General features: G+C 48.0%; 52 protein-coding genes and 1 other RNA gene (1 of these 53 running past the window's edge). 2 read left to right on the plus strand and 51 right to left on the minus strand.

Features of this window, described 5'->3' with window-relative positions; all coding sequences use genetic code 11:
• Positions 1 to 337 precede the first annotated feature (337 nt).
• The 13 genes from FYJ59_RS10670 to FYJ59_RS10725 all read right to left on the minus strand — a co-directional run bounded on the left by FYJ59_RS10670 (position 338) and on the right by FYJ59_RS10725 (position 16,824).
• Positions 338 to 1,084 carry a hypothetical protein gene (locus FYJ59_RS10670; RefSeq protein WP_154496971.1) on the minus strand — a complete coding sequence of 249 codons (747 nt, stop codon included), beginning with the start codon at positions 1,082 to 1,084 and terminating at the stop codon, positions 338 to 340.
• 35 nt (positions 1,085 to 1,119) lie between these two features.
• Positions 1,120 to 3,297: a PT domain-containing protein gene (locus FYJ59_RS10675; protein WP_205839522.1), complete on the minus strand. Its 2,178-nt coding sequence runs from the start codon at positions 3,295 to 3,297 to the stop codon at positions 1,120 to 1,122.
• Positions 3,298 to 3,323: 26 nt separating this feature from the next.
• Positions 3,324 to 4,607 carry a GTPase HflX gene (hflX, locus tag FYJ59_RS10680; RefSeq protein WP_205839523.1) on the minus strand — a complete coding sequence of 428 codons (1,284 nt, stop codon included), beginning with the start codon at positions 4,605 to 4,607 and terminating at the stop codon, positions 3,324 to 3,326.
• 25 nt (positions 4,608 to 4,632) lie between these two features.
• Positions 4,633 to 6,129 carry a sensor histidine kinase gene (locus FYJ59_RS10685; RefSeq protein ID WP_154496976.1) on the minus strand — a complete coding sequence of 499 codons (1,497 nt, stop codon included), beginning with the start codon at positions 6,127 to 6,129 and terminating at the stop codon, positions 4,633 to 4,635.
• Positions 6,113 to 6,796 (minus strand): response regulator transcription factor, encoded by a 684-nt coding sequence (locus FYJ59_RS10690; RefSeq protein ID WP_118546754.1) that lies wholly within the window; start codon positions 6,794 to 6,796, stop codon positions 6,113 to 6,115. The genes FYJ59_RS10685 and FYJ59_RS10690 overlap by 17 nt, the downstream gene beginning before the upstream one ends.
• Before the next feature lie 48 nt (positions 6,797 to 6,844).
• A complete protein-coding gene (locus FYJ59_RS10695) occupies positions 6,845 to 7,450 on the minus strand; it encodes a hypothetical protein (RefSeq protein ID WP_154496978.1) in 606 nt (201 codons plus the stop codon).
• Complete coding sequence (gene bsh, locus FYJ59_RS10700; RefSeq protein ID WP_154497197.1) at positions 7,451 to 8,452, minus strand: choloylglycine hydrolase; 1,002 nt, start codon at positions 8,450 to 8,452, stop codon at positions 7,451 to 7,453.
• Positions 8,453 to 8,790: 338 nt separating this feature from the next.
• Positions 8,791 to 10,092 (minus strand): flagellin N-terminal helical domain-containing protein, encoded by a 1,302-nt coding sequence (locus FYJ59_RS10705; RefSeq protein ID WP_154496980.1) that lies wholly within the window; start codon positions 10,090 to 10,092, stop codon positions 8,791 to 8,793.
• 126 nt (positions 10,093 to 10,218) lie between these two features.
• Positions 10,219 to 10,476 carry a carbon storage regulator gene (locus FYJ59_RS10710; RefSeq protein ID WP_022154999.1) on the minus strand — a complete coding sequence of 86 codons (258 nt, stop codon included), beginning with the start codon at positions 10,474 to 10,476 and terminating at the stop codon, positions 10,219 to 10,221.
• A gap of 102 nt (positions 10,477 to 10,578) precedes the next feature.
• A complete protein-coding gene (locus FYJ59_RS10715) occupies positions 10,579 to 11,169 on the minus strand; it encodes a tyrosine-type recombinase/integrase (protein ID WP_154496982.1) in 591 nt (196 codons plus the stop codon).
• 277 nt (positions 11,170 to 11,446) lie between these two features.
• Positions 11,447 to 14,296 (minus strand): glycosyl hydrolase 53 family protein, encoded by a 2,850-nt coding sequence (locus FYJ59_RS10720; protein ID WP_235898011.1) that lies wholly within the window; start codon positions 14,294 to 14,296, stop codon positions 11,447 to 11,449.
• A 395-nt stretch (positions 14,297 to 14,691) separates the two neighbouring features.
• On the minus strand, positions 14,692 to 15,333 hold the full coding sequence (locus FYJ59_RS14155) for a hypothetical protein (RefSeq protein ID WP_235898006.1): 642 nt from the start codon (positions 15,331 to 15,333) through the stop codon (positions 14,692 to 14,694).
• A 339-nt stretch (positions 15,334 to 15,672) separates the two neighbouring features.
• On the minus strand, positions 15,673 to 16,824 hold the full coding sequence (locus FYJ59_RS10725) for a DNA/RNA non-specific endonuclease (protein ID WP_235898007.1): 1,152 nt from the start codon (positions 16,822 to 16,824) through the stop codon (positions 15,673 to 15,675).
• Positions 16,825 to 17,249: 425 nt separating this feature from the next.
• Between FYJ59_RS10725 and FYJ59_RS10730 the strand changes: the two genes are divergently transcribed.
• Positions 17,250 to 17,648, plus strand: coding sequence for a type II toxin-antitoxin system HicB family antitoxin (locus tag FYJ59_RS10730; RefSeq protein WP_118546761.1), 399 nt, complete (start codon positions 17,250 to 17,252; stop codon positions 17,646 to 17,648).
• A gap of 44 nt (positions 17,649 to 17,692) precedes the next feature.
• Here the strand turns inward: FYJ59_RS10730 and ssrA are convergent.
• The 12 genes from ssrA to gpmI all read right to left on the minus strand — a co-directional run bounded on the left by ssrA (position 17,693) and on the right by gpmI (position 31,787).
• Positions 17,693 to 18,033: a transfer-messenger RNA gene (gene ssrA / locus FYJ59_RS10735) on the minus strand.
• An 87-nt stretch (positions 18,034 to 18,120) separates the two neighbouring features.
• Entirely contained in the window at positions 18,121 to 18,591 is a 471-nt protein-coding gene (gene smpB / locus FYJ59_RS10740; protein ID WP_022152980.1) for an SsrA-binding protein SmpB, read from the minus strand.
• 143 nt (positions 18,592 to 18,734) lie between these two features.
• A complete protein-coding gene (gene rnr, locus FYJ59_RS10745; RefSeq protein ID WP_154496995.1) occupies positions 18,735 to 20,948 on the minus strand; it encodes a ribonuclease R in 2,214 nt (737 codons plus the stop codon).
• Between the two features lie 195 nt (positions 20,949 to 21,143).
• A complete protein-coding gene (gene secG / locus FYJ59_RS10750) occupies positions 21,144 to 21,383 on the minus strand; it encodes a preprotein translocase subunit SecG (RefSeq protein WP_022152982.1) in 240 nt (79 codons plus the stop codon).
• 168 nt (positions 21,384 to 21,551) lie between these two features.
• Positions 21,552 to 23,234, minus strand: coding sequence for a peptide ABC transporter substrate-binding protein (locus FYJ59_RS10755; RefSeq protein WP_154497001.1), 1,683 nt, complete (start codon positions 23,232 to 23,234; stop codon positions 21,552 to 21,554).
• Positions 23,235 to 23,328: 94 nt separating this feature from the next.
• Entirely contained in the window at positions 23,329 to 24,321 is a 993-nt protein-coding gene (locus tag FYJ59_RS10760; RefSeq protein ID WP_154497007.1) for an ABC transporter ATP-binding protein, read from the minus strand.
• The gene (locus tag FYJ59_RS10765; protein WP_154497011.1) at positions 24,311 to 25,318 is read right to left on the minus strand and encodes an ABC transporter ATP-binding protein; all 1,008 of its coding nucleotides are present in this window, start codon (positions 25,316 to 25,318) and stop codon (positions 24,311 to 24,313) included. The genes FYJ59_RS10760 and FYJ59_RS10765 overlap by 11 nt, the downstream gene beginning before the upstream one ends.
• A 17-nt stretch (positions 25,319 to 25,335) precedes the next feature.
• Complete coding sequence (locus tag FYJ59_RS10770) at positions 25,336 to 26,385, minus strand: ABC transporter permease (RefSeq protein WP_154497014.1); 1,050 nt, start codon at positions 26,383 to 26,385, stop codon at positions 25,336 to 25,338.
• 23 nt (positions 26,386 to 26,408) lie between these two features.
• Positions 26,409 to 27,326 (minus strand): ABC transporter permease, encoded by a 918-nt coding sequence (locus tag FYJ59_RS10775; RefSeq protein WP_154497017.1) that lies wholly within the window; start codon positions 27,324 to 27,326, stop codon positions 26,409 to 26,411.
• 473 nt (positions 27,327 to 27,799) lie between these two features.
• Entirely contained in the window at positions 27,800 to 29,119 is a 1,320-nt protein-coding gene (gene eno / locus FYJ59_RS10780; RefSeq protein ID WP_154497020.1) for a phosphopyruvate hydratase, read from the minus strand.
• A gap of 87 nt (positions 29,120 to 29,206) precedes the next feature.
• Entirely contained in the window at positions 29,207 to 30,244 is a 1,038-nt protein-coding gene (locus FYJ59_RS10785; protein WP_154497022.1) for an aldo/keto reductase, read from the minus strand.
• A 1-nt stretch (position 30,245) separates the two neighbouring features.
• Positions 30,246 to 31,787 carry a 2,3-bisphosphoglycerate-independent phosphoglycerate mutase gene (gene gpmI, locus FYJ59_RS10790; protein ID WP_154497026.1) on the minus strand — a complete coding sequence of 514 codons (1,542 nt, stop codon included), beginning with the start codon at positions 31,785 to 31,787 and terminating at the stop codon, positions 30,246 to 30,248.
• A 270-nt stretch (positions 31,788 to 32,057) separates the two neighbouring features.
• On the opposite strand from gpmI, the gene FYJ59_RS10795 reads away from it, so the two are divergent.
• Positions 32,058 to 33,227: a cation diffusion facilitator family transporter gene (locus tag FYJ59_RS10795; protein ID WP_154497030.1), complete on the plus strand. Its 1,170-nt coding sequence runs from the start codon at positions 32,058 to 32,060 to the stop codon at positions 33,225 to 33,227.
• A 19-nt stretch (positions 33,228 to 33,246) separates the two neighbouring features.
• On the opposite strand, the gene spoIVB is transcribed toward FYJ59_RS10795, so the two are convergent.
• From spoIVB to FYJ59_RS10925, 26 genes are all read right to left on the minus strand, one after another.
• On the minus strand, positions 33,247 to 34,596 hold the full coding sequence (gene spoIVB / locus FYJ59_RS10800) for a SpoIVB peptidase (protein ID WP_205839524.1): 1,350 nt from the start codon (positions 34,594 to 34,596) through the stop codon (positions 33,247 to 33,249).
• Positions 34,597 to 34,705: 109 nt separating this feature from the next.
• Positions 34,706 to 35,449 carry a DeoR/GlpR family DNA-binding transcription regulator gene (locus FYJ59_RS10805; RefSeq protein ID WP_154497046.1) on the minus strand — a complete coding sequence of 248 codons (744 nt, stop codon included), beginning with the start codon at positions 35,447 to 35,449 and terminating at the stop codon, positions 34,706 to 34,708.
• Complete coding sequence (ptsP, locus tag FYJ59_RS10810; protein WP_154497059.1) at positions 35,443 to 37,095, minus strand: phosphoenolpyruvate--protein phosphotransferase; 1,653 nt, start codon at positions 37,093 to 37,095, stop codon at positions 35,443 to 35,445. The genes FYJ59_RS10805 and ptsP overlap by 7 nt, the downstream gene beginning before the upstream one ends.
• A 38-nt stretch (positions 37,096 to 37,133) precedes the next feature.
• Positions 37,134 to 37,391 (minus strand): HPr family phosphocarrier protein, encoded by a 258-nt coding sequence (locus tag FYJ59_RS10815; protein ID WP_022152995.1) that lies wholly within the window; start codon positions 37,389 to 37,391, stop codon positions 37,134 to 37,136.
• 36 nt (positions 37,392 to 37,427) lie between these two features.
• Entirely contained in the window at positions 37,428 to 39,341 is a 1,914-nt protein-coding gene (locus FYJ59_RS10820) for a PTS fructose transporter subunit IIABC (RefSeq protein ID WP_154497063.1), read from the minus strand.
• A gap of 46 nt (positions 39,342 to 39,387) precedes the next feature.
• Positions 39,388 to 40,296: a 1-phosphofructokinase gene (pfkB, locus tag FYJ59_RS10825; RefSeq protein WP_154497201.1), complete on the minus strand. Its 909-nt coding sequence runs from the start codon at positions 40,294 to 40,296 to the stop codon at positions 39,388 to 39,390.
• A 178-nt stretch (positions 40,297 to 40,474) separates the two neighbouring features.
• Positions 40,475 to 42,163, minus strand: coding sequence for a DNA repair protein RecN (recN, locus tag FYJ59_RS10830; RefSeq protein WP_154497066.1), 1,689 nt, complete (start codon positions 42,161 to 42,163; stop codon positions 40,475 to 40,477).
• Positions 42,164 to 42,177: 14 nt separating this feature from the next.
• On the minus strand, positions 42,178 to 42,630 hold the full coding sequence (gene argR, locus FYJ59_RS10835; protein ID WP_022152999.1) for an arginine repressor: 453 nt from the start codon (positions 42,628 to 42,630) through the stop codon (positions 42,178 to 42,180).
• Positions 42,631 to 42,661: 31 nt separating this feature from the next.
• A complete protein-coding gene (locus tag FYJ59_RS10840; protein ID WP_154497072.1) occupies positions 42,662 to 43,528 on the minus strand; it encodes an NAD(+)/NADH kinase in 867 nt (288 codons plus the stop codon).
• Between the two features lie 22 nt (positions 43,529 to 43,550).
• Entirely contained in the window at positions 43,551 to 44,432 is an 882-nt protein-coding gene (locus tag FYJ59_RS10845) for a TlyA family RNA methyltransferase (protein WP_154497084.1), read from the minus strand.
• Between the two features lie 24 nt (positions 44,433 to 44,456).
• Positions 44,457 to 46,310 carry a 1-deoxy-D-xylulose-5-phosphate synthase gene (gene dxs / locus FYJ59_RS10850; protein WP_154497097.1) on the minus strand — a complete coding sequence of 618 codons (1,854 nt, stop codon included), beginning with the start codon at positions 46,308 to 46,310 and terminating at the stop codon, positions 44,457 to 44,459.
• 14 nt (positions 46,311 to 46,324) lie between these two features.
• The gene (locus tag FYJ59_RS10855) at positions 46,325 to 47,248 is read right to left on the minus strand and encodes a polyprenyl synthetase family protein (protein WP_118547026.1); all 924 of its coding nucleotides are present in this window, start codon (positions 47,246 to 47,248) and stop codon (positions 46,325 to 46,327) included.
• Between the two features lie 34 nt (positions 47,249 to 47,282).
• On the minus strand, positions 47,283 to 47,522 hold the full coding sequence (gene xseB, locus FYJ59_RS10860; protein WP_022153004.1) for an exodeoxyribonuclease VII small subunit: 240 nt from the start codon (positions 47,520 to 47,522) through the stop codon (positions 47,283 to 47,285).
• A gap of 35 nt (positions 47,523 to 47,557) precedes the next feature.
• A complete protein-coding gene (xseA, locus tag FYJ59_RS10865) occupies positions 47,558 to 48,772 on the minus strand; it encodes an exodeoxyribonuclease VII large subunit (RefSeq protein ID WP_328597234.1) in 1,215 nt (404 codons plus the stop codon).
• A gap of 1 nt (position 48,773) precedes the next feature.
• Positions 48,774 to 49,184, minus strand: coding sequence for a transcription antitermination factor NusB (gene nusB / locus FYJ59_RS10870; RefSeq protein WP_022153006.1), 411 nt, complete (start codon positions 49,182 to 49,184; stop codon positions 48,774 to 48,776).
• Between the two features lie 21 nt (positions 49,185 to 49,205).
• Positions 49,206 to 49,592 (minus strand): Asp23/Gls24 family envelope stress response protein, encoded by a 387-nt coding sequence (locus tag FYJ59_RS10875; protein ID WP_022153007.1) that lies wholly within the window; start codon positions 49,590 to 49,592, stop codon positions 49,206 to 49,208.
• A gap of 66 nt (positions 49,593 to 49,658) precedes the next feature.
• Positions 49,659 to 50,885, minus strand: a complete 1,227-nt coding sequence (locus FYJ59_RS10880) for a membrane lipoprotein lipid attachment site-containing protein (RefSeq protein WP_154497101.1) — start codon at positions 50,883 to 50,885, stop codon at positions 49,659 to 49,661.
• Positions 50,886 to 50,918: 33 nt separating this feature from the next.
• A complete protein-coding gene (locus FYJ59_RS10885; RefSeq protein ID WP_118547011.1) occupies positions 50,919 to 52,514 on the minus strand; it encodes a peptide chain release factor 3 in 1,596 nt (531 codons plus the stop codon).
• Positions 52,515 to 52,535: 21 nt separating this feature from the next.
• On the minus strand, positions 52,536 to 53,705 hold the full coding sequence (locus FYJ59_RS10890; RefSeq protein WP_154497207.1) for a phosphopentomutase: 1,170 nt from the start codon (positions 53,703 to 53,705) through the stop codon (positions 52,536 to 52,538).
• 234 nt (positions 53,706 to 53,939) lie between these two features.
• On the minus strand, positions 53,940 to 54,587 hold the full coding sequence (locus FYJ59_RS10895; RefSeq protein WP_118547025.1) for a SpoIIIAH-like family protein: 648 nt from the start codon (positions 54,585 to 54,587) through the stop codon (positions 53,940 to 53,942).
• Between the two features lie 90 nt (positions 54,588 to 54,677).
• Positions 54,678 to 55,265, minus strand: a complete 588-nt coding sequence (locus FYJ59_RS10900; protein ID WP_154497106.1) for a stage III sporulation protein AG — start codon at positions 55,263 to 55,265, stop codon at positions 54,678 to 54,680.
• A 14-nt stretch (positions 55,266 to 55,279) separates the two neighbouring features.
• Positions 55,280 to 55,675, minus strand: coding sequence for a stage III sporulation protein AF (locus tag FYJ59_RS10905; RefSeq protein WP_154497112.1), 396 nt, complete (start codon positions 55,673 to 55,675; stop codon positions 55,280 to 55,282).
• A 3-nt stretch (positions 55,676 to 55,678) separates the two neighbouring features.
• Positions 55,679 to 56,728: a stage III sporulation protein AE gene (locus FYJ59_RS10910; protein WP_154497119.1), complete on the minus strand. Its 1,050-nt coding sequence runs from the start codon at positions 56,726 to 56,728 to the stop codon at positions 55,679 to 55,681.
• Positions 56,729 to 56,742: 14 nt separating this feature from the next.
• Complete coding sequence (locus tag FYJ59_RS10915; protein ID WP_154497125.1) at positions 56,743 to 57,129, minus strand: SpoIIIAC/SpoIIIAD family protein; 387 nt, start codon at positions 57,127 to 57,129, stop codon at positions 56,743 to 56,745.
• Positions 57,130 to 57,137: 8 nt separating this feature from the next.
• Positions 57,138 to 57,332 carry a stage III sporulation protein AC gene (spoIIIAC, locus tag FYJ59_RS10920; protein WP_154497137.1) on the minus strand — a complete coding sequence of 65 codons (195 nt, stop codon included), beginning with the start codon at positions 57,330 to 57,332 and terminating at the stop codon, positions 57,138 to 57,140.
• A gap of 35 nt (positions 57,333 to 57,367) precedes the next feature.
• Positions 57,368 to 57,671, minus strand: partial view of a stage III sporulation protein AB gene (locus FYJ59_RS10925; protein WP_154497140.1) — the 3' portion only. The gene runs 212 nt beyond the window's last position; 304 of the gene's 516 nt are visible here — the last part of the coding sequence; the start codon falls outside the window, past its right edge; the stop codon is at positions 57,368 to 57,370.

The raw sequence follows: 57,671 nt of genomic DNA on the forward strand, positions 1-57,671 counted from the left end.
AAATCTTGGAATTTTCAGGGTTGCATTACTGTTTATTTGTCAAAGATCAGTGATTCTTCGTTGCTGTTGTTCTCAGCGGCAACTCTGATATCTTATCATGACCGCTTTCGTTTGTCAACAACTTTTTAAAAACTTTTTTGTCTTGAAAAGCTTTTGTTTTTCGCGACATTTTTTATCTTATTATACCTTATCGGTATCTGTCAACAACTTTTTCAAAAACTTTTTAAGTCTTATCGGAAGCTGTTTCGTTGTCTTGGCACTGCCGCAACAACGAAACTAAGTATATCACCCTATCTTCCACTTGTCAACACTGTTTTTTATTTTTTTCAAAAAATATCTACAATAGTTGAATTGTATATTCATTTGATGCATTTTTAAGATGAAGTGCTATCGTCTGTACAGCACCTGCCACATCTTCGTTTACTTCCAGTAATAATACCAGTTCCTGTGTCTGTCCGGGTTCCAGTGTCTCCGCATAGGTAGACATGTCATTCGGCAGCATGGTAGTCAGCGCATTTGCTCTGATGCTGTCATTCACTGTAATAATATATCTGGAGTTCGTATTCAGCAGATCGATCGTCTCTTCCTGCTCTGTTCCATTCGTCAGATGAAATCTGAGTACCAGCAATTTCTTCCCCATGGATGCGTCCAGCGCAAAATAGTCATCCGCAGCCCCGTCCTCAGGGTAAGAATCTGCTACCATATAATCCTCATAGGTAATGCTGACACCTTCCGGCAGACCAAAAAAATCTTCCATACTGGCAGTAATCTCTTCCTGCGCCGTGGGCATCGTCACTTCCGTGGTACCGGTGCTACCCGTCTCTTCCGCTTTTCCCTCTTCCTGTGATGCTTTTGTTGTTTCCTTTGCCGCTTCCTTTTCCAATTTGGCGATCACCACTTCGGGATCTACCAGGCGGCTGCGATTATTGGCATCGTATTTTAACAGTGTCACTGCCGCATATTCTCCAATCCGCTGGGATTCCTCTTCCGTCATATCCGGAATCTCGTTGCCGCAGGCTGTCATGGATAACATCATTGCACATAATAAGGCTCCGCACACCATGTTTTTATTACGCCCTGTCATAATTTTATTCCTTTTCTTCCTTCCTGTCCGTTGCATCACTCATTGCATTTCTTTTCCAGTATAATATAGATTCCGGCAATTACAAGAGCAATTACGCCTACCACGAAGAAAAGTATGGTCTTCTGCAGGATCGGTGCGCCCCAGTAATCATATAAAGCTATTTTACCACAAGTACATAGAGAAAGCACTAAGCCATAGATTCTGACGGGCTTATCCTTTTTCACGAAACCGGCAGTCACGCTTACCAGTGCGATCAGCATGATCAGAATGCTGTTGATCACAGGGATATTCGTCTTGACAATCAGTGCCATATAGGTCAGGAATATCACGATGATCAATTCTCTGTGTTTAAAATTCTTATAATATTTTTCCTGCAGGGTCAGCACTAGATAAGCCAGTACAAAAACAAACATACATAAATAAGTAATGTAGGAATTCCGATAGATCGGATTTGCCAGAGCGATCAGTGCTCCGATCTGTCCGATCAGGACGGATACATTAAATACGAGGATTCCCTTGTCCCGCATACAATTCACATTATTGAACAGCAGAATGCTCACGAAGAGAATTCCGGAAAATGCCGGCAGTTTTATCATAGGCATCAAATGCGACAGAGCAAAAAATGCCAGTGAAAAAGTCAGCACGATCTCCTGGTAGGTACTCCATTCATGCACAAGGAACATACTGAGGATCGTTCCTGCCAAAAGCACATAAGCATAGGGAATCTCCTTCCCGTTCATCAGAAGCAGGATACAATATACCGTAGTAAGGATGGCATCCAGTGCCGCAAGGCCCCCTTTTGCCAGGCGTGACAGTACTTTTACTGCTATCAGCAATACCGTAGCACAGATCACGATCCCCCAATCATTCTCTATTACTGAAAATCCACAGGAAATCACGAAACTGAAGAAATAGCAGGAAAGCCATTTCTGCCATCCCTTTTCCGCCTTCCGCATAGCAATCACAGTCAGTATTGTGATAACAAATGCTATTCCGGTCAGGGCAAAAATGCCAATATATCCATCCGTCTCTGCTGCTCTCCAATAATCATCCATACCGGCACCCGTCATAATTCCGGATACCAGAATAAATGCAATGTAAATAGCAAGCAATCCTCCACTTTTCACCACACGTCCGGTCTGCTTTTCTATTTGCGCATAACGGCTCTGTACGACAAGTACCAGATGTGCTATCAGGAAAAACACACTATAAGCTACAACCGCAACACCAACCGACATGCCCTGTGTCCACACAATACAGCCTACAGCCGTCGGAAACAGCACTGTGGTACTGGCAAGCAGGATCAGCTGTGATGCTGTATGGAATCTGTGCACCGGTACACAGGCGCACAATATACTCAGAGTCAGGATCAATCCCATTACCATCAGGACCTCCGCCATCGATAACCCGGAGGACATGGATAGTGGGTAAGCACAGAGCCAGCAGGAAGCAATTCCCAGCAGTCTGTGGATCAGCGAATCCCGTTTCCGGCTCAACAATACCGTGCCTACGGTGATCACACCAATGATCAATGCTGCGGGAAGCATCCCGAAATTATGTAAGGACAGCGTATTGATCATGGTGGACAGGTACAATGCCGCCATGCCGATTGCCGAAAATATCTGTGCTAGCTTCGGTAATCTTCTCCGGATCAACAGCTCTGCCAGCAGCACTACGCCCAGGGATACCACATAGAGAGAGATTCCCTTGATCCATCCGTTCATGAAATACATTCCCATCAGCACCAGGGCTGTCAGGATAAATACGCCTCCCACCACCGACAGAGCTATGGTTCCAATGAGATATTCCGCATTCTGCTTTTTCTTCGTCCCCTGTACTACAGTCTCTGTCGCCGGTTGTGCGGAAAACTGCCCTGACGATTGTGCAGTAACCTGTTCTGCCGGTTGCCCAGTGAACTGTCCTGCCGGCTGTTTCTGCATGGGCTCCTGCGTGGGAGGCTGTGCAGTCTCCTGTACCTGCCCTGCGGTAGCGTTTTCTGCTCTTGCCGCATTCAGTTGCTGTCTCTGATGCCAGTATTCCACGCTTTTATCCAGCTCTGCCTGTAACTGCTCCACATACTGGGGCTGCTTCTGTATTCTGGGAATCAACTGCTGTACATACTGTGTAAAAATCGGATCATTGGAACGCATCAGGTATTCCCTTGCCTGCTGTTCCAAAAGCTTTGCTCTGTCCTGCTGTGTATTCTGTTCCATATAATATCCTCCCCGCATTGCATAATCTAATGCACCACGTAATCTTTGTATCTCTCCATGTCCTGCCTGTGGCAGTCCGCATGGATCAAAATACCGTCTTCCCTATACTCCGTAGAAAAAACCTGCGCCTCTTCCATAAGATAGGAAGCTACATTCCCCGCGCTGTACGGGATCAGGAAAGTACAATCCACATTATCCGCATAGACCTGCTGCTCAATGGCTTCTGCCAGTTCACGGATACCGGTATTCTGCCCCGCGGCGAGATACCAGTGCTCCTGTCTCTTCTGCGGCAGCGGTTCCATGCCGCATTTGTCTGCTTTATTATACACCACGATCTGCGGAATGTCACCTGCTCCCAGTTCCTTCAGAGTATCGGCAGTGACCTGCATCTGCTGTCTGTAATTTTCATCGGAAAAATCCACCACCTGGACCAGCAGATCTGCGTATTTTACCTCTTCCAGGGTCGAGCGGAATGCCTTTACCAGACCGTGAGGCAGCTTATGAATGAACCCAACCGTATCCGTCAGGAAAAATGGCTTATTATGCCCCGTATCTATACTGCGGACGCTGGTCTCCAATGTGGCGAACAGCATATCTTTTTCCATGACTGTTTTCTCCGGGAGTTCTCCGAACTGCTCTACCATACGGTTCAGGATTGTGGACTTTCCCGCATTGGTATAGCCCACCAGCGCTACCTGCGGAGTCCGGGACTGCTGTCTTTTCCTGCGCTGCACATCCCGTGTCCTGCTGACATCCTCCAGCTCTTTTTTCAGTTCCGTGATCCGGTGTTCGATCTTACGTCTGTCCAGCTCCAGCTTCTTCTCACCGGTACCCTTGTTACTCATACTGCCGCTTGCGCCGCCCTGACGGCTCAGTGCATCGTACATGCCCACCAGTCTCGGAAGCATATATTGCAGTCTCGCTGTCTCCACCTGCAGTTTGGCTTCTCTGGTCTGTGCACGTATGGCAAATATGTCAAGGATCAGATTCGTACGATCAATAACGGTAAGCTCCAGCTCCTTGCCCAGGTTACGTACCTGCGAGGGTGTCAGGGAATTGTCAAATACGACCTCCTGTGCGCCTCTCTCCTCCGCCAGTCTGCGTACATCATCCACCTTGCCCGTTCCGATATACAATGCTTTGTTCACATGGTCCAGCCGTTGTACGATCTGACCCACGACTTCTTTCTCCGCGGCTTCTGCCAGACTTGCCAGTTCTTCCATGGAATGCTCAAAATCCGTTTCTTCCCCGATGTCCACACCGACTAACAGCACCTTTACCGGTGCCTCCTGCATCTGTTCTTCCCTCATATAAAAATATATCCTTTTAAAATCATTATTTTGTCTCTAATTCAAACCAGAATTCCACACCGTTGGTGTAATTAATCACACCGTAAGGCTGGTTCATGGAATCCATGATTGCCTTCACGATGGACAGTCCCACACCGCTGCCGCCGTATTCTCTGGTTCTGGCTTTATCTACTTTATAAAATTTCTCCCAGATATGGCCGATAGAATCCTCCGGGATCGGCTTGCCGGTATTGAATACCGATACGCGCACCCTGCCATCCTTCTGTTCCATTTTGACATCGATGATCTTCTCACCCTCGCAGTGATTCACCGCGTTGGAGAAAAAGTTCATAAATACTTCTTCTATTTTAAATTCATCCGCCCAGGCATAGATGGGAGGATACTCTTCCATCCGCACCGTGATATCGTTCTGTTTGGTCAGAATTGCCGCCGACTGGATATAATTCTTCACCAGTGCCGTAATGTCGAAACGCTCCATAGTCACCACATCGTTGCCGAATTCCAACTGGTTCAGCGTCAGAAGCTTTTTCACCATGTTGTTCATCTTCGCCGCTTCATCCACGATGACATCACAGTAGAACTGTCTGCTCTCGGGATCATCATTGACGCCCTCCTGCAGTCCTTCCGCATAGCCCTGGATCAGAGCGATGGGAGTTTTCAGTTCATGGGAGACATTCGCCAGGAACTCCTTACGCATTTCATCGATAGCTTCCTTTTTCTCCACATCCCGCTGCAGCTCATTATTCGCAGTCTTCAGTTCTGAAATCGTCTGTTCCAGTGAATCGGACAGTTTATTAATGTTCTCACCCAGCAGATCAATCTCATTATGAGCCCTGCCCTGATATTTTGCTTCAAAATCCAGCTGTACCATCCGCTGTGAGATATCGTTCAGCTCCAGGATCGGCTTCGTCACACGTCTGGAGACAAACCAGATAATAATACCACCCGCCAGTGCTCCCAGACAGCCGATCATCATATAAAACCGATTGGCGATCCTGGCACTCTCCTGAATACTGGAGAGCGGTGTCTGCATGATAAAAGAAATTCCGGTGTTCAGCCTTCCGTAGATCTCTAAATATTCCTTATTCTCCTGCCCGGTTCTCTGGATCACATAGTCATCACCGTTCTCGATGATCCGCTCATTATCCAGAAGTGTTCTGAAGCCGAACACATAGCCGATCAGACGGTTCTCCAGTCTCTCACCGCCGTTGATGGATACATATTTCATGTTGGAATTCACATCCATGACACATACTGTCATGTTATAGCTTCTGCACACATCATCCAGTTCACGTGCGAATTCCTCGGAACCATAGCTGTCGCTCTCCGCCGCCTGCTTGATCGTCTCATAAGCATCGTGAATGACATCCAGCTTACTCTGCATATAGACTCTGCCTAAAAACATGTAATTCAGTAGCAGGCACAAAAGGATCGTCCCGATCATCAGCCCGATAAATATCCAGGCGAACTGTCCTCTGATGGAATGCACTTTTTTCTTCTGCTGTTTATTCTGCTGTTTCATCCATTTTGTACCCCATTCCCCATATGGTCTTGATGAGATTGCCTTCCTCGCCCAGCTTGCTGCGCAGCTTCTTCACATGGGTATCAATGGTACGGGCATCCCCGAAGTAATCATAGTTCCATACGTTGTTCAGTATCTTCTCTCTGGACAGGGCGATTCCCTTATTTTCCATAAAATAGGTCAGAAGTTCGAATTCTTTATAGCTTAAGTCCACATCTTTGCCGTCTATGATCACGCGGTGTGCTGTCTTATCCACAGTGATCCCGCCGCAGGTCAGTGCTTCATCCTGCCCCAGCTGGTTCGTCCGGCGCAGGATCGCTTCCACCCGCGCCACCAGGATCTTGGGGCTGAAGGGCTTAGAAATATACTCGTCCACTCCCAGCTGAAACCCCTGCAGCTCGTCTCTCTCATCTCCGCGGGCTGTCAGCATAATAATAGGAACTTTGGAGTTCACACGGATCTCCCGGCATACCTGCCAACCATCCATTTTCGGCATCATGACATCCAGAATGATCAGTGCAATATCCTTATCCTTATAAAAAATATCCAGTGCCTCCTCGCCGTCTCCGGCCTCCAGCACCTCAAAATTACTCTTCACCAGGAAATCCCGGACCAGCTTACGCATCCTGCTCTCATCATCTACTACCAGTATTTTCAGTCTGTCCATACATACCCTCACCTTTCTGTTGTAGACATAGTATAGCGCGGAAATATGTCAATTCTGTGAAACTTCGGTCTCCGTATTTCCTGTATTGCCTGTATTTTCTATATGTAATTCTCTCTCTTTTTCCCGCACTGTCTGCTCTCTCCTAGTCAGTTCCTGTTCCCAGGATGCGTATTTATTCTGAAGATTCCGTTCGTAATTCAGGATATTGGGTTGGTCGGAATTCAATGTGATCACAAACATGGCAATGATTGCCACGAGCATCACGATATTCATGATCACCGACAGGCAAAGACCCACCTTTTTGCCCCCGTCTTCCGGCATCGGCTGGATCCGTCTTCTGGCAGGGGACGTCTTCGTCCTGACATCAGCAAAGCTCGTCCACAGAGGGATCGGAGGTACTTCCTCCCCCAGTTCTTCTTCCCGGGCGCGCAGCTCTCCCTGCAGCTCCCTGAGGTACTCCAGTCCTACCGGGGTGCGGAACACCCGGTCTTCCAGCGCTTTTTTATAAATGGCAAGAACCGACTGAATATCCGCATGATCAATGTGCTTATCCAGATAGGCGATCTTCTGCCGTTCCTGCTCCGCAAGTCCGGCATCCTTCTCGGAATAGAAGGCGAAGCCGGACACTACATGTTCTCTCTGTTCTACATCCATTTACAGTTTTTCCTCCGTTGTATCTGCCGCATTCTGCAGTAAGATATGCTCTCCCTGCACCAGGGGATAATGCACGGGAATCTCCCCATCCAGGTTCTCCCGGTACATATCTACAGCTGTGATCTGGTGGTTCTCATAGGTAGTGTAATAATAAATCCCCCTGTCTGCATTGCAGCAGGAAGTATAAATGGTGATCTCATACTTACCGTTTTCCAGACGGCAGCACCCTCTCGTCTGAGCCACACTTCCTAAGATATGGAAAAACTGACTGACGCTTTCAGACTCCGAGGTCCCCGATACAGAATTCATTTTCGTAAAAGCCACCCGGACAAAACGGGAGGCAGAGGACAGATCGCCGGGCAGCCCCATAGCTCCCATGCCACGGCTGTACGGCTGCAGCTGAAGCTGCTCTGAAAAATGGTTCACCGGCTGGTCCGGAGACAGATAGCTGTAATCATTCAACCGGAACAGCTGCTTGTCAAAGGGAGGATTGTTCGTCAATACTCCTACGGGATTGTCATAGATGTTCAGTCCCTCCCGGGTTGCCTCTATCGTGATCGCCTCGTCTCTGTCTGCCAGGATCCAGTGCAGCTGTGATGTCGGAAACTGCTCACTGAACTGCGTATCCACCAGATTGATGTGGGCTAACAGCGTCCGGGCTTCCTGCACCGTAGCACACTGTCCCAGAATCCAGGGAATGAACTCGAACTGTGCGATATTGTCTCTGCCCTCCTTGGGCTTACAATATACGGCGTTGCCCGCGAAATTAAGGCCTGCCATGCCCAGACCCTTCTCATTGACCGCATCATAATACAGCGGATAATCCCCTACCATATGAGCGATACCGATCATGGCATAATGCTCAGTCAGTGCATTCTGATGCCGTAACTGAAAAGAGTAATTACGCGGTGTCACCACCACTTCTTCTCCATAATTAAATTCATAATCAAAAGTTCTGCCAAAATAAAAATCCTGCGATCTATAAGTTGCTGCTGTGCACATAGTGATCTCCTTTACTGTTTTCAAATCAATGTAGATTACTCTTAGTCTATAGCATTTGCAGAATGATTGCAAGTATGCGAAAAACGTTGACGCATCGTAAAAAAAGTGTTAGTATTAAGGGACAAAAAGAGTGCTACCGTACAGCAACGGTTCGCCTCAGTTTATGGTTCTAAAAAAGCAACCTACAACCTTGGTCGGGGCGGTTGCTTTTTTAATGTTTTCGTTTCTGACTGGTCTGCACTCAAAAAGGTTCCACCGGAATCCTCCGGCGGAACCTTTTTATGTTAGTTTTTACACAACTAATTGTAATAATGTTTTGGATCAAACTGTGGTTAAAATTACTGTAACAGAGACAGTACACCCTGGTTGGACTGGTTAGCCTGAGCCAACATAGCCTGACCTGCCTGAGCCAGGATGTTGTTGTTGGAGTACTTAACCATCTCAGTAGCCATATCGGTATCACGGATCTGGCTCTCTGCGCTGGTGGTATTCTCAACTACGTTGTCCAGGTTGTTGATGGTGTGCTCAAGACGGTTCTGGGCTGCACCGAGTGCAGATCTCTGAGTAGATACCTTCTGAATAGCAGCCTTGATGGTGTCGATTGCATCACGGGCATTGGTATCATCGGAACCGTCAACCTTTAAGCCTGCAACACCAAGACCGTCAGCGCTCATAGCATCGATGTTGATAGAAATCTGATTGTTGTCAGTTGCATCCGCACCAACGTGAAGTTTTAACTCCAATGCTCCAGTAACTGTACCTGTCGTAATTTTACCAGCGGTAACTGCCTGCTCTGCATCTGTTTTTGAGATAGCTGCGCCGTTCTTATCGTACAGCTTTGCTCCATCTTTCAGCGTTACGGCAGTAGCTCCATCTTTAATCTCAAAATAATCAGTTAATGCATTTGCTGCAATCTTATTACCATCTGCATCATAGTACTGAATATCCTGGGTCTTGCTGTCCGCGGTTGCTTTTACTTCTGCAGTATAGTCAATATCATCTTTTGTCGCAGCCGTAGTCGCAGTCGCATCTGTAAACAAACCTGTTACAACGCCTGTTTGAGGATTATAAGCATTCAGTATTTCATCATCTGTTGCAGCGGTATTTGCTGATTTATATAAAGTTTTTCCGCCAGCTCCAGTTGCACTTGCCGGAGTCAAAGTTTGACCTGCCTGTACTGTTGTTACGTGATAAGCAAAAGTATTAGCAGGTTTTGCAGTCTTGTCGCCCTTCAACAGATAGGTCTCGTTGAACTTTGTGGTCTCAGATACACGATCAATCTCAGTAGTCAGCTGATCGATCTCGTTCTGGATGTAACTTCTATCGGTCTCGGAATTGGTTCCGTTTGCAGACTTTACAGCCAGCTCGTTCATTCTTTGTAACATATCCTGAACTTCGTTCAGCGCACCTTCAGCGGTCTGTACTGCACTGATACCGTCCTGCGCATTGGTAGAAGCCTGTGTCAGACCTCTGATCTGCTTTCTCATCTTCTCACTGATGGACAGGCCTGCTGCATCATCAGCTGCACGGTTGATCTTGTAACCGGAAGACAGTTTCTCGGTGGACTTTGCCTGAGAAGCGGTGGTTAATCCTAACATTCTGTTAGAGTTCATTGCTGTTAAGTTGTGTTGTACTACCATAATAATTTACCTCCATGTGTAAAAAGTGTTGCAGATACATCCGTTTATCTGCGGTGTGTGGTTAATAGTTACTGCGGCCCTAGGATTCCGCATTGTTAGCAAGCTTTTGTCCCACAGTATCTAAAGTTATTTGTTCTGTACGATCACGACGTTGGATTTTTTCTTCTTGGCGGTGCCTTCCGGATTCTTGTAATACTTCGGGATCGTCGCCAGAAGTTCCGGATCCTGAATCCGTTTTTCAATGGCCTTGCTTCGTACGATGTTCACATCCTTGGGAGCGTCGATCATGATACGTGTCTGTCCGCCGCTGCTTCCCAGAAATACAATCTTCACATCGTCTCCGATCATCAGAAACTCTTCATCTCTCACCGATAATCTCAGCATAGCCATTCCTCCTTGAATCGTTTATTTCCTTATAATTTACTGTTTTTCGGAAATACTGATCATAAATGTAACAAACTTGATATTGTGTTACCTTTCTACTGATCAGAGCTGAATTTCCTGGAAAATCCTGTCCCGGTCTTCCTGCTCAATGCCAAGATAGCGTTTGGTCACTTCATAAGACGAATGATTATAGATGCTGACCAACATTGCCGGCTGTACGCCCTGTCGCCAGGCATGATATACGAAGGTTTTACGAAGGGAATGACAACAGATCACGCCGGGGATATTGTAATAAGCTGCCACCTTTTTGATGATGCGAAAAGCCTGTACCCGGCTGATAGGTTCGTTTTTATTACTGTGGGGAAAAAGATACTTCTCTGGCTGAATAGGTTTTTGCTCCTTTTGAAGCTGTGCCTGATAATTTTGAAGACATGCGTGAATATTATGATTGATATAGATGCAGGAGGTCTTTCCCGTCTTCTGCTCAATGATCTCAATATGCTCCTGCCATCTGTTTTGAGAAAAGTTATAAACATCTTCCCACCGCAGAGTAAGCAGATCCGAAATCCTCAGTGCAGTATTCAAGCCCAGGATCACTAACAATTGGTTCCTGGCATTGGGGTGGATTTCCTTATAGTAGTTTTTAAAATTTTTCAGATCCTCCAGGTTACGAATTGGTTGTGCTGTATTCATCTGATTCCTCCTAGAAATTAGTGTAGGCCGCATAAAACCAGCGTTTTTTATATATCTGTGAACTATAACATATACTTTCTGGGGCTGCATTTACTTTGGCAAATGAGGGGTTCAATTTTTTTCAAAAAAGGGGTTAAGTTTTCTGCGAGCGTACCGATATACTATGTGGAAGCAAAAAGGTAACACAATATCAATTGTGTTACCTTTTTTATTTACACATGCATCTATTAATTCAAAAATGGAACCCCAAATCAGCTTTGGAGTCCCATTCTATTTTTTAATTCAGATTCAATTTCTGTCCCACGCGGATCTTATGTAAATCCTTGATCTGCGGGTTTTTGGCTTTCAGTTCCGCCAATGACATATGGTTGCGTTTGGCAATGGCAGACAGGGTATCTCCTGCTTTCACTGCATAATCGCCACTGTTAAAATATACGGTCTCCTTCGGTTGTGCCGCGGTTACCGTTACCATGTAATCACCGCCCTGCTTTAGAGCGAACACGGACTGACCATTCCTGGTCACGGGGAAGGAGCCACAATATTCCAGTTGTTTCTTCTCGGCATTATAGCGATAAAGATTTGCGTATTTTCCGCTGTTTTCTGCTCCGACATTCACATGAATGTTCACAGTTACCGGAAATGCTCCGGTATCTTTTACAGACAGCTGTTTTGTAGCTTCTGCCTTCTTGGATGCCGCCACAGCTGCCGGGATATTCCGGGCTTTGCTGTCCACGGTGAGATCAATGTTCTGTAATGCATTCAGGGCTGTACCTTTCAGATCCTGTCCGCTGATGCTGACCGTCACACCGTTGCCGCTATGAAGTGCCAGTGTCATGTCCAAGCCTTTGATGCTTCCCAGCACTGCGGCAGGGAGTCTGGTCTCTCCGGAGCATACGATATTCATGTTCACGCTGTTAATATTCGGATTCTGTGTCACTTCCGCGATCTTTGCCTGTACGTTGGAAGTCACGGTATTCCAGTCTACTGTCTGTACCGGTGCAGATGTATCCTTGTCCGCAGAGCTGCTCTCTGTTTCCGGTGCTGTTGCAGGTGTCAGGGTTGCGGTCGGCTGCGGGGTAACTACGGGTGCCGGGGTAACTTCTCCGGTTTTGTTCAGGTACATATCGTCCCAGGATCCCCAGGCTCCGGCAGATGCAGTTGCCCGGATTCCTACCGTAACTTTTGTTCCATCCTTAGTGATCTTGATATTCTGTACCTCCGGATTGCTCCAGTTCTTCCAGCCGTTTAATTCGCCTTGTGCTGTCTGTGGCTTACCATCTACGGAGACATAGACCTCGTAGCTGTCTGCTGCTAAGTTTCCACCACCCTGAAGATATCCTCCGAACCGATAAATTCCTGCATCCAGCGTAATTGTCTGTGTTACATCATAGGTAAAATCACTGTCATTGTAGAAATGCAGATATCCGTTTCCATCTTTGGAGTCCTTGCCATCCATCAGGACTTTAATACCGGTTCCGCTTAATATCCATGCGTTCTCTCCATCCTCAAACCGGGGATTGGTCAGAAGGTTCTGCGGATTCACGGTGATCACGCATTTTGTCTGATAGGTCTCTCCTTCCAGAGATACTGTTCCGTTCACAGTATATTTTCCTGCTGCGTTGGTGTTGACTGCGGCAACATCCTGTGCGTTCCAGGTTACGTTTTCTGCTCCGGAAGTGTAATCTGAACAGGTAACTTTTACAGTCTCCGGTAAAGTAAAGGTACTTCCTAATTCTATCTCGATTGCATCTGCATTTTTAACAGTGCTGATTTTTTTAGCCGTCTCTGCACCTGTTTTTACATAACTGAATATCTTTAAGGTTTCCAGGGGATGGCCAGAGGCATCAAACAATGCCTGATTGTCTATTGCGGATCCGCCGTACCATTTTCCGGCATCCTCGGCATCATATTCTTTCGCATAGGAAGCTGCCCAGCCGGAACCATATTTTTCCCAGGCTGCCTTATTTTCTGTCAACACATTCGCAGCATTCTCTGCGTTTTCATCGTATACCTTTACAGGAATCCATGCAGGCTCCCAATAGAATACGCCGATACCTTTGTCCATTTCTGAGACGGCATTGATCACCTCACGCAGTTCCTTCGCCTGTCCGTAGATGCTGAAATCATAATCCATGCCTGCATCGTTATTGCCTTCGCGGACGGTGTTTGCATGACCGTCACTGTCCTCTAAGCCGGTCGCCCAGGAGGTCTCCGCTACCATGACTTCTTTTCCATATTTTTCCGTAATCTCATTTAACTGGTTCTTAAGGTTATCCAGGGTTCCATGCCAGTAAGGATAATAGGAAGAGGCGAATACATCATACTCCACACCGGCATCGGCCAATGCTTTAGCGTAAGTCATATAATTTTGTTTCTCAGGATTTGCGAAATGCACTACTGCCTTGATTTCTTTGTTCCGATCCTGCTCCACCTGTTGGATTGCTTCACATCCGGCGCGGAAAATTACTGTGGTGTTGGCATTCTCCAGACCGCTCTCTCCGGCAATTCCGTTGTTTGTCTCATTACCGACCTGTACCATTCCGACATCGACGCCTGCATCCAGTAAAGTGTTCAGGCTATTCATCGTATAATCTTTTACTGCTGCTGTCTTTTCCGCAATCGTCATGTCTGCCCAGGCTTTCAGTGCCTTCTGCTTGGCAGGATCAGCCCAGAAATCGGAATAGTGGAAATCGATCAGGACACGCATTCCTGCATCTGTAGCCAGTTTACCCATGTCCACCGCTTTCTGCAGGTCATTATTGCCACCGCCGTAGCCGTTACCGGATGCATCGTAAGGGTTATTCCATACACGGATACGTACGTAGTTAATACCACTGTCTTTTAACAGCTTGAAAAATCTGGCATCATCCAGTTCATTTCCTGCAAAATCATAATATTTTACACCGCTGTCTTTCAGAGCTCTGTAGGATGAGATGTCCACACCGCCGATGAAATCACTCGTCAGTCCGTTTACCTTTTCCACATTGATTCCGGCTTTTACTACAGTTGCGCTTTTTAATTCATCTTTCGCTTTTTTCAGATTCGTGATCTTCTCTTCGATCTCTGTGACGGTTGTGGAAGTATAATCGCCATTCAGTGCCTGCAGGAAGTTCTCGCTTGCTGTCATGGATTCCTGCAGAGTTTTCCAACTGTCAGCAGTATAATCTGACTCGTTTAATGCTTTATATTCCGTGATCAGATTCTGCAATTCTTCTGCTTTTACTTTCTTTGCAGCCTGAATTTCAGTGTCACTTGCTTTCGTCACCAGGATGTCATCTATCTTCAGATAGCCGCCTGCTGCAATATCCAGAGAAATGGTAATGGTGAGCTTCGTACCTGCCTCCACGGTTAATGCATCGGTCTCTGCAAGAGTATAAACATCCCAGCCTCCTGCGGTCAGATCCGCCGATACTTTTCTATCTCCGGCTGTAAGGCTGATGGTTCCGGTCACGTCCTCTCCGGCTGTCAGGAAAGATGCTTTATAGTTACCGGCATCGGATGCTGTCACCGTAGTAGCAGCTGTCAGATTCTGTGCCGTTGCCGAGTAGTAGTTCCAGACAGTTGTAGTATTATTACCGGCGCCGGAGTCTCTTGTGCTGAATCCGAAGCCTTCTTCGTAAGTGTCAGAGTATCGATATAGATCCATGCACCATTTTTACTGGCAATCTGGAATCCGACTTTATAGTTGCTGACAGCTTCTGCCACCGTAAATTCATCTTTGAACATGGCATATTCTTTCGTCAGTTGTGTCGATTTCTCTGACACATTCCAACTGCCGTCTTTTGTTGCATGGTACAGAGCAATCGTGCCGCCACTTCCACTGCCATCTTTAATGTATCCCGTTACAGTATAGCTTCCGGCTTCCAGCGAACCGATTTCCTGATACATGTAGACAGTTCCATCTGCTTTATCAAAATCGATCTCCAGTCCGCAGCCGCCTGCCTGCTTGGCCCAAATAGAATATTTTACCTGACTTGTGCAATTCCAGGTATCTCCTTCAAAATACCAATTTTGATTCGCCCAAAAGTCTGCGGCATCTGTGCTGTCTCCCATTTCGTCATCGCCCATATCACCGTCCGTAAACAGATTCGTCTCCTCTGCTTTTACCCGGGTCAACGGTCCGAATTCACTTAAGCTTCCTGCGATAAGAGCCGTTGCACACAAATGCCAGACTTCTCTTCCAGTCTTTTTTCTTCATAATGCACCTTCCCTTTCTCCTTTCCGACCGGTGTCCCGCACCGGCCGGAACTGCTATATCCCACTCAGCATCCTCCCTGTGGTGCGCAACTTGTTTGCGCAACCGTTTGCTCAGCTATGTTTGGATTATAACATGTGCATTTTGTATTTTAAATTGACAATAATTCTAATATTCATTAACTATTTTTGTGTATTTTGTCCAATTGTGCATCCATATTCCATCCATTTCATCTTCTCTTCCATCTTCTGACGTAAAAAGAGATATGCGCAATACGTTGCGCATATCTCTTTTTGTGTACTTTCGATTTAGGGATTGCACCGTTTGCAGGGAACGTATCCCATATTGATGACCTCTTCTCTGCTGCCGGTGTAGATCTGTTTATTTTTCTCTTTCATATCATCCACACTGGAGCATGTGGGATAGTGGAATTTCTTGGTGTTGGTATTCAGCACATAGGTGGTTTCCCGGGATTCCTGCGGTGCCGATGATTCCGGTGAGGTCTGCACCGTGGTGTCGGTCTCAGGCTGTGGTGCCGGTGTCTCTACCGTGACAGACGCTGCTGTGCTTTGGTAGGTTCCGCTGTCCTCCGCCCAGTTATCTCCGGTGGCATAGTCAATACCAATCCCCGGCTGCACATTGTAGGCAAATACACAGAAACAGATTCCCTCTCCGGCATCTTCCACGGAATAAGCTTCCATAAGGACGCCGTCTGATAACAGGTTATCCCCGTCAAATATGGGAGTGACGCGGTACAGAACATGGTTCCCTGTATTTTTGACATAATCGCAGACTTTCGACTCAAAAGGGAGCATTCCCTGCACGTTGAGATATCTGGTTCCTGTGATCAGGTTCTGCGGGTTGGCATTTTCCGCCGCCAGCATATAGGCGATCAGGTGGCAGCGATTGTATAGGTATTTTCCGTCCACGTTATTGTATTTCACCAGATGCCAGCCGGTAGGCTTCACGGCTCCGATCTCACCTCTCGGTTCTGTCGGCATCAGATCCTGTCCCACGTTGGCATATGCCACGCCACAGCGCCCCAGGCTGTCCAGCTCGCTGTAGGTTTCGAAGGACTGTGTGGTCAGCTCCGCTTCTGTGAAATAAGGTTTGTTGCCATTGACTTCTGTATAAGGCGTGCCGGAGTATGCCGGAATCTCCCGGAGGGAAAATGCTGATGTGCCCTCTCCTGCCGGAACGTCTGTTGCAGATGTGACCTGCTGCGATTCTTGTGTATCCGAAGAGCTTTCCAGTGGCTGTCCGGATTCGAGTTCCGATACTGCAGTCTTCGATGCTTCCAGCAATTCGGAGGGAATCGTCGCCGGCTGCTCAATCGCATAGGTATTGTCCTGCGGCGTGACGGTGCTTTCCGCACAGCCGGTGAATGCCAATAGCAGTGCCAGCCATAATGACAATTGTGTTATCAAACGTTTCTGAGGTCTGTTGTGTTTCATTTTCATAGCTTGTCAATTACTCCTTGTAAAACTCTTTGGAAATTATACCACATTTTTCATCTGACCTCTTCTTTTCATTGACATTTTTTTCAAAAAACAGTATGCTAAAAATATCTAAAAACACTTCAAATAATATGCCAATCATCTAAACATTTAGGCTTATTATTTGAGGTGTTTTTTTCTGCTCATTGACACACGTATTTACACGTATTATAATTTAAGAAAGGATATCAATGAAAACAAACGAACTGCTAAAACTATTAAAGAAAAATGGTTGTTCTCTTATCCGCCACGGAAGCAATCATGATATTTGATATAGCTCTGTGACGGGAAAACAGTTTGCTGTTCCTCGACACAAAAAGGAAATAAAAACGGAACTGCCATTGCTATTTTGCGCGATGCCGGAATGGATTCTTAGAAAGGAGATTCTTATGTCTAAATATGTTTATCCCGCTATTTTTACTTCTGAACCAGATGGAGGTTATTCTGTATATTTTCCCGATCTGGAAGGTTGTTATACCTGCGGCGACACACTGGCTGATGCTCTGTTTATGGCTGAAGATGCCCTCGCGCTTATTCTCTATGGATATGAAAAGGACCAACGCCCCATTCCACAGCCCTCCAAAATGTCAGACATCAAAGTTACTGCGGATTCTTTTTTAAGTATGGTTGCATGCGATACCCTGGAATATCGCAAACGTTTTAATAACAAAGCTGTTAAAAAAACATTGACCATTCCCGAATGGCTGAATGAAGCTGCTGTTGCAATGAATATTAACTTTTCACAAGTATTGCAGGATGCTCTTTTGCAGCGAATCAGTCCTCAATAATGCACACACGAAAAATAAAAAGTGCCGCAAAAACGGCACTTTTTCTATGGAGTAGACGGGAGTCGAACCCGTGTCCAAAAGCCTATTCCCTGTCCTTCTACGAGTGTAGTTTATTCTTTGACATTCCCTCCGCGCCCCGGGAATAAACACCCTGAGCATTTCAGTAGCTTCATGTTACGCCCATATGCGCAAAGCTTTGCATATGTCGTTTCTCACATGTTTGAAGCCGGGATCCTAAGGTGTGAGTGCCCTAGGGCCGACTGCTGCCATTAGGCAGCGTATGCTAAATTATCGTTAGCGTTTAATTTTAATTTGGCCATTTAACGCATTACCATGCGACTCGCTTCTCCAGCTGCAAAACCCCTGTCGAAACCTTTACTACCCCTTATTCAATTGTCAGACCAAGTATACTTGATGGCACACACACTGTCAAGCACTTGCGGTAAAGCATTGCAGGATCAGAGCCTGCGGATCACAGATTACGGACCTTGAATTCCTTCTCTGCCTCTCTGCGCTGATCCTTTTTGGCAATGGCTTCTCGCTTGTCATAGAGCTTTTTACCACGTGCCAGTCCGATCTCTACCTTTACCTTACCGTCTTTAAAGTATACCTGTAAAGGGACTAATGTATACCCTTTTTCCTTGATCTTGCCCAACAGCTTGTTGATCTCGTACTTGTGCAGCAACAGCTTTTTCACACGAAGGGGGTCTTTGTTAAAAATATTCCCCTTCTCATAAGGACTTACATGCATTCCGTAGACGAATACTTCTCCGTCTTCAATGCGGACGAAGGCCTCCTTGATGCTACATTTTCCCATCCGCATGGACTTTACTTCCGTACCGTGCAGGGCAATGCCGCACTCATAGGTCTCATCGATGAAAAAATCATGATATGCCTTTTTATTGTTTGCGATCAGCTTCTGGGACTCTTTTCCTTTTGCCATGGCTACCTCTTAAAACCTTGTAACTATTCAGAAACCCATTCACAAGGCGCCCCTGCGGAGCTTCTTTTTCGGCTCTGAATAGTTACAGTTTACTATATTTTCCGTAATTGTCAATGAACTAACAGTTCATTTAATCCGCAGATTTATTGATCCACCAGCCGGAAATTGATGGTGCGCATAAAACGGTCGCAGTCTTCCACTTCGATCCGTACCGGCATTCCCAGTTTGAAGCAACGTCCGGTTGCTTCTCCCACCATCTCACAGGCTGCCTCATTGTAGTGATAATAGTCGCCCGGGATCGTGGAAATATGGATCAGCCCTTCCACGGTATTGGGCAGTTCCACATACAGTCCCCAGCCGGTGACACCGGAGATCACACCCTCATATTCCTCTCCGATGTGCTGTTCCATATATTCCACCTTCTTCAGCTTGTCCGTCTCCCGCTCTGCTTCATCGGCACGGCGCTCCATCTCGGAAGAATGCTTAGCCACCTCCGGCAGAATATCCCGATAGTGCTCCACTCTCTCTTCCTTCAGGCGTCCCCGCAGCTGTTCCTTGATAATACGATGGATCTGCAGATCCGGATAGCGGCGGATCGGCGAAGTAAAATGACAGTAATACTGACATGCCAGTCCAAAATGTCCGGTACACTCCGTGCTGTATTTCGCCTGTTTCATGCTGCGCAGGGTCAGTCTGGCGATCATAGGCTCTTCGGAAGTTCCCTCAATCTTCTGTAACAGCTTCTGAATCTCCTTGGGATGGATCTCCTCCGCGGAGACCTTGCTGTTCTTCCGCCCCAGCGCCTTCATGTAATACCCGTAATTGCTGATGAACGTGGACAGCTTCTGGATTCGCTCCGGATCCGGTACATCATGGACACGGTAAACGAAGGGCAGCTCCTGCCAGTAAAAATGCTGTGCCACTGTCTCATTCGCTGCGAGCATGAAATCCTCGATCAGCATAGTCGCCACATTCCGCTCGTAAGGCATAATATCCAGTGGATGCCCTTCCCTGTCCAGTAAAATCTTGCACTCCGGGAAATCGAAATCAATGGATCCCCTCTTCTGTCTCTTCTTCCGCAGTTTGTCCGCGAGCTCAGCCATTTGTCGGAACATAGGAAGCAGTTCCCTGTACTGGGAATAGTCTGTTACGGTTCCTGCGCTTTCTCCGGCGGTTCCATCCGGCGCACCGGCGTTATGCTCTACACACTCCGGCTCCTCCAGCAGCTTCTTCACCACGGTATAAGACATTCGCTTATTTACCCGGATCACAGATTCGCAGATCTCATAGTCCACGATCTCGCCCTCTTCATCCACCTTCATCAGGCAGCTTAATGCCAGACGATCCACGCCTTCGTTCAGGGAACAGATACCGTTGCTCAAGGCATGGGGCAGCATGGGGATCACGCGGTCTACCAGATAGACGCTGGTGCCGCGTTTTAATGCTTCTCTGTCCAGTGCGGAATTCTCCTGCACGTAGTTCGTCACGTCTGCAATGTGTACTCCTAAGTGGTAATATGTCCCGTCAAAGGATACACTGACAGCGTCATCCAGATCCTTGGCATCCTCTCCATCGATGGTGACCATGGTCACATCCCGCAGATCCCTGCGGCCGGCACAGTCCGCCTCGGATACCTCCTGGGATACCCTCTCTACCTGGTTCATGATCTTCTCGCCGAATTCCACCGGCAGATCAAAGCCACGTACGATAGACATGATATCTACACCGGGATCGTTGATATGTCCCAGGATCTCCACCACTTTGCCCTCAGGACTCTTCGTATTCGTGCCGTATCCGGTGATCTCCACCACGACCTTATGTCCGGTCATGGCTCCCTTCGACCACTCCTTCGGCACAAAAATATCCTGTGCTATCTTCGTGTTATCCGGAATGACAAAGCCGAAATTACTCTTGGACTGCTCATAGGTTCCCACTACCTGAGTCATTCCCCTGGCAATGATACGAAGGACCTGCGCTTCCTGCCGTTTGCCGGTCTTCGCAGGCAGAAGTGCCACTTCCACGGTATCCTTATGGAATGCTCCACCCTGCTTGTCCTCCGGAATGAACAGATCCTCGTCCCTTCCTTCCACTTCCACAAATCCAAAGCCTTTGGCATTGCTGATAAAAGTTCCTGTCAGCACCTTACCGTTGGACTTCATATATTTACCCTTAACGGTCAGGGTAAGCTTTCCTTCCGCTAAAAGTTCCCGCAAGATCTCACGAAACTCTTCCCGGTCTTCTTTTGCGACCTGAAGAAACATTGCCAGTTCCTTTTCCTTCATCGGAACGTAAAAATCATCCTTCACCAGATCACAGATTACTTTTTTTCTCTTCTCTCTGATTTCGTTATTACTCATGTAACCTCTCTCAATATAAAAAAGAATCTCGCTTGCGAGATTCTCCGCCTGCGGCGGGTCGCTTTTGCGACATATTTCATAACCGCCGCAGTGCGATCCCTGCGGAGCGTTTTTTATTCATAGGAAGAAATTTCCTATGAATAAATAAAACACCCTTGTATGCCATGCACACAAGAGTGTCATCCTTCGTAATGATTAAAATACGTTCAGATTCAGTACGGCTGCAAGTAACATGAAGAATACTGCAAGGATCTTCGTGATCTTCACCAGCATACCTTCCATGGAACGTCCTTTATTTCTGCCCCAGTAGGTCTCAGCAGCGCCGCTGATGGAACCCAGTCCTGCGGATTTACCTTCCTGCATCAATACTAACACTGTCAGTGCTACACATACCAATATAAAAATTATGTTGATTACTACTCTTAATGCTTCCATTTCACACCTCCTAATGTCAAGCAGATTTTATATTACCATATATTGTACACAATTGCAACAACATTTTACAAGACAGTATCGAAAAGACGGCACAAAAAAGAACCCCCGGAAATCTTTACGATCTCACGGGGATCCTTTATTTTTATTCTGAATGATCAGATCCGCAGATTACTCTGCGATGTCACCATACATGAAGTACCAGTAACCATAAGCGGAATGCCAGATACCGGTGATCTTCTCGCTCTGCAGCCAGAAGTCATTGTAGTAAGCAACAGGGATGCAGCCTACCTGCTCCATCAGAACATCCTCAGCCTCATGAAGAGCTGCGGAACGCTCAGCGGTATCCATGGTGGAAGCTGCCTTCTCCATAGCTGCATCATAGTCAGCGTTGGAGAACTTACCATCGTTGTTACCGTTGCCGGTGCAGAACAGGTCTAACATATTGGAAGGATCGCTGTAGTCTCCTACCCATCCGTTACGTGCTACCATGTACTCACCGTTACGTCTCATCGGAGTGAAGCTGGACCACTCAACGATATTTACTTCTACGTTAAGACCAAGCTCGCCCCATGCCTGCTGTAAGTACTCAGCAACAACCTTGTGGTAACCTGCATCATTGGTAGTATAGGTGATGGTAGGAAGTCCTTCACCATTGGGGTAACCTGCATCAGCTAAGAGCTGCTTAGCTTCCTCAAGGTTAGCATCGAAATCCTCGGAGATATAGCTCTGACCACCGTTAGCATTTGCATTGAAGGAGCTGCCGTCGGTATCTACCCAACCCTCACCTACGAGGTTGTATGCGGGAGAGTAGGTTCCCTGCATCAGGGTATTTGCTACATAATCACGATCAATTGCCAGGCTCAGAGCCTTACGAACATTTACATCTGCGAATGCAGGATCTTCCAGGTTCATGGACAGATAGTAGGTTCCCAGGATAGGCTCTACATGGAACTCAGGGTTGCCCTGTAAGCTGGGGATCTCCTGGGTAGGAACATCCTTGATGAGCAGTACATCACCGGACTGGTATGCAGTATAAGCTGCGTTGGAATCCTCCATCAGTACGAATTTGATGCTGCCAAGCTTGATCGCATCAGCATTCCAGTAGTTAGGGTTCTTGGACATGGTAATGTGAGAACCGGGTACCCACTCGGTAATGTAGAAAGGTCCGTTGGAGATATAGGTCTCAGCTGCGGTAGCCCATGCATCGCCGTTAGCCTCTACGGTTGCCTGCTGAACAGGGCTCAGGGTAGCGAATGCTGCCAGAGACTCGAAGTAAGGGCAGGGATTGGAAAGCTCTACAACTAAGGTCTTAGCATCGGGAGCGGATACTGCCAGAGCATCCAGATCACCTGCCTGTGCCTCGTCAAAGCCCTTAACCATACCCAGAACAGTCTCAGCATAAGGAGCTGCTACTACGGGATCGCATACACGCTTCCAGCTGTATACGAAATCGTCTGCGGTCAGATCACTGCCGTCAGACCACTTTAATCCATCACGAAGATGGAAGGTCCAGGTAAGACCATCTTCAGATACTTCCCAGGTCTCAGCCTGTCCGGGAGCGATCTTACCATCCTGGTCAATCGTCAGAAGACACTCAAAAGAGTGAAGCAGCATATTACCGCCATCTACTGCACTGTTCAGTGCGGGATCAATGGTCTCGGGATCGGGACCGATCTGAACGGTAAGCTGTTTGCCTTCGGTACTAACTTCAGTTGCTGCTGCATCGGTCTTGGTGCTGTCAGTTGCACTGGCACTGCCGGTTGCAGAAGAACCATTGTCGCTGCTGCCGCATGCTGCCAGAGAACCTACCAGCATTGCTGCGGTGAGCAGCATAGCTAACTTCTTTTTCATAAAGTTATCCTCCTCTTTCTTTTCATACAAAAGCACTATGCTTTGTATAGCTTTATATTAAACAGCTAAATTGCTCAGCTGTCAATACCTAATTTCAGACATTGATCTTTTCCACATGGTGGCAAGCCACGTAGTGGCCCTTTTCCACTTCTCTCCATTCGGGTTCCTTCTGTGCACAACACTCATCCGCATAAGGACATCTGGTGCGGAAACGGCATCCGGTAGGAGGATTTAAGGGGCTGGGTACATCTCCCTGCAGAACAATACGTTTGCTTGCTCTTGCCTTGATGGGATCTGCGATGGGGATTGCAGAGATCAGGCTCTTGGTATAAGGATGCAGGCTTCGTGCTACCAACTCGTAGCTGTCTGCCAGCTCTACCATTTTGCCCAGGTACATAACGCCGATACGGTCGGAGATATGTTTTACGACAGAGAGGTCATGTGCGATGAACAGATAGGTCAGTCCCATCTGCTCCTGCAGCTCCTCGAACATATTCACCACCTGTGCCTGGATCGATACATCCAGTGCGGAGATCGGCTCATCGCAGACGATAAACTGCGGGTTCACTGCCAGTGCTCTCGCAATGCCGACACGCTGACGCTGTCCACCGGAGAATTCATGAGGATATCTGTTCGCATGCTCAGAGTTCAGTCCGACCTTCTCCAGCATGGATATGATCATATCATGACGTTCCTTCTTATTAGCAGCCAGCTTATGGATGTCGATGGCTTCTCCTACGATATCTCCTACGGTCATTCTGGGATCCAGACTTGCATAAGGATCCTGGAATACCATCTGCATCTTCTGACGGTAAGGCAGCATATCCGCCTTTACTTTATTTTCAACGTCCAGGATCACATTGCCGTCAAATGTGATCTTGCCGCCGGTGGGCTCATATAATCGTAAGATAGAACGTCCGGTGGTGGTCTTGCCACAGCCGCTCTCTCCTACCAGTCCGAGAGTCTCACCTTTATTCACAAAAAAGCTGACATCATCCACGGCCTTCACGAACTTACGGTTTTTACCCATGCCGCCTGCGGGGAAGTATTGCTTCAAATGTTCAACCTGAAGTAACTTATCGCTCATTGGTATTTCCTCCCTCCATCTCAGCTTTCTGGTTCATAAAGCAGTGTGCATAATGCGTCTCGCTGAAATCCGTCTTAGGAGGATTCTCTCTCAGGCAGATCTTCATGCAGTTCTTACAGCGGGGGGCGAATTCACATCCTTCGGGAGGATTCAGAAGATCCACCGGGTTACCCTCGATGGGGATCAGCTTCTCATGCTTTGTGCTGTCCAGACGGGGGATACTCTCCAACAAGCCCTTGGTATATTCATGCTTCGGATGGTAGAAGATCTCGTCACAGGTACCGGTCTCCACGATACGGCCGGCATACATGACTGCAATACGGTCACACATGCTCGCCACGATACCCAGGTCATGGGTGATCATGATGATTGCCATGCCCAGCTTGTCCTTCAGCTCCATCATCAGCTCCAGGATCTGCGCCTGAATGGTAACGTCCAGTGCGGTAGTAGGCTCATCGGCGATCAGAAGCTTCGGTTCACATGCCAGCGCGATTGCGATCATGACACGCTGTCTCATACCACCGGACAGCTCGTGGGGATACTGCTTCATACGCTTCTCCGGTTCATTGATACCTACCAGAGACAAAAGCTCCACTGCTCTAGCATATGCCTTTTTCTTGTCCGCATCGGTATGCAGACGGATCACTTCCATGATCTGATTGCCAATGGTATATACGGGATTTAAGCTGGTCAGAGGATCCTGGAAAATAATGGAGACCTCTTTACCACGCATTTTGGAAAAATCTTTTTCGGTCATTTTCTCCACTTCGTGTCCATTGAAGTGAAGTTCTCCGCCGATCAGCTTACCGGGATAAGCGGTCAGTCCCATCAGACTGTATGCGGTTACGGATTTACCGGAACCACTCTCTCCTACGATGCCCAGTACTTCTCCTTCCTTCAGGTGAATGGAGACATCGTTCAGTGCCTTTACTTCTCCGGCAGGAGTAAAGAAAGAGAGACGTTCATGCTGTATATCTACCAGATAATTGTTATCCATCTTCACTACTCCTTCCATTAATTCTTAAGCTTCGGGTCAAATGCGTCACGAAGTCCGTCACCAAACAGGTTAAAGCTTAAGATGATCAGGCTGATCAGCAGACAGGGTGCAAACAGCAGGTACGGGAATGTGATCATTCCGTTAATGGCATCACTTGCAAGGCTTCCCAGGGAAGGCAGAGGAACTGCCACACCCATACCTAAGAAGCTCAAATAACTCTCGGTAAAAATAGAGGAAGGGATCTGCAATGTGGTGGTAACGATCAGCGTACCGATACAGTTAGTCAGCAGATGCTTTTTAATGATACGGCCATCCTTGGCTCCCAGAGCCTTGGCTGCCATGACATAATCATTTTCCTTCAGGGTCAGGATCTGGCTTCGTACCATACGTGCCATTCCTACCCAGTACAGCAATGCGAATACGATGAAGATACTGATCAGGTTAGATCCTACGATCTGCATCCATCCGAATCCGGGAAGCTGTGCCAGCTTTGCCAGCGGGTCCTTTAACGCGAAGGACAGCAGTACGATCAGCAGGAAATCCGGTATCGTATAGATAATATCTACAATACGCATGATGATCAGATCCACCCATCCACCGAAGAATGCGGAGATGGAACCGATCAGGGAACCGATCACAAAAATGATGGCAGTAGCGATCAGACCAACCAGCAGGGAGATACGGCTTCCCATCATAACACGGATGGCATAATCACGGCCCATCTTATCGGTACCGAGCACATGGGGGAATACCTTCTCTCCCGCATCCATACGCTCTATCTCTTTCTCGGAATACTGCATGGGGTGCAGATTCTCGCTTCCTTTGATCTGTGTCTTGTAATCATAGGGATAAAATGCAGGCACGATAAAGGAAAAGATCATAATTACAATAATAACGAAGAGGCTGACCATGGCAACCTTATTCTTACGAAGTCTGCGGAAGCCATCCTGCCAGAAGCCCACGCTCTCGCGCATGATGACCTGGCTCTGCTTCTCTTCTTCATTCGCCGGCATAAAATCTTCCGGTTTATATTTTACATGAAAGCTCATAGCATTCGGTTCTTTCATCGGTATCTTCCTTCCTGTTAATCTTACTTCAACTTGATCCTGGGGTCGACGATCTTATATACGATATCCACCAGCACATTCATGACAACCATCAGTGTTGCGAGGAAAATGGTGGTACCCATGATCATGGTGTAGTCACGGTTAATGATCGAGCTGACAAATTCATTGCCCAGACCGGGGATCGTGAAAATCTTCTCTACTACGAAGCTTCCTGTCATAGTATAAGCCATCATAGGACCTACATAGGTGATAACGGGGAGCAGTGCATTTCTCAGTGCATGCTTGAACAGACGGAAGAAAGGCTTTACTCCCTTCGCCGTAGCGGTTCTCATATAATCCTGTCCCAGAACATCCAGCATGGAAGAACGCATCAGTCTCATAATATAAGCAGTTGGGTACAATGCCAGTGCGATCACGGGCATCACATAATGCTTCCAGGTGCCGATTCCGTAGGTGGGCAGTATCTTTACCTTACTTCCCAGGAAATACAGAAGCAGAGTACATATAACGAAGCTTGGTACCGCAATACCACAGGTGGAGATCACGGAGATCACGCTGTCCAGCGTCTTGCCACGATGGGTAGCTGCCAGACATCCCAGAGGAATACCTACCAACAGCGCTACGATAACGGAAAGTCCACCTACTCTTGCAGATACAGGGAACTTGGATACTATAATAGAAGTAACGGTTCTTCCTCTCTGCTTCAGACTCTCTCCGAAATCACCGTGCAGAGCATCATTCATATACGTCAGATACTGCTGGGACAAAGGCTTGTCCAGTCCATATTTTGCCTCCAGGGCTGCCTGTGCAGCGGGGCTTACTGCCTTCTCCGAGAGGAACGGTCCACCGGGAACCATGTTCATCAGGAAAAAGGTGAGTGTTGCTACTGTAAAAATCGTGATCAGCGCCAGGCCGATACGTTTTGCAATATATTTAAGCATCTCTTCAACTCCTTGCTTTTCTTTTGCCTACGGACATTAATAAAATGCATTCTTCGCATTTGTATGCAAGTATACACGCGCAAAAAATGTACTTTAAATTTCCGAAAACGACTTTTGTTATATTACAACACTTTTGAGGCTATGTCAACTGAATTACGCATGAAGCATCTGCCAGTTTCCGTGACTCTGCCTCTTTAGCTGTCTCTTCTAGGTGTACGCACAGCACGCACATATGTCTGTATATTTATGAAAAACTTTTTCATTAAAAATAGTTTCTGTTTTTCAAATTTGCATATAGTGTATATTTTACGCTTCTATTATGTATATTTAAACATTTTATTTTTGTGCATTTTTCTTTCACTCATGTATTTTTCTATCGTTTTGCTATAAAAGCAGGAGGATTTCCGGTGATGAAAATCCTCCTGTTTATACATTTTTTATTTTTTGTAGTTTACATTTTGTTGCGCAACCACTCAGATCTTGTGGAACGGCTCCATATATGCCGCGGCATCCTTTAACTCCTCTTCAATGGCAAGCAGCCGGTTGTACTTCGCCACACGATCGCTGCGGCAGGGCGCTCCGGTCTTAATCTGTCCGGCATTCAGTGACACCGCTATGTCTGCTATGGTGGTATCCTCCGTCTCGCCGGATCTGTGGGAGATCACCGCCTTGTAACCATTCTTGTGTGCCATCTCCACCGCTTCGAAGGCTTCGGACAGCGTTCCGATCTGATTGACTTTAACCAGAATGGCATTACCACAATGAAGTTTGATCCCGGCATCCAGCCGTTTTGTATTTGTGACAAACAGATCATCTCCCACTAACTGGATCTTCTCTCCCAGCCGTTTTGTAAGCTCCTGCCATCCGTCCCAGTCATTTTCATCCAGTCCGTCCTCAATAGAGATAATGGGATAGTTCTCTACGAGCCGTTCATAATACGAGATCATTTCTCCGGTATCCCGCAGGACTTCCTCTCCCTTCAGCTTACTCTCTCCAGGGAAATGGTACATTCCCGTTTTTTCATTATAAAGTTCGCTGCTGGCGGCATCCATGGCGATCCGAATATCCTGTCCCGGCACATATCCAGAAGCCTCGATTGCCTCCACAAGGAGATCCAGCACGCTCTCCGCATCCGGCAGGTCCGGTGCAAAGCCGCCCTCATCCCCGACTCCGGTGGACAAGCCTTTCTCCTCCAACAGCTTCTTCAGATTATGATAAATTTCCGCACAGATCCGTAACCCTTCCGCAAAGGTTTCTGCCTGTACGGGCATGATCATAAACTCCTGGAAATCCACGGTGTTCGCCGCATGCTTTCCGCCGTTTAAAATATTCATCATGGGTACCGGCAGAAGTCTCGGAGAGATTCCTCCAAAGTAACGGTATAACGGAAGTCCCAGTGCCTCCGCCGCTGCTCTTGCCACCGCCATGGACACTGCCAGCATGGCATTGGCACCTAAGCTGCTCTTGTTGTCCGTGCCGTCCGTTTCCTTAAGGATTCTGTCGATACGGATCTGTTCCAGGGCATTTTCTCCCAGTAAAACACCGGCAATTTTCTCGTCAATATTTTTTACGGCATGCTGCACGCCCAGACCGAAATATCTGGTCTCACCGTCCCTGAGTTCCACAGCCTCGAACTGTCCGGTGCTGGCTCCGGAAGGCACTGCCGCCATACCCTTTGTGCATCTGCCGGTCTCTTTGTCCTTCACGGTAACAACCGCTGCCACCGTGGGATTCCCTCTCGAATCCAGGATCTCCCTTCCGTGTACTTCGATGATCTCCAGATATTTTTCCATAAAAAACCTCCTTACAGGTATCCTTAACTTACTTTTTCCCAGTTAAGTATATCCTATAAGGAGGTTATTATTCAGATCTGCTATGCATTAATACGCTTTTCCGGCAAGGATCTCACAGTAATCCTTATAATTTTTCTCAAGCAGTGCCGGAGTATCCAGTCCATAGGGACACTTGGATTTACATCTGCCACAATGCAGGCACTCTTCAATCTTACGCATTTTTGCCTGCATCTCGTCTGTCAGCTGTGCTGCGGAAGGTGCTCTGCGGATCATCAGGCTCATGCGGGCACAGTTGTTGATCTCGATCCCCGCGGGGCAGGGCATGCAGTAGCCGCAGCCTCTGCAGAATTCTCCCTGTAGCTCTTCCCTGTCATGGTCGATCACCGCCTGCAATGCGGGTGTTAATACAGGAGGATTATCTATATAGGACAGAAATTCATCCAGCTCGCTCTCCCGCTGCACTCCCCAGATCGGAAGTACATTATCAAACTGTGCCAGATATGCATATGCCGCTGCTGAATTATTGATCAGTCCGCCGGACAGTGCTTTCATGGCGATAAATCCCATGCCTGCTTTTTTACAATCCTGTACTAGCTCCAGATCCTTGTCCGTCGCCAGATAACAGAAAGGGAACTGCAGAGTCTCATACAGTCCGCTGTCAATGGCTTCATGCGCTACATTCAGACGATGGTTCGTGATGCCGATATGGCGGATCATGCCTTTGTCCTTCGCTTCCAGCATAGCTTCATACAATCCTGTGCCGTCTCCCGGCTTCGGGCAGAATGCCGGGTTATGGAACTGATAAATGTCGATATAGTCTGTTTTTAATTTTTCCAGGGAAGTATGCAGCTCCTTCCAGAAGCCTTCTGCTGTGGTGGCTCCGGTCTTGGTAGCGATATATATTTTGTCCCGCATACCCTCAAAGGCAGCGCCCACTTTCTCTTCACTGTCGGTATAGTATCTGGCAGTGTCATAAAAGGTCACGCCTGCCGCATAGGCTTTGCGAAGCAGTCCAATGGCTGCTTCCTTGGAGATCCGCTGGATGGGCAGCGCTCCGAAGGAGTTCTTCTCCACAGTAATTCCCGTACTTCCTAAAGTTACCAGATTTCTCTTCTTTTGTTCCATGCTATTTCTTAATTAACAGAGACTTTCCTGTCATCTCTGCGGGTTGCTCCATACCCATCACATTGATAAGTGTCGGTACAATATCTGCCAGGCATCCACCCTCTTTCAGAGTATAGGCAGTATCATAGTTTACCAGGATGAAAGGAACCGGATTGGTGGTATGTGCGGTATGAGGCTGACCGGTGGTGTAATCGATCATCTGCTCTGCGTTACCGTGGTCTGCACAGATGAACAGAACGCCGTCTACATCCTTCACTGCCTGTACTGCCTTGCCTACGCACTCATCTACAGTCTCAATAGCCTTGATGGCTGCGGAGATCACACCGGTATGACCTACCATATCGGGGTTTGCGAAGTTGATCACGATCACATCGTATTTTTCAGAGCGGATCGCATCAAGCAGTTTCTCGCAAACCTGAGGAGCACTCATTTCCGGCTTCAGATCATAGGTTGCCACATCCTTGGGAGAATTTACCAGGATACGATCCTCTCCCTCGTTGGGCTGCTCCACGCCGCCGTTGAAGAAGAAGGTTACATGTGCATACTTCTCAGTCTCGGCGATACGTGCCTGCTTCATGTCATGGGCTGCCAGCCACTCACCGAAGGTATTGGTAATGGCGATCTTGTGGAATGCCACTTCTTTATTAGGAATGGTAGGATCGTAATCAGAGAAGCATACAAAAGTAATATCCTTTCTCACGCGGTCAAATCCCTTGAAGTCATCATCACAGAAGGCTCTGGTGATCTCTCTTGCACGGTCGGGACGGAAGTTGAAGAAAATTACGGAATCCTTGTCCTGCACCAGTCCGACTGCCTTGCCATCTTCTACAACAACAGTAGGTTTTACAAACTCATCGGTCTCTTCTCTGTCGTAAGACTCCTGGATACCGCAGATACCGCAGGCAGCGGTCAGACCTTTGCCCTCGGTCATGGCATCGTAAGCCAGCTGTACACGGTCATAGTTGTTATCACGATCCATAGCATAGTAACGTCCCATTACGGAAGCGATCTTACCTACACCGATTTTCTTCATTTCTTCATTTAACTGCTCTGCATAGCTCTTACCGCTGGCAGGAGGGGTATCACGTCCATCTAAGAAGCAGTGAACATATACCTTCTCCAGGCCCTGCTGTTTTGCCAGCTCCAGCAGGCCATACAGATGGGTAATGTGGCTGTGTACGCCACCGTCGGATAACAGACCCATCAGATGCAGGGCGCTGTTGTTCTTCTTACAATTATCAATGGCTTTTAACAGAGCTTCATTCTTAAAAAAGTCTCCGTCCTGGATCTCTTTGGTGATACGGGTCAGCTCCTGATATACGATACGGCCGGCACCCATATTCATATGACCTACCTCAGAGTTACCCATCTGCCCCTCGGGAAGGCCTACTGCCATACCACTGGCATTACCATGTACAAAAGGATACTCCTTCATCAGGGAATCCATCACAGGGGTATTGGCCTGTGCTACAGCGTTGCCCTCTACCTTATCATTCAATCCATAACCATCCAGGATCATTAATACAACCGGTTTCTTTCTCATCGATCGTTCCTCCATTTTATTTTATCATTATTACCTGTACGGTTCCGGGGTTTGCACATCGGAACCGTTATAAAAGCTTACATTACGTCCACGGAGATTATACACTGAAAATGCCGGATGCGCAATAGCAACCGCTGATTTCTTGCTCTGCATCTTTGGGCGTTTTTTCTGCGAATCCTTTTTCTACAAATCATCCGGATTCACTTGTATTTTTCCTACATATGCGCTACAATATCTCTTAAACTCTTATTTGAGAAAAGGGGTTATCTTATGGTTACATTATTGGCAAAATTATTTATCAGGGATCATGAAAATGTTACGGATCCCGGCGTTCGTCAGGCATATGGGATACTCTGCGGTATCGTCGGGATCTGTTTCAACCTGATCCTGTTCACTACCAAGGCTCTGGCAGGCTTATTCAGTCATTCCATCGCCATTACGGCAGATGCATTCAACAACCTGTCGGATGCGGCATCCTCCATCATTACGCTGGTAGGCTTCAGGATGGCGGGACAGAAGCCGGACTCTGACCATCCCTTCGGACACGGGCGGATCGAATATATCTCCGGATTGTTAGTCTCTATCCTGATCGTGCTCATGGGCTTCGAACTGGTGAAAAGCTCTGTAAGCAAGATCTTCCATCCGGAAGCTCCTGATTACTCCCCTGTCATTATTGGCATACTGGTATTTTCAATTGTGGTAAAATGCTATATGGCACTATATAACCGCCGCATCGGTACCCGGATCAGCTCCGTAGCCATGAAGGCTACTGCCATTGACAGTTTAAGCGATATGGTGGCAACTATGGTGGTTCTCATCGGCACTATCGTCTCCGCCGCCTCCGGTATCATTATCGACGGTTACTGTGGTGTGCTGGTAGGTATGTTCATCCTCTACTCCGGCTTTGTCGCAGCAAAAGACACGATCAGTCCCCTGCTTGGGCAGCCCCCCGAGCCGGAACTGGTACAGCAGATCAATGACATCGTATTATCCTATGATAATGTCATCGGAATCCACGATCTGATCGTACATAATTACGGCCCCGGAAGGACTCTGATCTCTCTGCATGCAGAAGTGCCTGCGGACGGTAATATTATAACCCTGCACGATACCATCGATACCATTGAACATGAACTGCGCAGAAAGCTGAACTGCAATGCTGTGATCCACATGGATCCTGTAAGCACCAGCGATCCCGAGACCCTTTCCCTGAAGGCAGAAGTCTCCGGATACCTGGATCAGATCGATCCGAAGCTTAGCATGCATGATTTTCGCATTGTCAAAGGTCCCACCCATACCAATGTCATCTTCGATATCGTGATCCCATATGATTATCCGGTCTCCGATCAGAAAGTCATGGATTCCATTACCAAACGTATCCAGACCAGCCATCCGGATTTCTTCACTGTCATCGAAGTGGACAAAGCGGTCGTACAGTAACGGAAAGTTTTATGCAAGACTATTCCAGCATATTTTCAATAAAAATCCCATATCCCCTGGTGCTGTCCTGCACCAGGACATGGGTGACGGCTCCCACGAATTTCCCCTTTTGAATAATCGGTGCCCCACTCATCCCCTGGACAATACCGCCGGTCACCGATAGCAGCTCCGGATCCGTTACCCGAAGTTCAATTCCCCGATTCACATTGTCATGATCCAGATGGATCTCCGTAATCTCAATGTCATAATATCTTGTGGTTCCGTCCACAGTACACAAAATCTGTGCAGGTCCTTTCTCTATCTCCTGTTTTAATCCAATGGGCAAAGCTTCCTCCGTTCCGAGTGCCAGTGCCTTCTGATTGCATTTTCCAAAAATTCCCCGGGTACTGTTACTGGTAATATCTCCCAGGATCCTCTCATCCGAATATACGATCATTCCCGTCATCTCTCCCGGCTGGCCCGCCGCCCCTTTTCGTATAGAAATAATCTCGGTCTGGTAGAGTGTGCCATCATTCATCTCCATCAATGTGCTGGTATCCACATCATTGATTCCATGCCCCAGTGCACCGAAATTCCCGTTTTTGTCAATATATGTCATGGTACCAACTCCCTGCGCATTATCCCTGACCCAGACACCAATCTTATACTTTCCCGTCCGATCCCTCTCCGGTTTTATTCTCACATCATAAGTCTCAGCATCCCTCCGGATGGTCAGGATCTGTTGTTCTCCGCCGCAGTTCTCGATTCTCGTAATGAAGTCATCTTTTCCGGTGACTTCCGTACCGTTTAACTTTATTACATAATCACCGCTTTTCAAAATATTTTTTGCCGGAGATACTTTTCCCGCCCCTTGTGATGCGAACTCTCCGGTACCTACTACCAGTACACCTTCCGTTTTGACATAAATTCCTATCGGGACTCCCACCGGAATTAATTCCCGGTCTTCGATCACTCGTATGCCCACCTGTTTGAACGGCAGGATGCCGAACAATTTCACCTGCATCTGCAGATTGTCCGCATTTCCGGTCTTCAGCGTCAACGGACGGCTCAGATCTATCGTCACCGCACCATCGGGAATATTACTGTTTCCCTGCCTGCTGACATTAACTATTTCTCCTCTGGCAGGAATACTCAGTTCCAATGACTCCTCCGATTCCGCACGTACATGGATCACAGAAGGGATACTGCTGTCCACCAGATAATAACTGTAACCCATGAGACCCAGACAGGCCAAAATGAGCACAGCACAAAGGCAGGCCCGGTAGAGGCGAAGTCTTCTTACTTTCTGTCTCCAGTGTTGTAAGATGACTACGGCCTCTTCCTCTGCCTGCCTTTTCACTTTTTCCGTCTCTGTGATCCATAGCTTCATACACATTCCCCCACTGCATTTCTGTCATCTCTGTATAGGGTATAGTGTACGTCGCATTCTGTTTTTTAACCGAAGATCTCAGGATTACTGTCTTACATTTTTTTCCGGTCTATCCACATATCACCACGTTGCCGCTGTTTTTATATTCCTCCGGACAGGTGTCCGTAAGGATGGTACCATTTTGGAACGAACCGAACGTCACGGAACTGATATTGCCGAATTTGGAATGATCTGCCAGAACAAACACCTCTCTGCATTGTCCCATGGCTGTCTTTTTCACCATAGCTTCATTCATATCCGGTGTGGTCAGTCCACTCTGCTTGCTGATCCCGTTCGTACCGAAGAAGCCTTTGGTAAAATGATAGTTCTGCAGAGTCATCAGCGCCTGGTTCCCCACCACAGCCTCCGTGGAGCCTTTTAATTCTCCGCCGATGAGATATACGCGGAATCCTGCTGCTGCCAGTGTCTTGGCATGCGCTACCGCATTGGTCACAAAGGTGGCACTTTTCTCTGTCAGATAAGAAAGCATACTTGCTGTGGTCGTACCTGCATCCAGATAGATAAAATCCTCCGGCTGGATCAGTGCTGCTGCTTTGGCAGCCACCAGCTGTTTGGCTTCCACATTGACTTCTGACTTCTGTTCCACCGTGGGTTCATGGGTTATCACCGTACGATCACATGCCACAGCACCTCCGAAGACCTTTACCAGCTTCCCGGCATTATACAATGCTGTGATGTCCCGGCGCACCGTGGATTCCGATGTATTTAACAGATCTTTTACCTCGGCCACCGTAATGCTGTTTTTTTCTTCCAATAATTTCAGAATGATCTCATAACGTTGTTCTGTCAGCATAAATTGTTATTTTCTCTTTCCTTTGTCACATCTGTCTCCAGTATGATCTTCCGCACGGGAAGAATACTTCCGGGAGACATGGATAATTCATCAACACCCATAGCCAGAAAGCGTCTGGTCAATGTCGTATCTGCACCCAGTTCTCCGCAGATACCTGCCCAGATTCCGGCCTTATGCGCATTTTCCACGACCATCTGTATCATACGCAGCACTGCGGGATGATGCGGATCATAGAAAGCATCCAGCTTGGGATTCTGCCTGTCGATCGCTAATGTATACTGCGTCAGGTCATTGGTTCCGATGCTGAAAAAGTCCACTTCCTTTGCCAGTTCTTCGCTCATCATGACAGCCGCCGGAGTCTCGATCATGATCCCCTGCTTCGGTTCACCGAAAGTAACTCCCTGTTCTGTCAGTTCCTGTCGGATCTCAGCCACGATTGTCTTGATCTTCCTTAGTTCGTCTACACTGATGATCATGGGATACATAATGGAAATATTGCCAAAGGCGCTGGCGCGGAACAGTGCCCGCAGCTGTGTCTTGAAGATTTCCGGTCTGGTCAGACAGATACGGATAGCCCGACAACCCATAGCCGGATTTTCCTCCGGTTCCATTTCAAAGTAATCGCATTTTTTATCCGCACCGATATCCAGTGTACGAATGATCACAGGTTTGCCTGCCATAGTCTCCGCTACCGTACGATAGATCTGAAACTGCTCTTCTTCGGTAGGGAACGTATCTCTCTCCAGGTAAATAAACTCGCTGCGGAACAGACCGATACCTCCGGCATCATTCTGCAATACTGCCGCCAGATCCTTGCTGTTACCTATATTAGCATAGAGCATGATCTTCTTACCGTCAATAGTGATATTTTCTCTTCCCTTCAGGGTCTGGAGCAATTCCTTCTTCTCCTGTTCCTCCAGCTTTAACTGTTGCATTCTGCCCAGGGTGTCTTCATCGGGATCCACATAAATGCATCCGTTTTTTCCGTCTACAATGCCGACTTTTCCGTCGATATCATCTGTCAGAGGAATTGCGGTACCGATCAGTGCCGGGATACTCATGGTCCTGGCCAGAATTGCCGTGTGGGAATTGACGGAACCGTGTACCGTCACGAAGGACAACACCAGATCTTTGTTCAGCTGTACTGTCTCAGAAGGAGCCAGGTCGTCTGCAACGATGATCACCGGTTCCCCGGATGCGGCAATCCCGGTGGCCCGGCCTCCGAGCACGCTTAACACGCGCTCGGAAATATCCTTGACATCCGCAGATCTCGCTCTCATATAGTCGTCATCCATGGCAGAGAACATCTGTGCAAAATTGTCACCGGTGGAAGCTACCGCATACTCTGCATTCACCTGCTGCATGCGGATGATATTTTCTACCGACTCGTTATAGTCATCATCTTCCAGCATCATCTGATGGATTTCAAAAATAGCGGCATTGGCTTCCCCGACCTCCTTCAGAGCCTTCTGATACAAACCCTGCAGCTGCTCCATGGCTGTCTGTTTCGCCTGTCTGTAGCGTAAGATCTCCTGCTCGGGATCCTCGATCCTGACACGTTTTACCTGCTGCTCGTCTTTTTTATGAACACTGATTCTGCCGATAGCGATTCCGCCAAATACGCTTTTACCCTGGTAGACTTCCATGACTCTTTTCCTCTCCTGACGATTATGCTTCCTCTATTTTAGAGATTTGCTTTTACAAATTCCGTTACTGCTGCGTATGCTGCTTCCTCATCCTCACCGTCGAAGGTCAGAGTGATCTCATTGCCGGCTTTGACAGCCAGACCCATGATACCGAAGATACGCTTGCAATCTCCGCTCTTGCCATCCTTGGTCAGAGTGATATTAGCGGCAAATTCCTTGGCTGCCTTTACCAGTTCCCCTGCGGGGCGGGCATGAATGCCTTCAGGATCTGTGATAACATATTTGAATTCTTTCATTGTCTTTTTCTCCTTTTATTTTCCTATGACTAAGCATTAAGCAACTTTTTTCTTCAATACACCAAGCAGTAATGCGGATACGACCGTGCCTGCCGCCAGTGCTACCAGATACATCAGTGCATTTCCCACTACAGGGAATACAAAGATTCCGCCGTGAGGAGCCATCAGTGTGCAGTGGAATGCCATGGACAGTGCACCTGCCAGTGCAGAACCGATGATGCAGGAAGGAAGGACATGCAGAGGATCGGACGCTGCGAAAGGAATGGCACCTTCCGTGATGAATGCCAGACCCATGATGAAGTTGGTAGGACCTGCATCTCGCTCTTCCTTGGTGAATTTATTCTTAAATAACAGGGTTGCCAGTGCAATGGCACAGGGAGGAGTCATTCCTCCGATCATAACCGCTGCCATGATATCATAATTGCCTGCCGCAATTGCTGCGGTTCCGAATACATATGCTGCCTTGTTGAAAGGGCCACCCATGTCAATCGCCATCATGCCGCCCAGGATCAGACCCAGTACAACCCGGCTGGAATCACCCATTCCGCTTAAGAAATTATTCAATCCGGTATTGATACCGCCCATGATCGGCTCCACCACAAAGTTCATGGCAAGTCCCATGATCAAAATACCCACTACCGGATAGATCAATACAGGCGCCAGTTTTTCAACAGCATCCGGAAGTTTGTCACAGATCTTACGGAGTCCTACGATCAGGTAGCCTGCCAGGAAGCCTGCCACCAGTGCTCCTAAAAATCCGGACTTACCGTTTGCCGCCAGCATACCGCCTACGAATCCGAGAGCCAGCGCCGGTCTGTCGCCGATAGCCATACCGATGAAGCCCGCCAGTACCGGAAGCATCAGACCGAATGCCACGCCGCCGATGTTTTTAAACATAGCTGCTATGGGAGTGATCGTACCGAAATTACTTCTCTGATCTGCGGGAAGTGCATTGATGTCAACATTCAGTCCATCGATCAGGAATGCGATCGCGATCAGGATACCTCCGCCTACTACAAAAGGAAGCATATGGGATACACCGTTCATCAGCTGTGTGTAAATCTTATGAGCCACACTTTCTTTGCCGGTGACTGCAGTCTTTACCGCTCCGCTCTCACCGTGAAAGATTTCCACCTCACCGCTGATGGCCTGTTGTACCAGCCGATCCGCCTTGCTGATGCCGTCAGACACCTGACAAATAATCACTTTCTTACCGTCAAAGCGATCCATGGGAACTTTTGCGTCTGCCGCTACGATGATGCAGTCAGCTGCGGCGATTTCTTCCGCAGTCAGTACATTTTTCGCACCTGCGGAACCTCTGGTCTCGATCTTGATCTGGCAGTCTGCTGCTTTTGCTGCCTTCTCCAGCGCTTCCGCTGCCATATAAGTGTGCGCGATTCCGGTCGGGCAGGAAGTCACTGCCAGGAGCTTAAAGCTCTTTTTCTCTTCGGTGGTAATGCCAGTATCACTTAATCTGTCGTCAATGCTCTTGGTACTCTCATCTGCTGCATCGATGATCTGTAAAAATTCCTCTACGCTTTTGGCATTTCTTAAAGATGTGGTAAAATTCTCATCCATCAGCATAACGGACAATTTGCTCAGTACATCCAGATGTACATTATCCTTGGTATTGGGTGCAGCGATCAGGAAAAGTAATGTCACCGGTTCGCCGTCCAAGGAATCATAATCCACACCGTTTTTAATTACCATGGCTGCCAGTCCGGGAGTCTTCACTGCATCACATTTGCCGTGAGGGATTGCAATGCCTTCGCCGATTCCCGTGGTGCTCTCTTCCTCTCTTGCATAGACCTGTGCACGGTATTGCTCCACATCCATAAGCTTTCCGCTCTTCGCCATCAGTTCCACAGCCATATCCAGTGTTGCCTTTTTGTCAGCAGGCGCTGCATCCAGGGAAATACTTCTTTTGTCCAATAAATCCGTAATTCTCATATTGTAACCCTTCCTCTCTTTTTTATTGTTTCTTTTTATTATTTTGTTATGATTTTACCTGTTTCAATACCTGCATAACTTCATCTTTGGTAGCCAGATTCTCGGAAAAAGCGCTGGCGCTTCCCGCGGCGATTCCCATGCAGAAGGCATGTGCGTATTCCTTCTCTTCCAGCCATCCGGTGAGAAATCCCGCTACCATGGAATCTCCGGCACCGACACCGTTGACCAGCTTTCCTTTCGGAGCCGGAGCCTCCAGGCATTGACCGTCCGCTGCGATCAGTACCGCTCCTTCTCCCGCCATGGAGATCAAAACATTCTGTGCTCCCATGTCCCGGAGCTTTTTCCCATAAGGGACCACTTCCTCTCTGGTAGAAAGCTTCACGCCGAAGATATCCCCCAGTTCATGGTTGTTGGGTTTTACCAGAAAAGGATGATACGGCAATACCTTTACCAGCAGGTCTCTGGTGGCATCCACTACGGTGAGAACACCTCTTCCCTGAATTCTCTCCAGAATTCTCTGATAAATATCATCCGGCATCGAATAGGGAATACTTCCCGCCAGTACCAGGACATCTCCTTCCTGTAATCTGTCAATTTTTTCCATCAGCTGTTCCAGCGCTTCCGCATCGATATCCGGTCCGCAGCCATTGATCTCTGTACCGTCAATACTTTTCAGCTTCAGATTGATTCTGGTCATTCCGTGATTGATTTTGATGAAATCGGCATTCACTCCAAATTCAGTCAATCTTCGGATCAATTCTTCTCCGGTGAATCCCGCCGCATATCCCAGCGCTGTGGAATCCAGGCCCAGATTCTTCAGCACAATGGATACGTTGATTCCCTTTCCTCCCGGAAGAATCAGCTCTGATGAAGTTCTGTTGGTCATTCCCAGCTGAAAGTCATCCACGGATACGATGTAATCCAGTGACGGATTGAATGTCACAGTACAAATCATTTCCATTCCTCCTGTCTGTTACCTTTCGTGTTCTTATGATGTTATCATATGCTCATATTCAGTCAAATTCAATCAATTTAATTCACAAATTTGATGATTTATTTTGGTTGAATTTGCACAAAGAAAAGGATGAAGTCATCCTTCATCCTTTTGATCTCGCTTCCACTATAGCATTCCCTTACCTGGTTTCTTTAAACATACCGGCCTGCTCTTTCATTTCTTTGGCATTGGAAAGTGCCGCCTCTGTCAGTGCATCACTACCAAGAAGTCTTGCCAGTTCCGCCAGACTTTCTTCCGCCGACACTTTATGAATATCCGTGATGGTCATATCATCCGTACTGCTCTTCTCAATCACAAAATGTACATCTGCCATGGCAGCGATCTGGGGCAGATGGGTAATACAGATGACCTGATGGGCTCCGGATAAAACGCTCAGCTGTTCCGCTACTTTCCATGCAGTCCTTCCGCTGATACCGGTATCGATCTCGTCGAAGATCAGAGTATCGATTTCATCCCGCCCTGCCAGCACTGTTTTGATAGCGAGCATAATACGGGACAATTCACCGCCGCTTGCCACCTGACTTAAGGGCTTCAGACTCTCTCCGGGATTGGTGGAGATCAGGAATTCCACATCGTCATATCCTTTTGCCGTAATGGTCTGACCTGGTCTGACCGCAATATCAAATTCCACTGTCAGAAAATTCAGACCGATCAGCGCATCCTTTAACTTTTGTGTCAATACGGTTGCATTTTTACGACGGATACCGGACAGTTCCTCACAGGCTTTCTCCAGCAGCTTCTGTTTTTCCGTACACTCAGCATTCAGCTTCTGCATATAAGTATCATAATCCGCCAGTTTTTCCAGATACGCTTCTTTTTCTTCTTTGTATTTCAGTATCTCTTCGATCGTATTGCCGTATTTTCCTTTGAGATGATTGATGGTATTCAGCCGTTCCTCGGTGCTCCTGAAATCCTCTTCGTCAAATTCCAGATCCGACATATATTCCGACACATCATGATTGTAATCCGATAACAGACTCTCCACCTCTGCCAGCTGCTCTTCCATCTGTTCCAACGCAGGATCATACATGGTCACGCTGCGAAGTGCCCTCAGTGCCCTGCTTAAGGAATTCCCCGCACCGTCTTCTGCATCATTGCCGCTGAGACGATAACTCTCTGCCAGGCTTTCCGCAATTTTACGGCTGTTGGACATTTTGCGGTATGCCTGTTCCAGCTCCTCATCCTCACCGGGCTGCAGCCCGGCATCTGTGATCTCCTTCTGTTCGAATTCCGCCAGGGACTGTTCTCTGCCTCTGGAAGCATCATCCAGTGTCTCTGCGGATATTCTCTTCTCTAAAGCGGCACATTCATGATACAATGCGCCCACCTGCTCTGCGCACTTTGCGAATTCCGCTCCGGCATAAGCATCCAGGATCTCCATATGCTTTTTCTTATGGAGCAGCGACTGGTGTTCATGCTGTCCGTGAATGTCGATCAGCAATTCCGAAAGCTCTTTGATCTGCTTTGCCGTTACGGTCTCGCCATTAATACGGCAGATGCTCTTCCCCGAGGACAGTTTTCTGCTTAAGATCACTGTTCCGTCCTCCGAAGGTTCCAGATCCATACTTTTCAATTTTTCTGCCAGTCTGGGTTCCTCGCAATCGAAGACCAGTTCTACCAGGCCGCTCTCTTCTCCCCGTCTGAGCATATCCTTCTCGAACTTTCCTCCCAGCGCCAGATTCACCGATCCGATCAGCAGTGATTTACCGGCACCGGTCTCTCCTGTCAGTATATTCAGTCCTTCTCCAAATTCCACCTCTGTCTCCCGGATAAGAGCCAGATTTTTCACATGTAAACTGCGAAGCATGTATTTCCCCCTGTCTATCTCTCTATCATCAGATGGATCTTATCCATGAGGATCTGGGTATCCTCCACGGTACGTACCGCTACCATGATGGTATCATCTCCGGCGATGCATCCCACCACTTCGGAGAATTTCAGTGCATCCAGTGCTGCCGCCACTGCCATGGCCATGCCGGATACGGTTTTGATCACCAGGATGTTCTGTGCCATATCCATGGAGATAAAGCCATCCCGCAGCACACGGATATATTTGTCTCCCATATGACTGTCATCCTGCTTCAGAATAACATATTTCTGTTTTCCTCCTCCGGTGGGAACTTTGGACAATTTCAATTCGCGAATGTCCCTGGAGACTGTTGCCTGGGTCACCGCAAATCCGGCTTCCTTCAGATAGCCGGCCAGTTCCTCCTGTGTCTCCACGTCTTTTTTTTCTATGATCTCCACGATCTTGCGATGTCTGGTCTTCTTCATCTTAACCTCATGCCTTTCTTACGACAATTCGTCAGGAATCTCTCATTTTGCGATGTAACACATCCAAAAAGCTGACCTGGTTCAGCTGTATGAATTCCGTGATCTTCTCTGACTGCACGATACGGATGTGATCTCCGGTACACATGGTCACCTTGTGGCTTCCGTCATAATTGGCTTCCACAGTCTGGCTTTTACCCTCTCTGCCTCCGGGGATCTCTATAACGATCTCATCCTCCGGTGACAATATGATGCTTCTCTGGTTCAGACTGTGAGGACAGATCGGTGTCAGAGTGATCAGCTTCGCCTTGGGCTCTACCAATGGTCCTCCCGCCGACAGATTGTATCCTGTGGATCCCGTCGGGGTGGTCACGATCATTCCATCCGCCTTGTAATGATTTAGCAGCTGTCCGTTGACATAGATATTAAATTCAATGATCTGTAAAGTGCCGCTTCGGGAGATGACAATGTCATTCAGTGCCCAGCCCTCCGACACGGTGCCGTCCGCACAGCAGACCTTGCCGTTCAACATCATCCGGCGTTCCTTTTTATAATTATCCCGGATCAGACGATCCAGAGATTCCTCCAGTCCGGCCGGTTCGATCTCCGTCATGTAACCAACCGTTCCCAGATTCACTCCGATGATGGGCACCAGGATTTTTTTCGTCTCTCTGGCTGCCTGCAGTACGGTTCCGTCACCGCCCAGAACGATCATACAATCCACATCCAGAGGAATACCCGTTGCTTCCTCCTCCGCAGCATCTGTCTCTTCTTTCCAGTCAGACTCCTTGACCTTTAGCTTCACGGTACAGCCCTTCGATTCCAAATAGTCCCGGATCCGCTTCGTGGTCGCAAGTTCCTGATCTTTATGTTTATTGGTATATATCAGAAAATGCTTCATCGTTTCCTGCACTCCTTGTCTGTTACAGTGTATGAGAGTTATCTACGATTCCTTTGATCAGGACATCCCACTCCGGTGTATAAGACAATCCGGTCTTTTCCTCCACGATGGTCTGCAATGCACTCTCCGCTTCATGCTCGTTCAATGCCAGCTTTTCCTCCGTAATCTCTTCCGGCTTACGGATATGCAGCAGATATTCAATGTTTCCCTCCGGTCCCTTGATGGGGGAATACTCCAGATGCAGTACCTCGAATCCGATGCTGTCCGCATAATCGATGATCTTACGGATCACTTCTTCATGGATCTGAGGTTCTCTGACCACGCCGTTTTTACCGACTTTGCCCCTGCCCGCTTCGAACTGTGGCTTGATCAGACATACCATCTGCCCCCCAGCCTTTAACAGATTTCTCGCCGGAATCAATATTTTGGTCAGCGAGATGAAAGACACATCCACGCTGGCGAAATCCAGGGCATCCGGAATATCCTCCGGGGTCACATAACGGAAATTCGTCTGCTCCATGCACACCACACGTTCGTCATTCCGGAGTTTCCAGGCTAACTGTCCCTGTCCCACATCTACGGAGTAAACCTTCGTGGCACCGTTCTGCAGCATACAGTCTGTGAATCCGCCGGTAGACGCTCCGATATCCATGCAGATCATGCCATCCAGTAAAAAGCCCCACTGCTCCATTGCCTTTTCCAGCTTCAGTCCACCGCGGCTTACGTATTTCATGGTATGATCCCGGACTTCCAGTTTGATCTTACTGACATCGAAGCCGGTGCCTGCCTTGTCTTCCTTTTGTCCGTTGACATAGACATTACCGGACATTATGATTGCCTTCGCCTTTTCTCTGGAAGGGGCATAGCCCTGCTCTACCAGAATCACATCCAGTCGTTCTTTCATATACATCTCCTATTGCTATAACTCTTATAACTTTTCCAGTATTTTCTCTGTAATGCTTACTGCATCCAGTCCGATCTCTTTTTTCAAAAGATCAACATTTCCGTGCTCCACATAAGCATCCGGAATTCCCACCATAACACACTTGATCTGCCTGTCATGATCATTCAGGCAGGTCAGCACCTTTTCCCCGAAGCCTCCGCTTAACACATTTTCCTCCATGGTCACGATCATGTCATGATCCTCACAAGCAGACAACACCGCTTCCTCATCAATGGGTTTGATGAATCTGGCATTGATAATACTTGCCCGATAACCTTTTTCATGCAGCAGTGCCTGTACTTCTTCCGCAGTCTTCACCATACTGCCTACGGCGAACAGTGCAATGCCGCCCTCTCTCACGATCCACTCCGCCTTCCCCAGTTCAATGGGTGCACGGTATTCAGCAAGGCCCGCATAAGCGGTACCTCTGGGATAGCGCACCGCAATGGGTGCTTCCAGTGCCACTGCGAATTTCATCATATCCGACAGCTCCCACTTGTTTTTCGGTGCACAGATGTGCATATTGGGAATACCGGACAGATACGTATAATCGAAAATTCCCTGATGTGTCTCTCCGTCACTGCCTACCAGGCCGGCACGGTCTATGGCAAATACCACCGGCAGATTCTGAATGCATACATCATGAAGGATCTGGTCATATGCTCTCTGTAAAAAAGAAGAATATACCGCAACGATCGGCTTCATGCCGCCTGCCGCCAATCCGGCCGCAAACGTAACCGCATGCTCCTCCGCAATACCAACATCAAAAAAACGGTCAGGATACATATTCCGGAAGCGCTTCAGTCCGGTACCGTCCGGCATGGCTGCCGTAATGGCCACCACCCGTTCATCCCGCTGCCCCAGCTTGCACATTACCGTAGAAAATACATCTGTATAATTCGCTACTGTCCGGGGGTGGGACGGGATTCCGGTCTCAATATCAAAAGGTTCTGCCCCATGAAATCTGGCAGGGTGTTTCTCTGCCGGTCCGTACCCCTTGCCCTTCTGGGTCAGTACATGGATCAGCACCGCACCCTTGACTCTTTTGGCTTCCTCGATGACTTTGATCAGTCCCTCGATATCATGTCCATCCACAGGGCCTAAATAAGTCACTCCCATGTCCTCAAAAAACATACCGGGGATCACCAGCTGCTTAAAGCTGCTCTTGGCACGACGCAGGCGATTTACAATACCGTCTCCGCCCGGCTTACTCTTCAGGGCATTATAGATTCCTTCCTTCAGATCAAGATAGCCGGTTGCTGTACGGATATTATTCAGATATTTGGACACACCACCTACATTTTCGGAGATGGACATATTGTTATCATTGAGGATAACGATAAAATTGGTCTCCAGCTTTGCAGCATTATTCAATGCTTCGTATGCCATGCCTCCGGTAAGGGATCCGTCACCGATCACAGATACAATGGTCGTCTTCTCCCCTTTGAGATCTCTGGCTTTTACCAGTCCCAGTCCTGCCGATATAGAAGTCGAGCTGTGTCCGGTATCAAATGCATCATAACTGCTTTCTTTTCGTTTGGGGAACCCACTCATGCCATGAAACTGGCGTAAGACATCGAAGCCGTCCTTGCGGCCCGTTAAAATTTTATGAGTATAAGACTGATGACCGACATCCCAGATGATCTTGTCTTCCGGAAGATTCAGAGCCAGGTGAAGTGCCATGGTCAGTTCCACAGCCCCCAGGTTGGATCCCAGATGTCCTCCGGTCACACTGATCTTCTGAATCAGGAACTGCCGGATTTCCTCCGCCAGTTCCCCATAGTCCGATTTATCTATCTTTTTAATATCATTTGCTTTTTCGATTTTATCCAGTAACATTCGCTTTTCCTCTGCTATTTTGTTCTGTGGACCAGATGCAGCAACAGTTCCTTCAGGAATTCATGTTCTCCCGAGAAACCATCCAAAACCGCTACCGCTTCCCCGGTAAGCCGTTCCACTTCCCTGCCGGATTCCTCCAGTCCGTGTAATGTCACATAGGTCTGCTTATGATTCTGTGCATCGCTGCCGGTGGCTTTGCCAAGCTCCCTGCTGTCTCCTATCACATCCAGAATATCGTCCTGGATCTGAAATGCGATGCCGACATTGTAGGCACACAGCTCCAGAGCTGCGATCTCCTCGTCCGTGGCTCCTGCCAGTGTGGCACCGATGGTCATTGCCGACTGGATCAGGGCTGCCGTTTTGTTGGCATGAATGAACAGGATCTGCTCTGTAGTCAGGGGTGTGGTCTGTTCCTCCGCCTCAATATCTGCATTCTGTCCGCCGATCATGCCGTAGATCCCCGCCTTACGGGCTAAAATATTCAGTGCCGCAGCTACTCTCGGATAATTCTCGTCCACCGTTTTTCCCGCGGCGTATGCCGGAAAAGCGCGGAATGCAGTCTCAAAGGCATAGTTGAGCAGTCCGTCACCCGCTAACACTCCCATACCGTCGCCATATACAGACCAGGTGGTCTTGCGTCCTCTACGATATTCATCATTGTCCATGGCCGGAAGATCATCGTGCACCAGCGAATAAGTATGGATCATCTCAATGGCTGCCATGAAAGGCTCTATGATATCATCCTCACCACCCAACATCCGGTATGTTTCCTGCATCAGCATGGGGCGCAGGCGCTTTCCGCCTGCCATGAGACTGTAATTCATGGCTTCAATGACCGTTTTCTGATATCCTTCCTCTGCCGGAAGATATTGTTTCAAAAGATCCTCTATTGCTGTCGTTCTCTTCTGTAATTCCTGTCTGAATATCGTTTCTTCCATGTCAATGCCGTCCTTCCTCTTCCTGCCGGTATATTTACTGCGGATCCAGAGGTTCCAGTCCGCCTTCTTCATTCAGTTTCATAACCTGTTTTTCCACCCGGTCGATCTGTTCATTGCATTGCTTCAGGACATTCATTCCCTTACTGTATGCCGTAAACGCATCCTCCAGAGAGATATCCTCTGCTTCCAGCTGTTCGATCAGCTCCTCCAGTTCGGAAAAATTTTCTTCCAGACTGCGTTGTTCCTGTTCTTCTGCTTTCTTTTTTCCTGCCAAAATTAATACCTCCGTCCATGGTCCTCTTCCCTGGATCACACGGTGAATCTGTCTCCCTGTTGCACCTGTTCCACTTTGGTATCGATCACGCCATCACTTACCCGGATCCGCAGGCTGTCGCCTTCATGCACCTGCGTCACGGAACGGATATTTTTCCCATCCGCAGCTTCCACATACGAGAAACCACTGTTCAACTTCTCTAACGGCGAGACTGCCTTCATTCGTTCAATATAAAGTGCCAGGGTGTGTCTGCGGTCCCGCAGGATCGTCTGCATCCGGTTCTCTAACCGTTCTTCCAGCTGTATGCTGTAAGTCCGCTTCTCACGGATGCGGTTGGCCGGGCTTAAATATTTCAAGCGCATCTCCCGCTGTTCTGCCTGCTGTCTCTTACGCTGCAGCACCCTGTCCATCTGCCGGTACAGCCTCTCCTGTCTGCTCAGGATCTCCTGATCGATGTCGTTTGCTGCCGTCACCGCCAGTTCTGCAGCTGCGGACGGTGTCGGTGCCCTCAGATCCGCAACGTAGTCAATGATCGTGGTATCTGTTTCATGTCCCACCGCGGAAATGATGGGAACCGTACAGTCAAATACTGCCTGTGCCACCATTCTCTCATTAAATGCCCACAGATCCTCGATCGATCCGCCGCCGCGTCCCACGATCATGACATCCACGCCCTGTCTCTCCAGTGCACGGATTCCGTTCACGATTGACGGAGCCGCAGAAGCTCCCTGTACCAGTGCCGGATACAGAATGATCTGTACATAAGGATTACGCCTGGTGGCGATCTGTATGATATCCCGCACCGCCGCACCGGTATCCGCCGTCACCACACCAAGGGTGTGAATGTATTTGGGGATTGGCTGCTTATATTCCGGAGCGAACATGCCCTCTTCCGCCAGTTCCCGTTTTAAGTGTTCGTATTTTTCATACAGGGCACCGGCACCGTCTAAGGTTATTTCCTTCACATACAGCTGATATCTGCCGTCCCGCTCAAAAACGCTCACCGAGCCTTTCGCGATCACCTGCTGCCCTTCCGTCAGACGGAAATCAAGTCCTCTGCGGTCTCCCGCGAACATAATACAGTTCAGGGCACTTGCGGAATCCTTTAACGTAAAATAAATATGTCCAGAGGGATGGTATTTACAGTTGCTTACCTCACCTTTTACAAACACCGTCTGTAAAAAGTAATCCTGCGTGAACATATTTTTGATATAAGTATTCAGTTGTCGTACGCTGACTACATTTTGTATTCTACTCACCGGACTTCATAATCTTGGCAAGGATCGCATTGACGAATCCGCCGGAGCTCTCCTGACCGTATTTTTTGGCGATCTCCACCGCCTCGTTAATTGCTACCCCGTCCGGGATATCGTCATCATAACGCAGCTCATACGCACCCAGACGTAACACTGCGAGTTCTACCTTTCCCACACGGGTGGTATCCCAGCCTTCGGTATTCTCATTCAACAGTTTATCCAGTTCCGGGATCTTGTCCTTAATCTTCTCAAAACGGGCTGCAATGGCATCCGCATCCTGCCAGGAAGGAACTTCCTCATTATTCTCGCGGAACAATGCAAGCTGTTCCGGCATATCTTCCGGTGAATGAAACTCCACACGGAATAAAAGCTTAAAAACCTGTTCTCTCTGCTCGTGTCTTCCCATAATATCTTCCTGTAATTCCTCTTATTTGTCCTTCTTCATGTTCACACCGGCAATACGGATGTTCACATCAGAGCAGGTCAGTCCCGTCATATTCTCAATGGCGTTTTTCACCTTCTGCTGTACTGCCTGACAGGTTGCGGGAATATTGTATCCGTATTCCATGGTCACTGCCAGATCTACCGTTACGTTCTTGTCCTGAACCTCTACTTTTACGCCCTTGGTCAGATTCTTCACACCGACTTTGCTCATCAGTTCGTTGGTAATGTTGCCGGCCATTGCGCTGACGCCATCCACCTCGGTCGTTGCCAGAGATGCGATCATAGCCACTACATCATCTGCGATCTGTACAGTACCGATGCTTTCATCTTCTTTTAATACCAGGTTCTTTTTATCTATTTCTCTTTCCATGATATATGTTCCTCCTGATTATCTGTAAATCTATGAAAAACTATTTGTATCTATTCTACCAAAGATTCATTCATTTGTCACCCAAAAAGTCAAGGATAATTGTTTCCCGTTCTGTGCATAAGAGATCGTACTGTTGCTGTCCGGAATGTAAGAGAATATCTCCTGTTCATCGATCAACACCCGGCAGATTTCCCGGTAACAGGTCTCATCCGCACATTTCAGCGTAATATCCGTTCTGCCCATTTCTCTGGCTGCATCAAAGATCCTCTGCAGCTGTTCCCTGTTATATTCCGTAAAATAATTGCCCTCACGGACATAATAATTAGCCTCCATAGCCGTACATTCCGGCATGGCCACCACGCCCTCGATCCGGTGTGTACGAAGAATATCCTCCGTTGTGACACACAGATAATCATAATTGATCTCCGACAATCCCTCCTGTTCGCTGCCATCCTCCATGCGATAGGAAGCATCTCCCCATGTAGTATCCACATAATAATAATCTCCGTCCACCCTGACCAGATTCCAGGCATGCGCCTCTCCGGTATCCACGGTTCCCTGCACCAGCGTACACATAACTCCCAGATGGTTCAACAGATATTGCGTCGCTTTGGCATATCCCTGGCAGACAGACGCTCCTTCCAGGAATACGGAGCAGATATTCTGGTTGTCCGGGGCATTCAGATCATAGTCCGTCGCAAAAATGATCTGCTCGTACACTGCCTTTACTTTTTCATACTCGCTTTTATCCTCACCGATTCCACGTATCCAGTCCGCCGTTATTTTCCGGATCTGTTCCGCCCGGACTATTGCTTCCTCTTCCGTCAGCTCATAGCTTCCTGCGAAATCAATTCCAACCGTTTTTTCTCCTCTGGAATATTTCGTATAGGTATATCCTGTGGCATAAAAAATCTCCGGATGATCGATCATCACACACTGGAAGATTTTATCGATGTCCTGCTCATCCAGTCCCTGCTCCAGGGGATCCGTGGACAGTTTGACCGTGCCTTCCATCTCTCCCAGTGCCTGTTCGATCTCCAGATACCAGATCTGTTCCGAAGCTTCCAGACTCTCATATGCAAAACGAGAGCCTCCCTCCTCCAGGAGGGAAAAGCTCTCTGTATTTTCGGTTTCTGCGGACGTTGGATCCTCTTCCTGCATGGGCAGATTATCGATCTGTTCCTCGGGCAATACGATGGTCTGCGGCACTTCCGACAGAATCTCCTGTGAAGAGCACCCTGTCAGAAGAACTGTCATGAGAATTCCGGCAAATATTTTTTTCATCTCCCGCATTCTGTTCCCCCTACACACTTTACTGTTTTCTGATCAATTCCTGCCAAACTCTGTCAGTACCAGCCCCTTATTGCGATCCAGGGTCATACCGATACTCCAGGAATTCACAAACAGAAGCAAAGGATTGCCTTTCATGTCTTTGACCTTCTTCATATCTGAGGTACCGGACAGCTTGGCCAGATCGATCTCGTCCTTATTCTCGATCCAGCGGATATGCTCATAAGGCAGATTCTCCAGACGGATCTCCACATTATATTCGTTCTCCAGACGATATTTCAAGACATCAAACTGCAGCACGCCGACTACACCTACGATGATCTCTTCCAGACCGGTATTGAACTCCTGGAAGATCTGAATGGCACCTTCCTGCGCGATCTGTTCCACACCCTTGACGAACTGTTTTCTCTTCATGGTATCCACCTGACGTACTCTGGCAAAATGCTCCGGTGCGAAAGTGGGAATTCCTTCGTACTGGAACTTTTCCTTGGGCATACACAGGGTATCACCGATGGAGAAGATACCGGGATCGAACACACCGATAATATCTCCGGCATAGGCCTCGTTTAAGATTTTTCGCTCATCCGCCATAATCTGCTGGGGCTGGGACAGACGCATGACTTTATTACCCTGTACATGGCGTACCTCCATGTTGGCATCGAATTTACCGGAACAGATACGCATGAATGCAATACGGTCTCTGTGAGCCTTGTTCATATTGGCCTGAATCTTGAATACAAAGGCACTGAACTCATGCTCCGTAGGATTGATCAGACCAATGTCTGCCTTTCTGGGCAGCGGAGTGGTGGTCATCTTCAGAAAATGTTTCAGGAATATCTCCACACCGAAATTCGTCAGTGCGGAACCAAAGCATACCGGAGTCAGATTACCTTTCTGTACCTCATCCAGGTCAAACTCCGCGCTGGCACCATCCAACAGTTCCACCTCTCCCAACAGCTTGTCCGCCGCATCTTCTCCGATGAGTTCTTTCAAATGTTCCTCATCCTGTATGGGAATCTCTATGGAAGTTCCCTCTTTCGTACCCTTCTCCGTATCGGAGTAAGCGATCACACACTTTTTCTCACGGTCGTATACACCCTGGAATCCCTTGCCGGAGCCGATGGGCCAATTGATCGGACAGGTAGCGATTCCCAGCTCTTTTTCAATATCATCCAGCAGTTCAAAGGTATCTAACGCCTCACGATCCATCTTGTTGATGAACGTAAAAATAGGAATCTTGCGCATAACGCAGACCTTAAACAGCTTTCTCGTCTGCGCCTCGACACCCTTGGACGCATCGATGACCATGACTGCGGAGTCCGCTGCCATAAGAGTACGATAAGTATCCTCCGAGAAATCCTGATGTCCCGGGGTATCCAGAATATTAATACAATAACCGTCATACTCGAACTGTAATACGGAAGAAGTAACAGAGATACCTCTGTCCTTCTCGATCTGCATCCAGTCGGATACAGCATGTCTTGCGGTTGCCTTACCTTTTACACTTCCCGCCAGGTTAATGGCTCCTCCGTAGAGCAGGAACTTTTCTGTCAGGGTCGTCTTACCGGCATCCGGGTGAGAGATAATGGCAAAGGTCCGGCGACGATTGATCTCTTCTGTATAATTACTCACTATTATAGTCCTCCAAATATATCAAAAATCTGTGTAACCATTCAGCACGGAAGTCCCTTCAAATTCCGGTTGGATCCCGAAATAGTCCAGTACCGTCGCACCAATATCGGAAAAGGCAGACCGGGTTCCGCGATTGCCGGGAACCACCGGTGCTCCGTACATGAGAAACGGTGTGTACTCTCTGGTATGATCCGTAGTCTTCGTATAGGCGGGATCGCAGCCGTGATCCGCCGTGATCATCAGAATATCCTCCGGTCTCATATGTGCCTGGATCTCCGGCAGCTTCTCATCAAAATATGCCAGTGCCTTCGCATAACCGTCCACATCTCTTCTATGACCGTAGAGCATGTCATAATCCACCAGGTTAATAAAACACAGTCCTTCAAAATCCTTATCCAGATATTCCAGTGTCCGCTGAATTCCCTCTGCATTGCCGGAAGTATAGACATGCTCGGTAATCCCCTTGCCCACGAAAATATCCTGGATCTTGCCTACTGCAATGACATCCTTTCCTGCAGCCTTCAGCTGATCCAGCATGGTAACTGCGGGCGGCAGCAGAGAGAAATCATGTCTCCTGGGAGTACGGGTGTAATGTCCGCTCTCACCTACAAAAGGTCTGGCAATGACACGACCCACGCCGTGTTCTCCCTGTAATATCTGTCTGGCAATACGACAATAATCGTATAACTGTTCCACAGGAACCACATCCTCATGTGCAGCGATCTGAAATACGCTGTCTGCCGAAGTATATACGATCAGCTTGCCGGTGCGTACGTGTTCATCCCCATAATCCGCAATGACCTGGGTGCCGGAATAAGGTTTATTACACAGAATATCTCTTCCGGTGCGAAGCCGGAACTCTTCCAGAACCTCCTCCGGGAAACCGTTGGGATACGTAGGCAGAGGCTTTGGCGAATAGATACCGGCAATCTCCCAGTGTCCTATGGTCGTATCCTTTCCTCTCGAACGTTCCGTCATACGGGCATAAGCCGCTGTGGGATGTTCGGTTTTCTCTCCCACTCCCACACCATCGATCTGAAATAATCCCATATCCCGCATATGTTCCATATGGAAATACGGACTTTTGGATACACTTCTTAGCGTATTTACATTGATATCGCCGTAAGCTTCGGCATCCGGCATTTCACCGATACCGAAGCTGTCCAGTACAATTAAAAAGACTCTCTTCATCATTTTTCCTTTTTCTTTTCCGGGTTATTATGATACCTTCCAGATTGTTCCGTGCTTCGCACTCTCTCAATCTGAACCACATTCACAATCCGCTCATTTTCTTTGAAAATGGCTACTTGCTCATGTGGTACGGGTTCCTAATCCTAAAAGTCTCCTGCAAGCAAGCTTGCGTAGACTTTTGGCTTGTAACCCTTGGTATCATAACATAAATTCTTTCCTATGTACACAAAAATATCACTGTACAATGGTGCTGATAACAATATTTTCCGCCGCAATATCCGTCTTTCTTTTTACAATATCTTCAATCTGCGCTCTCTGTGCATCGGACAGTTCCGCTGCATTGATCACCACATCCACGGCATCCCCGTTGATGCTGACCACGGCTTCCTGAAATCCTTTTGCCTGCAGAAGCACTTCTGCTGCCGCTTCTTTTTCCGCAATATCCGTCATGCGCACCATGCTGTCCACCGCCTCCTGTTTCTGCGCATCACTCAGTTCCGTACTGTTAATGATCTCCAGCAGTGTCTCCTTGTTGCGGGCTCTGGTCTGTTCCTTGGAAAGTCTGGCAGCAGACAGCACTTCCACACCACTTGTTCCGGTCAGCACTGCTTCCCCAGGGATCTCTCCTTCCTCCGGTGTTGCTTCCGCCACCTGCATATCTTCCTCCAGATAATCCTCCATTACAATATCCATATCGGAATCCAGACTTTCCATATCGGTAACGATATCCGTGGAGTCCACCGCACTTAATGTATCCGCATCATCCGCCGCCAGATACTCCTTTTCCAGGTTGGTCCCCGCAAACTGCAGATAACCTGCAATGGCTATCATAATGGCAAGTGCGGTAATCATAAGCTGATTTTTCTTGATTAAGTTTTTCACTGCGTTCCCCTTTTCCAAAGGCCTGTATCTGCCTTCTTGATTTTATACTCTATTGTATGTACCCCTTTCGCCGGATATGTTTCCCGCTCTTTATTTTTCCAACACCTTGATCCTGTGCGCTTCCACTCCGAACAGTGCCTGGATGATCTGCGTGATCTCACCGGCCATATTGCCCTTCCCCGCGCCTTCCGCTACGACCAGTATCCCCTCCACTTTCGGTGTAATGGTCTTCACGACAAAAGGATCCCCTCCCGTATCCTCCCGGTATATCGTCCGGTACTCTGTATTAGAGGTATTTACCGTCCTGGCTCCTCCGGCAGCATCCTGTTCCTCGGTATTGGACCGTTCTGCCGTCATATCTTTTTCCACGATCTTCTCCTCCGAAGATTCCAGTGTGACCATGACCTCGACCTCCCCCAGTCCCCGTACCGCTTCCAGCATCTTTTTTAACTTTTCTTCAAGATATGCCGCATATTCTTCCGTACTGCCGGCGGTCACTGTCTGTGTGGATGCCGTTAGCTCTTCCAGCATCGCCGCTGCATTTTCCTTCTCCTGCCCCTTTCCGCTGTCTTCCTTTTTTACCGGCAGTGCAATGACGAACAACAGGACTCCCAGTAGGACCAGCAGCAACAGATTATCTCTGCTAAACCATTTTTTTCCCAATAATTTTTCCATCATTTTCCATCCTCTTTCTACCGGATTTTTATTTCTGTTTCCTCTATTTCCGGGATTTCCACCCGGATCTTCACCGGGTCCGAAGCGTCCGGAGGTTCCGTTTCTTCCGTTACTTCCGCCGCAGTATCTGTGACCGCCTGTATCTCATCTTCTGTCTGTTCTGTCTGCACAGCCGCCTGTTCCAATACGGTCCGGATTTCCTCTGCGAACTCCGCCGCCTGCACGCCGGTGCCTGCGATTTCATCCCCTCCCAGCACCGTCAAAAGCGGCTGCAATAACTGGATCAGAAGCATGACCGACAACAAAAGTTTTAAATATTTTTCATAGGACTCTCTGGGTCTGAAATGTATCAATGTCTGCGCACAGATCAGGAAAATCCCCACTTGTCCGATCACATGATATAACCACTGCATTTTCTATATCCCCCTGCTGCCGATCGCCAGAAGCGCCAATGTGACCATAAACAACAGCAGCGCCGTTCCCACGGTACGGAACAAAAGCATCATGGCATTTCCCATACGATCCGTGCAATTGGTAATTCTTTTATCACTGACGATTCCCATAAATGCCGTGGCACATTTGATAAATCCTGCTGTAAACAAAATCTGTAATAAGGGAACCGCACACCCTGCCACCAGCAGTAACAGTAACAATACTCCTACACTATTCCGGATCACAACTGCCGATCCCAGCGCCAGCTTCAGAACCCCATCCGCAGCATTTCCGATCCCCGGCAGTACCGAGACAGCCTTCTCCACTGCAGAATTTTTCAAGGAATCCACCACCGGTGTGATCAGCGACTGGAACAGACTGATTCCTGTGACCACACCCAGGGAAGCCTTCAGGATCCATCCGATCAGCTTTTCCAGTAAATCTGCCAAAAGTGCCAGTTTTTCCTCTACCCAGATTCCGTTGATCATCGTCAGCAGACAATAGCTGTAAATCAGCGGGAGCACCACTCCCAGAAGAATTTTCTCCGTGCCGTAGATCAACAATAACATAAGCTGGTACCCGGCTCCCACCGTAACCGGTCCCGAAGCCACGCCTACGGTCAACAGAAAGGTCGGCACCATCAGCCGGACAAAAAGTACTATATTCTCCACCGTTTCTCTGGCCGTTTCCAATACTCCCGAAAAACATTGCAGAAGAATCACACCCATTAACAGATAGATAAAATAAAAACTCAGATCGGCGATCTGGTGTTTATCAAATACTTCCACAAAATGAATCAGCAATGCCGACAGAATCCCCAGTACAATCAACCAGATCAATATATTTCTGATACTGGTGGCGGAATTGCTCATTTCCCGTATGACTTCTTTCAACAGACACCCCACCGCCCCCAGAATATCTCCCTGCAGGATCTGTGTCATCAGATCTGTCACAGAGATTCGAAAAGTCGGGAACAGCTTCTGCATTCCCTTTTCCAATTCCTCTATCCCATATTCCTGCCACATCGTATCCATCTGTCTCCGCGCTCCTACATCATACTGTAGATCTGCCGGATCACCGACAGGAGGATCGGCAGGCCCGCAAACAGCACCGACAGCTTCCCCAGGATTTCAAGCTGATCCGAGACAGACGAGAATCCTGCATCCTTGCAGATACCGGCACTGAATTCACACAGATAAGTAATCCCCACCACCTTCATCAGAATCCCAAGGTATCCCTTAGAATCTCCGAGATATTGCTGCAATCCCCGAAACTCTTCCAACAAACTTTCCGCCATCCGGCACACAAAAGAAAATACCAGAATACTCAGTGCGAAACCGATCAGTAATGCATATTCCGGTCTCTGCTGCCTGAATTGAATAGCAAACAATACTCCGGCAATTCCCAACAATGCAATTTTGATGATCTCTGCCATTTTTCCTCCTAAAACGAGAACAGGGTCTGCACGGTATCGAACAGATCATAAATATAAGGAACAATCCAGCTGAGGACCAGAATCAGTCCCGCCAGACTTATCAGAAAAGCGTGTTCCTCCCTGCCGCTGTGTTTCAGGATCTGACTGAGTATCGTCACCAGGATCCCTACCGCTGCTATTTTAAAGATCAGTCCTATTTCCATCTTTCCCCGTCCTTTTTTGTCCTGTTTTTTATCTTTCAGAGCAACAGGAGCACCAAAAACATCCCACTCATAGCACCCAGTCCTACCGCCAGCCGACATTTCTGCGTAATTTCCCGCTGTTGTGCTGTGGCTGTCCGCTCCAATCCCTCTTTGGACAATTCCATCGCCCGAATCTGCATGGTCTCATCCGCATACCCTTCTTTTCCCGCAAAAATCAGGAATTGATCGATTTCTTCTTTTTTTAACGGCAACGCTTCCAACTGCCTGCGAAAACTGTCTCCGGCGATTTCCAGGAAACCGGTCCCTCCCGCCTCTGCGTATTCCCGATATACCCTGTTA

It is taken from the genome of Waltera intestinalis, assembly GCF_009695995.1.
Classification (GTDB): Bacteria; Bacillota; Clostridia; order Lachnospirales; family Lachnospiraceae; genus Acetatifactor; species Acetatifactor intestinalis.

Excerpts from the sequence above, each read along its gene's own strand:
- FYJ59_RS10670 (WP_154496971.1), bottom strand. The coding sequence starts at position 1,084 with ATGACAGGGCGTAATAAAAACATGGTGTGCGGAGCCTTATTATGTGCA.
- FYJ59_RS10675 (WP_205839522.1), bottom strand. The coding sequence starts at position 3,297 with ATGGAACAGAATACACAGCAGGACAGAGCAAAGCTTTTGGAACAGCAG.
- hflX (WP_205839523.1), bottom strand. The coding sequence starts at position 4,607 with ATGAGGGAAGAACAGATGCAGGAGGCACCGGTAAAGGTGCTGTTAGTC.
- FYJ59_RS10685 (WP_154496976.1), bottom strand. The coding sequence starts at position 6,129 with ATGAAACAGCAGAATAAACAGCAGAAGAAAAAAGTGCATTCCATCAGA.
- FYJ59_RS10690 (WP_118546754.1), bottom strand. The coding sequence starts at position 6,796 with ATGGACAGACTGAAAATACTGGTAGTAGATGATGAGAGCAGGATGCGT.
- FYJ59_RS10695 (WP_154496978.1), bottom strand. The coding sequence starts at position 7,450 with ATGGATGTAGAACAGAGAGAACATGTAGTGTCCGGCTTCGCCTTCTAT.
- bsh (WP_154497197.1), bottom strand. The coding sequence starts at position 8,452 with ATGTGCACAGCAGCAACTTATAGATCGCAGGATTTTTATTTTGGCAGA.
- FYJ59_RS10705 (WP_154496980.1), bottom strand. The coding sequence starts at position 10,092 with ATGGTAGTACAACACAACTTAACAGCAATGAACTCTAACAGAATGTTA.
- FYJ59_RS10710 (WP_022154999.1), bottom strand. The coding sequence starts at position 10,476 with ATGCTGAGATTATCGGTGAGAGATGAAGAGTTTCTGATGATCGGAGAC.
- FYJ59_RS10715 (WP_154496982.1), bottom strand. The coding sequence starts at position 11,169 with ATGAATACAGCACAACCAATTCGTAACCTGGAGGATCTGAAAAATTTT.
- FYJ59_RS10720 (WP_235898011.1), bottom strand. The coding sequence starts at position 14,296 with ATGACAGCAAGCGAGAACTTCCTGCAGGCACTGAATGGCGATTATACT.
- FYJ59_RS10725 (WP_235898007.1), bottom strand. The coding sequence starts at position 16,824 with ATGAAAATGAAACACAACAGACCTCAGAAACGTTTGATAACACAATTG.
- FYJ59_RS10730 (WP_118546761.1), top strand. The coding sequence starts at position 17,250 with ATGTCTAAATATGTTTATCCCGCTATTTTTACTTCTGAACCAGATGGA.
- smpB (WP_022152980.1), bottom strand. The coding sequence starts at position 18,591 with ATGGCAAAAGGAAAAGAGTCCCAGAAGCTGATCGCAAACAATAAAAAG.
- rnr (WP_154496995.1), bottom strand. The coding sequence starts at position 20,948 with ATGAGTAATAACGAAATCAGAGAGAAGAGAAAAAAAGTAATCTGTGAT.
- secG (WP_022152982.1), bottom strand. The coding sequence starts at position 21,383 with ATGGAAGCATTAAGAGTAGTAATCAACATAATTTTTATATTGGTATGT.
- FYJ59_RS10755 (WP_154497001.1), bottom strand. The coding sequence starts at position 23,234 with ATGAAAAAGAAGTTAGCTATGCTGCTCACCGCAGCAATGCTGGTAGGT.
- FYJ59_RS10760 (WP_154497007.1), bottom strand. The coding sequence starts at position 24,321 with ATGAGCGATAAGTTACTTCAGGTTGAACATTTGAAGCAATACTTCCCC.
- FYJ59_RS10765 (WP_154497011.1), bottom strand. The coding sequence starts at position 25,318 with ATGGATAACAATTATCTGGTAGATATACAGCATGAACGTCTCTCTTTC.
- FYJ59_RS10770 (WP_154497014.1), bottom strand. The coding sequence starts at position 26,385 with ATGAAAGAACCGAATGCTATGAGCTTTCATGTAAAATATAAACCGGAA.
- FYJ59_RS10775 (WP_154497017.1), bottom strand. The coding sequence starts at position 27,326 with ATGCTTAAATATATTGCAAAACGTATCGGCCTGGCGCTGATCACGATT.
- eno (WP_154497020.1), bottom strand. The coding sequence starts at position 29,119 with ATGGAAAAATATCTGGAGATCATCGAAGTACACGGAAGGGAGATCCTG.
- FYJ59_RS10785 (WP_154497022.1), bottom strand. The coding sequence starts at position 30,244 with ATGGAACAAAAGAAGAGAAATCTGGTAACTTTAGGAAGTACGGGAATT.
- gpmI (WP_154497026.1), bottom strand. The coding sequence starts at position 31,787 with ATGAGAAAGAAACCGGTTGTATTAATGATCCTGGATGGTTATGGATTG.
- FYJ59_RS10795 (WP_154497030.1), top strand. The coding sequence starts at position 32,058 with ATGGTTACATTATTGGCAAAATTATTTATCAGGGATCATGAAAATGTT.
- spoIVB (WP_205839524.1), bottom strand. The coding sequence starts at position 34,596 with ATGAAGCTATGGATCACAGAGACGGAAAAAGTGAAAAGGCAGGCAGAG.
- FYJ59_RS10805 (WP_154497046.1), bottom strand. The coding sequence starts at position 35,449 with ATGCTGACAGAACAACGTTATGAGATCATTCTGAAATTATTGGAAGAA.
- ptsP (WP_154497059.1), bottom strand. The coding sequence starts at position 37,095 with ATGGAAGTCTACCAGGGTAAAAGCGTATTTGGCGGAATCGCTATCGGC.
- FYJ59_RS10815 (WP_022152995.1), bottom strand. The coding sequence starts at position 37,391 with ATGAAAGAATTCAAATATGTTATCACAGATCCTGAAGGCATTCATGCC.
- FYJ59_RS10820 (WP_154497063.1), bottom strand. The coding sequence starts at position 39,341 with ATGAGAATTACGGATTTATTGGACAAAAGAAGTATTTCCCTGGATGCA.
- pfkB (WP_154497201.1), bottom strand. The coding sequence starts at position 40,296 with ATGATTTGTACTGTGACATTCAATCCGTCACTGGATTACATCGTATCC.
- recN (WP_154497066.1), bottom strand. The coding sequence starts at position 42,163 with ATGCTTCGCAGTTTACATGTGAAAAATCTGGCTCTTATCCGGGAGACA.
- argR (WP_022152999.1), bottom strand. The coding sequence starts at position 42,630 with ATGAAGAAGACCAGACATCGCAAGATCGTGGAGATCATAGAAAAAAAA.
- FYJ59_RS10840 (WP_154497072.1), bottom strand. The coding sequence starts at position 43,528 with ATGAAGCATTTTCTGATATATACCAATAAACATAAAGATCAGGAACTT.
- FYJ59_RS10845 (WP_154497084.1), bottom strand. The coding sequence starts at position 44,432 with ATGAAAGAACGACTGGATGTGATTCTGGTAGAGCAGGGCTATGCCCCT.
- dxs (WP_154497097.1), bottom strand. The coding sequence starts at position 46,310 with ATGTTACTGGATAAAATCGAAAAAGCAAATGATATTAAAAAGATAGAT.
- FYJ59_RS10855 (WP_118547026.1), bottom strand. The coding sequence starts at position 47,248 with ATGGAAGAAACGATATTCAGACAGGAATTACAGAAGAGAACGACAGCA.
- nusB (WP_022153006.1), bottom strand. The coding sequence starts at position 49,184 with ATGGGAAGACACGAGCAGAGAGAACAGGTTTTTAAGCTTTTATTCCGT.
- FYJ59_RS10875 (WP_022153007.1), bottom strand. The coding sequence starts at position 49,592 with ATGGAAAGAGAAATAGATAAAAAGAACCTGGTATTAAAAGAAGATGAA.
- FYJ59_RS10880 (WP_154497101.1), bottom strand. The coding sequence starts at position 50,885 with ATGCGGGAGATGAAAAAAATATTTGCCGGAATTCTCATGACAGTTCTT.
- FYJ59_RS10890 (WP_154497207.1), bottom strand. The coding sequence starts at position 53,705 with ATGAAGAGAGTCTTTTTAATTGTACTGGACAGCTTCGGTATCGGTGAA.
- FYJ59_RS10900 (WP_154497106.1), bottom strand. The coding sequence starts at position 55,265 with ATGATGGAAAAATTATTGGGAAAAAAATGGTTTAGCAGAGATAATCTG.
- FYJ59_RS10905 (WP_154497112.1), bottom strand. The coding sequence starts at position 55,675 with ATGCAGTGGTTATATCATGTGATCGGACAAGTGGGGATTTTCCTGATC.
- FYJ59_RS10910 (WP_154497119.1), bottom strand. The coding sequence starts at position 56,728 with ATGGATACGATGTGGCAGGAATATGGGATAGAGGAATTGGAAAAGGGA.
- FYJ59_RS10915 (WP_154497125.1), bottom strand. The coding sequence starts at position 57,129 with ATGGCAGAGATCATCAAAATTGCATTGTTGGGAATTGCCGGAGTATTG.
- spoIIIAC (WP_154497137.1), bottom strand. The coding sequence starts at position 57,332 with ATGGAAATAGGACTGATCTTTAAAATAGCAGCGGTAGGGATCCTGGTG.